General features: G+C 40.2%; 53 protein-coding genes and 2 rRNA genes. 54 read left to right on the top strand and 1 reads right to left on the bottom strand.

The annotated features are described in order from the left end of the window. The first annotated feature begins 9 nt into the window (after positions 1-9). The 11 genes from rrf (at position 10) to rsmI (ending at position 7,380) form a co-directional block, all read left to right on the top strand. A 5S ribosomal RNA gene (gene rrf / locus ACE198_RS24865) occupies positions 10-126 on the top strand. A 207-nt stretch (positions 127-333) separates the two neighbouring features. Beyond that, positions 334-552 carry a sigma factor G inhibitor Gin gene (locus tag ACE198_RS24870; protein ID WP_098576744.1) on the top strand — a complete coding sequence of 73 codons (219 nt, stop codon included), beginning with the start codon at positions 334-336 and terminating at the stop codon, positions 550-552. A 93-nt stretch (positions 553-645) separates the two neighbouring features. Next, positions 646-2,085 (top strand): aminotransferase class I/II-fold pyridoxal phosphate-dependent enzyme, encoded by a 1,440-nt coding sequence (locus tag ACE198_RS24875; RefSeq protein ID WP_375377427.1) that lies wholly within the window; start codon positions 646-648, stop codon positions 2,083-2,085. A gap of 33 nt (positions 2,086-2,118) precedes the next feature. Further along, positions 2,119-2,754 carry a dTMP kinase gene (gene tmk, locus ACE198_RS24880; protein ID WP_098576746.1) on the top strand — a complete coding sequence of 212 codons (636 nt, stop codon included), beginning with the start codon at positions 2,119-2,121 and terminating at the stop codon, positions 2,752-2,754. Positions 2,755-2,861: 107 nt separating this feature from the next. Further along, a complete protein-coding gene (locus ACE198_RS24885; RefSeq protein WP_026565487.1) occupies positions 2,862-3,191 on the top strand; it encodes a cyclic-di-AMP receptor in 330 nt (109 codons plus the stop codon). Positions 3,192-3,238: 47 nt separating this feature from the next. Beyond that, the gene (gene holB / locus ACE198_RS24890; protein WP_251463019.1) at positions 3,239-4,246 is read left to right on the top strand and encodes a DNA polymerase III subunit delta'; all 1,008 of its coding nucleotides are present in this window, start codon (positions 3,239-3,241) and stop codon (positions 4,244-4,246) included. Then, positions 4,239-5,066, top strand: coding sequence for a PSP1 domain-containing protein (locus ACE198_RS24895; protein ID WP_098576747.1), 828 nt, complete (start codon positions 4,239-4,241; stop codon positions 5,064-5,066). Before holB ends, ACE198_RS24895 begins: the two co-directional genes overlap by 8 nt. Positions 5,067-5,079: 13 nt before the next feature. After that, complete coding sequence (yabA, locus tag ACE198_RS24900) at positions 5,080-5,451, top strand: DNA replication initiation control protein YabA (protein WP_375377428.1); 372 nt, start codon at positions 5,080-5,082, stop codon at positions 5,449-5,451. Positions 5,452-5,512: 61 nt separating this feature from the next. Beyond that, a complete protein-coding gene (locus tag ACE198_RS24905) occupies positions 5,513-6,256 on the top strand; it encodes a tRNA1(Val) (adenine(37)-N6)-methyltransferase (RefSeq protein WP_098576748.1) in 744 nt (247 codons plus the stop codon). Continuing rightward, the gene (locus tag ACE198_RS24910) at positions 6,243-6,530 is read left to right on the top strand and encodes a GIY-YIG nuclease family protein (RefSeq protein WP_375377429.1); all 288 of its coding nucleotides are present in this window, start codon (positions 6,243-6,245) and stop codon (positions 6,528-6,530) included. Before ACE198_RS24905 ends, ACE198_RS24910 begins: the two co-directional genes overlap by 14 nt. Beyond that, on the top strand, positions 6,508-7,380 hold the full coding sequence (rsmI, locus tag ACE198_RS24915; RefSeq protein ID WP_375377430.1) for a 16S rRNA (cytidine(1402)-2'-O)-methyltransferase: 873 nt from the start codon (positions 6,508-6,510) through the stop codon (positions 7,378-7,380). The genes ACE198_RS24910 and rsmI overlap by 23 nt, the downstream gene beginning before the upstream one ends. A 55-nt stretch (positions 7,381-7,435) precedes the next feature. On the opposite strand, the gene ACE198_RS24920 is transcribed toward rsmI, so the two are convergent. Further along, positions 7,436-7,720: a transition state genes transcriptional regulator AbrB gene (locus tag ACE198_RS24920; RefSeq protein WP_098576751.1), complete on the bottom strand. Its 285-nt coding sequence runs from the start codon at positions 7,718-7,720 to the stop codon at positions 7,436-7,438. A 482-nt stretch (positions 7,721-8,202) separates the two neighbouring features. Here ACE198_RS24920 and metG point away from each other — a divergent pair, with 482 nt between their 5' ends. The 43 genes from metG to ACE198_RS25135 all read left to right on the top strand — a co-directional run. Next, on the top strand, positions 8,203-10,170 hold the full coding sequence (gene metG, locus ACE198_RS24925; protein WP_375377431.1) for a methionine--tRNA ligase: 1,968 nt from the start codon (positions 8,203-8,205) through the stop codon (positions 10,168-10,170). Between the two features lie 229 nt (positions 10,171-10,399). Further along, the gene (locus ACE198_RS24930) at positions 10,400-11,167 is read left to right on the top strand and encodes a TatD family hydrolase (protein WP_375377450.1); all 768 of its coding nucleotides are present in this window, start codon (positions 10,400-10,402) and stop codon (positions 11,165-11,167) included. Positions 11,168-11,402: 235 nt separating this feature from the next. Continuing rightward, complete coding sequence (locus ACE198_RS24935; RefSeq protein ID WP_375377432.1) at positions 11,403-12,587, top strand: ubiquitin-like domain-containing protein; 1,185 nt, start codon at positions 11,403-11,405, stop codon at positions 12,585-12,587. 363 nt (positions 12,588-12,950) lie between these two features. Then, positions 12,951-13,511: a ribonuclease M5 gene (gene rnmV, locus ACE198_RS24940; RefSeq protein WP_375377433.1), complete on the top strand. Its 561-nt coding sequence runs from the start codon at positions 12,951-12,953 to the stop codon at positions 13,509-13,511. Beyond that, positions 13,504-14,385 carry a 16S rRNA (adenine(1518)-N(6)/adenine(1519)-N(6))-dimethyltransferase RsmA gene (gene rsmA / locus ACE198_RS24945; RefSeq protein WP_375377434.1) on the top strand — a complete coding sequence of 294 codons (882 nt, stop codon included), beginning with the start codon at positions 13,504-13,506 and terminating at the stop codon, positions 14,383-14,385. Before rnmV ends, rsmA begins: the two co-directional genes overlap by 8 nt. Positions 14,386-14,491: 106 nt before the next feature. Next, positions 14,492-15,382 carry a sporulation peptidase YabG gene (gene yabG / locus ACE198_RS24950; protein WP_483870694.1) on the top strand — a complete coding sequence of 297 codons (891 nt, stop codon included), beginning with the start codon at positions 14,492-14,494 and terminating at the stop codon, positions 15,380-15,382. A 208-nt stretch (positions 15,383-15,590) separates the two neighbouring features. Then, positions 15,591-15,854 (top strand): biofilm formation stimulator Veg, encoded by a 264-nt coding sequence (gene veg / locus ACE198_RS24955; protein WP_066249244.1) that lies wholly within the window; start codon positions 15,591-15,593, stop codon positions 15,852-15,854. A 164-nt stretch (positions 15,855-16,018) separates the two neighbouring features. Then, a complete protein-coding gene (locus ACE198_RS24960; protein ID WP_098576757.1) occupies positions 16,019-16,204 on the top strand; it encodes a small, acid-soluble spore protein, alpha/beta type in 186 nt (61 codons plus the stop codon). A gap of 271 nt (positions 16,205-16,475) precedes the next feature. Then, complete coding sequence (ispE, locus tag ACE198_RS24965) at positions 16,476-17,345, top strand: 4-(cytidine 5'-diphospho)-2-C-methyl-D-erythritol kinase (RefSeq protein ID WP_375377436.1); 870 nt, start codon at positions 16,476-16,478, stop codon at positions 17,343-17,345. Between the two features lie 56 nt (positions 17,346-17,401). Further along, positions 17,402-18,220 (top strand): pur operon repressor, encoded by an 819-nt coding sequence (gene purR, locus ACE198_RS24970; protein WP_375377437.1) that lies wholly within the window; start codon positions 17,402-17,404, stop codon positions 18,218-18,220. Positions 18,221-18,235: 15 nt separating this feature from the next. Beyond that, positions 18,236-18,610, top strand: coding sequence for a RidA family protein (locus ACE198_RS24975; RefSeq protein WP_251463040.1), 375 nt, complete (start codon positions 18,236-18,238; stop codon positions 18,608-18,610). Between the two features lie 140 nt (positions 18,611-18,750). Then, positions 18,751-19,041 (top strand): septation regulator SpoVG, encoded by a 291-nt coding sequence (gene spoVG / locus ACE198_RS24980; RefSeq protein ID WP_026565468.1) that lies wholly within the window; start codon positions 18,751-18,753, stop codon positions 19,039-19,041. A 228-nt stretch (positions 19,042-19,269) separates the two neighbouring features. Beyond that, the gene (gene glmU / locus ACE198_RS24985) at positions 19,270-20,643 is read left to right on the top strand and encodes a bifunctional UDP-N-acetylglucosamine diphosphorylase/glucosamine-1-phosphate N-acetyltransferase GlmU (RefSeq protein ID WP_375377438.1); all 1,374 of its coding nucleotides are present in this window, start codon (positions 19,270-19,272) and stop codon (positions 20,641-20,643) included. A gap of 23 nt (positions 20,644-20,666) precedes the next feature. After that, positions 20,667-21,623 carry a ribose-phosphate diphosphokinase gene (locus ACE198_RS24990; RefSeq protein WP_375377439.1) on the top strand — a complete coding sequence of 319 codons (957 nt, stop codon included), beginning with the start codon at positions 20,667-20,669 and terminating at the stop codon, positions 21,621-21,623. A 155-nt stretch (positions 21,624-21,778) separates the two neighbouring features. Then, a complete protein-coding gene (locus ACE198_RS24995) occupies positions 21,779-22,411 on the top strand; it encodes a 50S ribosomal protein L25/general stress protein Ctc (RefSeq protein WP_098576763.1) in 633 nt (210 codons plus the stop codon). A gap of 176 nt (positions 22,412-22,587) precedes the next feature. Continuing rightward, a complete protein-coding gene (gene pth, locus ACE198_RS25000; RefSeq protein ID WP_375377440.1) occupies positions 22,588-23,151 on the top strand; it encodes an aminoacyl-tRNA hydrolase in 564 nt (187 codons plus the stop codon). A 143-nt stretch (positions 23,152-23,294) separates the two neighbouring features. Beyond that, complete coding sequence (gene fin / locus ACE198_RS25005) at positions 23,295-23,525, top strand: anti-sigma-F factor Fin (protein WP_098576765.1); 231 nt, start codon at positions 23,295-23,297, stop codon at positions 23,523-23,525. A 103-nt stretch (positions 23,526-23,628) separates the two neighbouring features. Further along, positions 23,629-27,174 carry a transcription-repair coupling factor gene (gene mfd / locus ACE198_RS25010; protein ID WP_375377441.1) on the top strand — a complete coding sequence of 1,182 codons (3,546 nt, stop codon included), beginning with the start codon at positions 23,629-23,631 and terminating at the stop codon, positions 27,172-27,174. 290 nt (positions 27,175-27,464) lie between these two features. Further along, positions 27,465-28,001 carry a stage V sporulation protein T gene (gene spoVT, locus ACE198_RS25015; RefSeq protein WP_098576767.1) on the top strand — a complete coding sequence of 179 codons (537 nt, stop codon included), beginning with the start codon at positions 27,465-27,467 and terminating at the stop codon, positions 27,999-28,001. Positions 28,002-28,562: 561 nt separating this feature from the next. Next, positions 28,563-30,179 (top strand): putative polysaccharide biosynthesis protein, encoded by a 1,617-nt coding sequence (locus ACE198_RS25020; RefSeq protein ID WP_375377442.1) that lies wholly within the window; start codon positions 28,563-28,565, stop codon positions 30,177-30,179. Continuing rightward, positions 30,173-31,642: a bifunctional methyltransferase/pyrophosphohydrolase YabN gene (yabN, locus tag ACE198_RS25025; RefSeq protein ID WP_375377443.1), complete on the top strand. Its 1,470-nt coding sequence runs from the start codon at positions 30,173-30,175 to the stop codon at positions 31,640-31,642. The genes ACE198_RS25020 and yabN overlap by 7 nt, the downstream gene beginning before the upstream one ends. A gap of 17 nt (positions 31,643-31,659) precedes the next feature. Beyond that, positions 31,660-31,935: an RNA-binding S4 domain-containing protein gene (locus ACE198_RS25030; RefSeq protein ID WP_098576770.1), complete on the top strand. Its 276-nt coding sequence runs from the start codon at positions 31,660-31,662 to the stop codon at positions 31,933-31,935. A 76-nt stretch (positions 31,936-32,011) separates the two neighbouring features. Continuing rightward, entirely contained in the window at positions 32,012-32,314 is a 303-nt protein-coding gene (gene yabP, locus ACE198_RS25035; protein ID WP_098576771.1) for a sporulation protein YabP, read from the top strand. Beyond that, on the top strand, positions 32,311-32,943 hold the full coding sequence (yabQ, locus tag ACE198_RS25040) for a spore cortex biosynthesis protein YabQ (protein WP_098576772.1): 633 nt from the start codon (positions 32,311-32,313) through the stop codon (positions 32,941-32,943). The genes yabP and yabQ overlap by 4 nt, the downstream gene beginning before the upstream one ends. A 13-nt stretch (positions 32,944-32,956) precedes the next feature. Further along, positions 32,957-33,340, top strand: a complete 384-nt coding sequence (locus ACE198_RS25045) for an FtsB family cell division protein (RefSeq protein ID WP_098576793.1) — start codon at positions 32,957-32,959, stop codon at positions 33,338-33,340. Positions 33,341-33,586: 246 nt separating this feature from the next. Then, positions 33,587-34,024, top strand: coding sequence for a S1 domain-containing RNA-binding protein (locus ACE198_RS25050; RefSeq protein ID WP_098576773.1), 438 nt, complete (start codon positions 33,587-33,589; stop codon positions 34,022-34,024). 298 nt (positions 34,025-34,322) lie between these two features. After that, positions 34,323-36,800: a stage II sporulation protein E gene (spoIIE, locus tag ACE198_RS25055; RefSeq protein WP_375377444.1), complete on the top strand. Its 2,478-nt coding sequence runs from the start codon at positions 34,323-34,325 to the stop codon at positions 36,798-36,800. A gap of 95 nt (positions 36,801-36,895) precedes the next feature. Then, the gene (locus ACE198_RS25060; RefSeq protein ID WP_098576775.1) at positions 36,896-37,633 is read left to right on the top strand and encodes a VWA domain-containing protein; all 738 of its coding nucleotides are present in this window, start codon (positions 36,896-36,898) and stop codon (positions 37,631-37,633) included. Next, positions 37,602-38,618: a serine/threonine protein kinase gene (locus ACE198_RS25065; protein WP_375377451.1), complete on the top strand. Its 1,017-nt coding sequence runs from the start codon at positions 37,602-37,604 to the stop codon at positions 38,616-38,618. Before ACE198_RS25060 ends, ACE198_RS25065 begins: the two co-directional genes overlap by 32 nt. 189 nt (positions 38,619-38,807) lie before the next feature. Next, entirely contained in the window at positions 38,808-40,193 is a 1,386-nt protein-coding gene (tilS, locus tag ACE198_RS25070; protein ID WP_375377445.1) for a tRNA lysidine(34) synthetase TilS, read from the top strand. A 24-nt stretch (positions 40,194-40,217) separates the two neighbouring features. Continuing rightward, the gene (gene hpt, locus ACE198_RS25075) at positions 40,218-40,763 is read left to right on the top strand and encodes a hypoxanthine phosphoribosyltransferase (RefSeq protein ID WP_098576778.1); all 546 of its coding nucleotides are present in this window, start codon (positions 40,218-40,220) and stop codon (positions 40,761-40,763) included. A gap of 117 nt (positions 40,764-40,880) precedes the next feature. Next, on the top strand, positions 40,881-42,815 hold the full coding sequence (gene ftsH / locus ACE198_RS25080; RefSeq protein ID WP_098576779.1) for an ATP-dependent zinc metalloprotease FtsH: 1,935 nt from the start codon (positions 40,881-40,883) through the stop codon (positions 42,813-42,815). A gap of 412 nt (positions 42,816-43,227) precedes the next feature. Further along, positions 43,228-44,007 carry a type III pantothenate kinase gene (locus ACE198_RS25085; protein WP_375377446.1) on the top strand — a complete coding sequence of 260 codons (780 nt, stop codon included), beginning with the start codon at positions 43,228-43,230 and terminating at the stop codon, positions 44,005-44,007. A gap of 21 nt (positions 44,008-44,028) precedes the next feature. Further along, a complete protein-coding gene (hslO, locus tag ACE198_RS25090) occupies positions 44,029-44,907 on the top strand; it encodes an Hsp33 family molecular chaperone HslO (protein WP_375377447.1) in 879 nt (292 codons plus the stop codon). Between the two features lie 35 nt (positions 44,908-44,942). After that, entirely contained in the window at positions 44,943-45,836 is an 894-nt protein-coding gene (locus ACE198_RS25095; RefSeq protein WP_375377448.1) for a peptidyl-prolyl cis-trans isomerase, read from the top strand. Positions 45,837-45,995: 159 nt separating this feature from the next. Further along, entirely contained in the window at positions 45,996-46,925 is a 930-nt protein-coding gene (gene cysK / locus ACE198_RS25100; RefSeq protein ID WP_375377449.1) for a cysteine synthase A, read from the top strand. 107 nt (positions 46,926-47,032) lie between these two features. Then, the gene (folP, locus tag ACE198_RS25105) at positions 47,033-47,875 is read left to right on the top strand and encodes a dihydropteroate synthase (protein ID WP_098576784.1); all 843 of its coding nucleotides are present in this window, start codon (positions 47,033-47,035) and stop codon (positions 47,873-47,875) included. Beyond that, positions 47,868-48,227 (top strand): dihydroneopterin aldolase, encoded by a 360-nt coding sequence (folB, locus tag ACE198_RS25110; RefSeq protein WP_098576785.1) that lies wholly within the window; start codon positions 47,868-47,870, stop codon positions 48,225-48,227. The genes folP and folB overlap by 8 nt, the downstream gene beginning before the upstream one ends. 2 nt (positions 48,228-48,229) lie before the next feature. Continuing rightward, entirely contained in the window at positions 48,230-48,757 is a 528-nt protein-coding gene (folK, locus tag ACE198_RS25115; protein ID WP_098576786.1) for a 2-amino-4-hydroxy-6-hydroxymethyldihydropteridine diphosphokinase, read from the top strand. Continuing rightward, positions 48,709-48,915 (top strand): helix-turn-helix domain-containing protein, encoded by a 207-nt coding sequence (locus ACE198_RS25120; RefSeq protein ID WP_098576787.1) that lies wholly within the window; start codon positions 48,709-48,711, stop codon positions 48,913-48,915. Before folK ends, ACE198_RS25120 begins: the two co-directional genes overlap by 49 nt. Positions 48,916-48,990: 75 nt before the next feature. After that, positions 48,991-49,992: a tRNA dihydrouridine synthase DusB gene (gene dusB, locus ACE198_RS25125; protein ID WP_251463069.1), complete on the top strand. Its 1,002-nt coding sequence runs from the start codon at positions 48,991-48,993 to the stop codon at positions 49,990-49,992. A gap of 191 nt (positions 49,993-50,183) precedes the next feature. Next, positions 50,184-51,668, top strand: a complete 1,485-nt coding sequence (gene lysS / locus ACE198_RS25130) for a lysine--tRNA ligase (protein WP_098576789.1) — start codon at positions 50,184-50,186, stop codon at positions 51,666-51,668. Between the two features lie 347 nt (positions 51,669-52,015). Further along, positions 52,016-52,219: ribosomal RNA gene (locus ACE198_RS25135) — 16S ribosomal RNA — on the top strand; the annotation flags it as partial.

Here is a 52,219-nt window from a genome sequence, read left to right on the forward strand (position 1 = left end):
ATTAAATAGTCTGGCAGCAATGGCGAGAAGGTCACACCCGTTCCCATACCGAACACGGAAGTTAAGCTTCTCAGCGCCGATGGTAGTTGGGACACGCGTCCCTGTGAGAGTAGGACGTTGCCAGGCATATCAAAGACAACCTGAAAAGGTTGTTTTTTTGTGTTTTCTTAATAAGGACAATAACAATAGTAAAAAGTACGAAGTGTTTTTAAAGAAATTACGAATAGACATACACCCAATCGTGAACTGTTACATACTATATTAATTAAGATGGCGCGAAAAGATTATTCGAAAAATTGCATACAATTAAAATTTTCCGGGCAGAATGGATGTATGGAGGTGGAGGGATTGAGTTCATTTTTAGCACAGAAATATCATCAGGAAATGTGTGTTATATGTGAGAATTTAAAACCAAAAGGCATACATCTATATACTTCATTTATTTGTACAGAATGTGAAAATGATTTAATACAAACAGATACAAAGGATCCAAAATATAAATATTTTCTTAAACAGCTGAAAAAAATAACCACGCCAGAAATTTTTTCATAAAAGTCCATTATGGGCTTATTTTTTTTCAGTCAAATGAGAAAGGGGATCGTTTTTTTGTTAGAATAAATTAGACACTAAGAAGGAAGTAAATGAATGAATAATCAATCAAAAACACCATTATATGATGCTTTGAGTCAACACATAAATAAAAGACCAGTTTCCTTTCATGTTCCTGGACATAAATATGGGGAAGTGCTTCAACCCAAAGCTCACCGCTATTTTCAGAATATCCTAGAAATAGATGCGACTGAATTATCGGGATTAGATGACTTGCACTCACCCGAAGGGGCGATTCTAGAGGCAGAAGTGCTATTAGCGGACCTCTATCAGACGAGAAGAAGTTATTTTCTTGTGAATGGTTCAACTGTCGGAAATCTAGCAATGATTATGGCAGCATGTGAGGAAGGGACAAAAGTTCTCGTCCAAAGGAATTGTCATAAGTCTGTTCTGAATGGTCTAAGTTTGGCGAAGGCCAATCCTATTTTTCTAGAGCCTGAATATAACCAAGAGTGGAAAATTCCCTCTGGAATCAGTTTAGAAACAGTCAAAGAATCTATCAGTCTATATCCTAATGCGAAGGCACTCATTCTGACCTATCCCAACTACTATGGTTTGGGATATGCATTACAAGAAATAATAGATGAAGCGCATCGGCACAATATCTTGGTACTAGTGGATGAGGCTCACGGGCCGCATTTCATCCTTGGCGATCCCTTCCCGTCTTCCGCTCTTCAATTAGGTGCAGATATTGTGGTTCAATCCGCGCATAAGATTCTCCCAGCAATGACAATGGGCTCCTACTTACATATTAATAGTGATTTAGTTAATCGGAATAAGCTGGAGGAATACCTCGCTATGTTCCAATCAAGCAGCCCGTCTTATCCTATTATGGCATCTCTGGATTTGGCGAGGAATTATTTAAGTGCCTTTACGCATGAAGATGTAACCTTTCTTTTAACGGAAATCAGACGTTTTAGGGACGAGTTGGTGAAGATTCCGGCCATTAGGGTGCTTGACTATCCTAACGAGAGCGGCGACCCTCTAAAAATAACGATTCAGTCCCGGTGCCATTTAAATGGATTTGAACTTCAACGGAGGCTGGAAGAGGCAGCGATTTTTACAGAATTAGCTGACCCGAATAATGTGCTCCTTATTTTACCTTTACTTAAAGAGGGGCAAAGGTTCCCTTTTGAAGAAACACTTTTGAAAATAAAAAAGGCACTGGCTGGCTTGCCAGTACATACTCCTCATGAGATATTTGAAACAGTCAGGCAGAAAATCTCCACTTTAGCCATTCCCTTTAAAGAAATGGAGAATCTAGAGATAAAGGAACTACCAATAACTAAAGCGTTAGGAGAGGTATGTGCCGAAACCATTATTCCATACCCGCCAGGTATCCCTTTGCTATTAAAGGGAGAAAGAGTCACAAAAGAAAGGCTCAGTCAGCTTAGCCTCCTAATACAAACCGGGGCAAGGTTTCAAGGAGAATCTTCGTTAAAAGAAGGTTACATAAAGATTTATTGCACAGCCTAAAAGAGCAAGATACAGTTTTGGAGGATTATATAAATGAACAATGGATTATTTATTACATTTGAGGGACCGGATGGTGCAGGTAAGTCTACAATTATTGATATGGTAGCAAATCAGCTTGGAGATGTCCTTCTTACCCGTGAACCAGGTGGTATTGATATTGCAGAACAGATTCGAACGGTCATATTAGCAAAAGAGAATACGGCCATGGACCCCCGGACGGAAGCGTTACTCTATGCTGCTGCTAGAAGACAGCATTTAATAGAAAAGGTAAAACCGGCACTAGATGAAGGGAGAATCGTTTTGTGCGACCGGTTCGTTGACAGTTCTTTAGCATATCAAGGTCATGCACGCGGATTAGGGATTGATGAGGTGTTTGCGATCAATCAATTTGCCATTAAAAATTTGATGCCAGAGTTAACTATCTACTTTGATATCGAGCCAGAGTTGGGTCTGCAGCGGATCAATAAAAATAAAGGCCGGGAAATCAATCGTTTAGATTTGGAAAACTTGGAATTCCATAAAAAGGTAAGTGAAGGATATCATCTATTAATTGACCGTTTTCCAGAGAGAATACGATGCATTGATGCTTCGGGTACGGTGGAAGAGGTTTTTCAGCAAACGATAAAGGTCATTGAAGAAACACTAACAACAAGGAAGCCTTCACTGTAGGGCTTTTTTTTATCCTAAAGAATCTGTCATTACGAATGTAAGGAGCTCTGTTACCTGTTATAATATAAGAAACGAAACTAGTAATAAAAAAGGAGAGGGTGGTTCGGATGAAAATGATCATAGCTGTCGTACAGGACCAGGATAGTAATCGATTATCAAAGGCACTAGTAGATAATAATTTTAGAGCAACCAAATTAGCTAGTACAGGTGGATTTCTTAAGTCGGGTAATACGACCTTTATGATTGGTACAGAGGATATCCGCGTGGACCGGGCCCTCCAGATCATTAAGGATAACTGCAGGGCTAGAGAGCAGTTAGTTGCCCCAGTATCGCCCATGGGCGGGAACGCTGACTCCTATGTTCCTTATCCAGTAGAAGTGGAAGTAGGCGGAGCCACCGTATTCGTCCTACCAATCGAACAATACATGCATTTTTAAAATAAACAATAGATCCGTTATTATAATAAGGTTAGTGAGTGATGAACTTGGGAAAATCATGGGAGCAACTAGAAGAGCTTCAGCCAACTGTGTTAAAAATGCTAAAAAACAGTTTAGTGAAAAATCGAGTGGCCCATGCATACCTTCTTGAGGGCATCAGAGGGACCGGGAAGCGAGAAATCGCGTTGTTACTGACAAAATCGCTATTTTGTGAAGCAATCGTTGATCAGTACCGGCCATGCGAGGAATGCAGCAATTGCCGGCGCATCAACCATGGGAACCATCCCGACGTACATATTGTCGAACCAGAGGGGTTATCCATTAAGGTTGACCAAATTAGAAACCTACAGGTAGAGTTTTCTAAAAAGGGATTAGAATCTCTGAAAAAGGTTTATTTACTTGTCCATGCCGATAAAATGAGTGTTAGTGCGTCCAATAGTTTACTAAAATTCTTAGAGGAACCAAATCCCGGGACGGTTGCCTTTCTCTTAACAGAACAGCCGCAAAAAATATTACCAACCATTCTTTCAAGATGCCAAATACTTACATTTCATCCCTTATCACCACAAGTGATGATTAAACAATTGGTGGAAAACGGCGTAGAACCGCAAAAGGCTCCATTGCTAGCACAATTGACCAACAGTTTAGAAGAAGCCCAAAATTTAAATGTCGATGAATGGTTTGCACAAGCCCAAAAAATAGTGGTAAAATTATATGAGGTGTTGAAAAAAAATCCGCTAGAGGCAATGGTAACGCTTCAGGCTGACTGGTTCTCACACTTTAAAGAGAAAGAACAGATACATCGTGGTTTAGACCTTTTACTTCTTATTTTTAAGGATTTACTATATATACAATTAGATAGGCAGGAGCAAATTGTTTTTCGAGAGGAAAGTGAACGGCTTCGACAATTTGCCCTGCATACATCTGGACGGCGCATATCGGATCAAATGTCAGCTATCCTTGATGCAAAGAGGAAGCTGGAGAGGAATATGAATCCTCAGCTGATGATGGAACAGCTTGTGTTAAAATTGCAGGAGGGATCTTCATTTGTATGATGTTGTAGGAGTACGCTTTAAAAAAGCGGGGAAAATCTATTATTTTGATCCAGGAGAACTCTCCATTGAAAAAGACGACTTTGTCATTGTCGAGACAGTTCGTGGAGTGGAATATGGCAAAGCAGTAATTGCTCGCAAACAGGTTGAGGAGCATGATGTTGTCCTTCCACTCAAAAAAGTGGTTAGAATTGCCGACCCGAAGGATAAGATGATCGTTGAAGAGAATAAGCAAGCCGCCAAAGAAGCTTATGAGGTTTGTAATGAAAAAGTGAATGAGCATCAGCTGGATATGAAACTAGTTGATGTTGAATATACATTTGATCGAAACAAAGTGATTTTCTATTTTACTGCTGATGGAAGAGTTGATTTCCGTGAGCTTGTAAAGGATTTAGCAGCTATCTTCCGGACGAGAATTGAATTACGCCAGATTGGTGTTCGGGATGAAGCGAAAATGCTTGGCGGTATTGGTCCATGTGGCAGAATGTTATGCTGTTCCACCTTCTTAGGGGATTTCGATCCTGTTTCGATCAAAATGGCAAAGGACCAAAACCTGTCATTAAATCCTACAAAAATATCCGGATTATGCGGCAGATTAATGTGCTGTTTAAAATATGAAAATGATGAATATGAATCTGCAAAAGCATTGCTGCCGGATTTAGGGGAAATCATTGAAACACCGCAAGGTAAAGGAAAAGTAGTAGGATTAAATATATTAGAGCGGGTACTACAGGTGGAACTAAAGGAACAGGAACGTGTTCTGGAGTATACCTTGGAGGAAATCAATAAAGAAGGTGCCTTTTCTATACAATCCACAGATTAATGAGGTGGAAGACGTGGATAAAAAAGAAATATTTGAATCAGTAAGTAATATGGAAACACAAATTGGCCATCTTTACCAAAAGCTAGGAGAATTAAAGCAGCATTTAGCCGAGATACTAGAAGAGAATCATTATTTAAAGCTAGAAAATGAACATTTGAGACGCCGTTTAGATGTAACAACCGAAGAGGAAAAGAAAGAAGCAGAGAATAAAAAAGGGTCCTCTGTGCCCGAGACTTCTGGTGTAAAGCCATTTGATGTAGGGGAAGGATATGATAACCTTGCCCGTCTATATCATGAAGGTTTTCATATTTGTAACCTTCATTTTGGAAGTTTACGCAAAGAAGGCGATTGCTTATTCTGCCTTTCCTTTTTAAATAAGAAATAACTTTAAGAGGCTGAAAATAATCAGCCTCTATTTTCATACATTTTGTTGGAGGATGGAAACCTTGGTTAACTTAAAGGAAGATGAACGGTTAGATTATTTGTTAGCAGAAAACTTACGGATTATTCAAAGTCCATCCGTTTTTGCCTTTTCCCTTGATGCTGTTTTACTTGCACGATTTGTCTATGTTCCGATTCAGAAAGGTAACTTAATTGATCTATGCAGTGGGAATGGTGTGATCCCTTTATTTTTAAGTGCACGTACGAAAGGGCAAATAACCGGTGTCGAAATACAGGAACGATTGTACGATATGGCCGTTCGAAGTATTGAATATAATCAGCTGGAGAGCCAACTGAAAATGATTCATGGTGATATTAAGGAGATTCCTAAGCAACTGGGATATGGAAAATTTGATGTTGTTACATGTAATCCACCTTATTTTCCCACGCCTTCTAAGGAAGAAATGAACCCGAATGAACATCTAGCCATTGCTCGCCATGAAATTCTTTGCACATTAGAAGACGCGGTTAAAGCCTCGAGTCAATTAGTGAAACAAGGCGGAAAGGTCGCCTTTGTCCACCGGCCAGGACGACTATTGGATATCATTACACTGATGAGAGAATACCGGCTTGAACCAAAACGGATTCAATTTGTCTATCCGAAGAAAGGAAAAGAGGCAAATACTCTTTTGATTGAGGCAATCAAGGATGGCAGTCCAGATTTAAAAATTCTCCCACCGTTATTTGTCTATAATGAAACTAATGAATATACTTCAGAAATAAAAGAGATTCTATATGGAGAAAAATGAACATTTTTTTTATGTGCTCACCTGTAAGGACGGTAGTTTGTATGGTGGATATACGAATAATCTGGAAAAGCGGATCAAGATGCATAATGAAGGAAAAGGCGCAAAGTATACACGGGGCCGTGGCCCAGTCGAACTTACATACTATCAATGTTTTGAAAATAAAGGGGATGCGCTCCGGGCAGAATATAATTTTAAGCGGCTAACAAGAAAGAAAAAAGATGAGTTTTTAAGTCGCGAAAAGGGTGATTGTGATGTGGCAGCAAAAGAGCTTTGAAAATGAAGCAACAAAGGGGATCTTATATTTAATTCCTACCCCGATAGGAAATTTAGAAGATATGAGTTTCCGAGCAATTCGATTATTAAAAGAGGCAGATCTAATTGCTGCTGAAGATACAAGAAATACAAAGAAACTGTGTAATTACTTTGAAATTGGAACACCTGTGGTCAGTTATCATGAGCATAATAAAGAAACAAGCGGTGATAAATTGATTCAAAAGGTAAAGGAAGGGTTAAAAATAGCCCTTGTAAGTGATGCGGGTATGCCTGCAATTTCTGACCCTGGTTATGAGTTGGTACTAGCTGCTACACGGGAAAAGGTAACAGTCGTTCCTTTGCCAGGTGCAAACGCTGCATTAACCTCATTAATTGCTTCAGGTTTGCCGTGTCAGCCCTTTTACTTTTTTGGATTTTTAAATCGAAATAAGAAGGAGAAGCGTTTGGAATTAGAAGCTTTAAAGTGGCAGTCGGCAACGTTAATCTTCTATGAATCTCCGCATCGGTTGAAAGAAACCTTATCCATTATGGCAGATGTACTGGGAAACCGGAATATGGCCATATGCAGGGAATTAACGAAAAAGTATGAGGAATTTATTCGAGGAACAATCAATGAAGTAATCGCTTGGACTCAACAGGATGAAATCCGCGGGGAGTTTTGTTTGATTGTTGAAGGGACAGACCAGCAGCAGGAGGAAGCACCAAGCTGGTGGCAAAACTTAACGCTTGAAGAACATGTAAATCATTATATTTCTGAAAAAAATATACCTTCGAAGGAAGCGATTAAGTTAACGGCAAAAGACCGTGAAATGAATAAGAGAGATGTATATCAGGCCTATCATGTCAAATAATTAAATTATCATATGAAAAGTATAAAGGCTCCAGCAAATATGCTGGAGCCTGTTCTTATTTTACTAATTCAAAGTTGTTTTGGATTTCTTTAATTAATTGTTCTGCACCTTCGCGGCTTAGAATCAATTTACCGCCAGCAAGAGATAGATTATCATCTGATACTTCTCCTGTTACTTGGCAAGTCATATTTGGCTTGTATTTCTTTAAGATGATACGCTCGTCATCCACATAAATTTCAAGAGCATCTTTTTCTGCGATACCAAGAGTACGTCTTAATTCGATTGGAATTACCACACGGCCTAACTCATCAACTTTACGAACGATACCTGTAGATTTCATTTTTGTAGCTCCTCTCATATTATGAACATATTTTTCTCTATCTATTTATTCGTCAATATTCGACAAAATTTTCATAACCTTATAATACAAGATATTCCCATATCCGTCAATTACTAAATCTTGAAAAATAATACTGGTATTTTTTAGGCTAGAAAAGTGTTGATGTGGCGACGTTTTATCTGGGAGTTATCTAAATTATACCAATAAATAGTATAATTGGCCTTTGAGGAATCGTTTGTTCATCCTGATGTTATTCGACAAATTCCTGCATATTTTGATACTATTGAACTACAAATACTTCGAAGGTAGTAAAGCGATTATGGGTGTAAGCGGTAATAATTTTATAAAACCGGAAGTGAACGACAGCGTGTCTCCTTGCACAAAAGTTGATTTTTAGGTATATTTTGATGATAGAGACGGGAAAAAACAGGCAATAATGGTTTAATAGGGTTGTGCGCTAGCCAACTATTGGAGGTATACAAATGGAGAATAAATTAAAGACTTTTTACCTGACAACACCAATTTACTATCCTAGCGGAAATTTACATATTGGGCATGCCTATACTACCGTTGCAGGTGATGCAATGGCACGTTATAAGCGGATGCGCGGCTATGATGTTATGTACTTAACTGGGACGGATGAGCATGGACAAAAAATTCAACGAAAGGCAGAAGAGTCGGGGATTACTCCGCAGCAGTATGTTGATGATATTGTTGATGGTATTCAAGAGTTATGGAATAAACTTGATATTTCCTATGATGATTTTATACGAACAACCCAGGAAAGGCATAAACAGGTTGTCGAAAAAATCTTCGCAAGACTCCTTGAACAAGGCGATATTTATCTCGATCAGTATGAAGGCTGGTATTGTACACCGTGTGAATCCTTTTTTACTGACCGGCAATTAGTGGATGGGAATTGTCCAGATTGTGGAAGACCAGTTGAAAAAGTGAAAGAAGAATCCTACTTTTTTAGAATGAGTAAATATGTAGATCGTCTCCTGCAATATTATGAGGAAAATCCTGATTTCATCCAGCCTGAATCTCGTAAGAATGAGATGATTAATAACTTTATCAAGCCAGGTTTAGAAGACTTAGCGGTATCGAGGACTACGTTTGATTGGGGAATTAAGGTGCCGGGAAATCCAAAGCATGTTATTTATGTTTGGATTGACGCTTTATCCAATTATATTACAGCGCTGGGGTTTGGGACAGAAAATGATGCCAAATACAAAAACTATTGGCCAGCTGATGTACATCTTGTTGGGAAGGAAATTGTCCGTTTCCATACCATCTATTGGCCAATTATGCTCATGGCTTTAGACCTTCCACTTCCGAAGAAGGTTTTTGCCCACGGCTGGTTGTTAATGAAAGATGGAAAAATGTCCAAATCAAAGGGGAATGTGGTTGACCCTGTTACTCTCATTGACCGTTATGGTCTCGATGCTCTTCGTTATTACTTATTAAGAGAAGTTCCATTTGGAGCGGATGGCGTCTTTACACCAGAAGGATTTGTTGAAAGAATCAACTTTGATTTAGCCAATGATTTAGGAAATCTGCTTAATCGTACCGTTGCAATGATCGAGAAGTATTTTAACGGGGTGATTCCTGATTACACTGGCTCTGTTAGGGAATTTGATGCGTCACTGCTGCAAGTGAATCAAGAAACCGTTCAAAAATATGAGGAAGCGATGGAGAAGATGGAATTCTCTGTAGCGTTAACAGCGATTTGGCAGTTAGTCAGCCGAACCAATAAATTTATTGATGAAACAAAGCCATGGACATTAGCGAAAGATGAGGCGAATCGTGAGGATCTTGCTAGTGTAATGGTCCATTTGGCTGAATCATTACGACGGATAGCAATTTTATTACAGCCTTTTCTAACCCGTACGCCGAATGCAATCTTTACACAGTTGGGTATTCAAGAGGAATCGCTAAAAGCATGGGAAAGTCTTGCTGATTTTGGCTTGATACCAAATGGAACAAAGGTCGAGAAGGCTGCGCCAATCTTCCCAAGGCTTGAAATTGCTGAAGAAGTAGACTTTATTAAGACGAAAATGCAAGGCTCAGCGCCAGCAGAGGAAGAAAAGAAAGAAGAAAAGCCGGAAGAACAACCAGAAGAAATCGCTGAAATTGCGATTGATGATTTCATGAAAATAGATTTGCGTGTGGCGGAGGTCATTCAAGCAGAGCCAATAAAAAAAGCAGATAAACTCCTTAAACTTCAACTTGATTTAGGCTATGAAAAGCGTCAGGTTGTTTCGGGAATTGCTCAATATTATAAGCCTGAAGAATTAGTCGGCCGCAAGGTGATTTGTATTACGAATCTAAAACCAGTCAAACTGCGCGGCGAATTGTCACAGGGGATGATCTTAGCCGGCTCAAAAAATGGCCAACTTTCCCTCGCAACAGTTGATCAGACATTAGCAAATGGTGCTAAAGTAAAATAATAATTAAGGTTAAGGCGCCTGATAAGGGCGCTTTTACTTTTTGTTATATCCAGATGCAAGTGCCTAGGGGCTCGGGGTTATAAGCCCCTGAGCAAGGCGCTTCCGCTTTTAGATGTTCCACGTGAAACATTTTATCGGGACATTCCCTTTTTTTATTCGATTTTTTGACATTAGATGGCCGTAAGTGCACAATTTAGAGAAAAATAAGGAAACGAGGTTCTTACTTACTATGCTATTCGACACACATGCACACTTAAATGATACACAGTACAACGAAGACCTAGAAGAAGTGATTGGAAGGGCGAACCGAGAGGGAGTCACACATATGGTGGTTGTCGGATTTGATCGTCCAACCATAAAACGGGCTATGGAATTAGCCGAATCCTATGAGTTTATTTATGCCTGTATTGGCTGGCATCCAGTTGATGCGATTGACATGACGGAAGAAGACTTAGTGTGGATAGAGGAATTAACCGCCCATCCAAAGGTTGTTGCCATTGGTGAGATGGGCTTGGATTATCATTGGGACAAATCACCAAAGGATATCCAAAAGGAAGTCTTTCGGAAACAAATTAGGCTGGCTAAAAAGGTGAAGCTGCCCATCGTCATTCATAATCGGGAGGCAACCGCCGATATCGTGGGAATTTTAAAGGAGGAAGGAGCAGAAGAGGTAGGCGGGATTATGCACTGCTTTAGCGGCAGTCCTGAAGTGGCGAAACAATGTGTGGAAATGAACTTCTATATTTCACTGGGTGGACCGGTGACCTTTAAAAATGCCAAAAAGCCGAAGGAAGTAGCAGCTGAAGTGCCTTTAGAGATGCTGTTAATCGAAACAGATTGTCCGTATTTAGCTCCTCATCCATACCGTGGGAAAAGAAATGAGCCTAGTTATGTAAAATTAGTTGCTGAACAAATTGCCGAAATAAAAGGGTTGACATTTGAAGAAGTAGCAGAAGCAACGACACGAAATGCTAAAAAATTATTCGCCATAAAATGATAGGGGAATTTGTCGAAAGCAGTGGAAGCTTGTCTTAAAATTTAATGAAAACTAAAAGTTCTACATGTCTCCTTTTCTACATAGGATAACCGTGTCGAGAAGTTTCTCTTTGCAAATATTCTAACTTTGTGCATAATTAAAAATACCCTCGCAGAGTATGCAAGGATAGACAGCCGACAGCATGGTTCATTAATCTCTCTAAGAGAAGGAGGCGTTTTTCATCGTATTCAAAAACATGAAAAACCTGTTTCCCAAGTCTTTGAGCCGGAAGACATTGACCATTGCTTTTGCTAGTTTCGTAGTTTTGTTGACATCTCTTGGAATTCTTTTTTATGAAGGGTCAAAGAAAACTGTTGCCATCACTCTTAACAATCAGCAAAAGGTCGTAAAGACACATGCGGATACAGTCAATGAATTATTGGATGAAATGGATGTATCCATCCGCTCACAAGATTATTTGCAGCCAAAAGCGAATTCAAAGGTGAAGGACCACCTAATGGTCGTATGGAAGCAAGCTAAACAGGTTCACATTGTCAAGGACAACGAGAAGAAAACGATCTGGACGACAGCTGATAGATTAGCTGGACTCCTAAAAGAGCAGAAAATTGTTTTGAGCAAGCATGATGAAATCTCACCTAGTCCGCAAACAGCAATTAAAGATAAGATGGAAGTTGGAATAAAGAAGGCGTTTCATCTTACATATGTTGACGGCGGTAAAAAGCAACAAGTTTGGGCCACTTCGGCTACGGTCGCTGACTTTTTATCACAACAGGGCATTAAGCTAAACAAATTAGACCGAGTTGAACCGTCATTAACAGAAACCATTGCTAAGAATGGTGTTGTTAACGTCATTCGGGTAGAAAAAGTCACCGATGTAGTGGAAGAACCTGTTCAATTTGCTGTGGTAACCAAAAAAGATGAAAGTTTAGAAAAAGGCAAGGAGAAAACCATCACCAAAGGTAAAAAAGGCCGCATTTCTAAACAATATGAAGTCTGGCTTGAAAATGGCAAAGAAGTATCGAGAAAATTATTAAGTGAGCAAAAGATTGCAGAGAAACAAGATCAAGTTGTGGCTGTCGGAACGAAGGATTTATCATTACAAGTTTCCCGTGGTGCTGCTAATGAGTCGGGAAAAGAGTTTTATGTGACTGCAACTGCCTATACTGCGTATTGCAATGGGTGTTCTGGAAGAACAGCAACAGGACTTAATCTCCGGGCGAATCCGAACATGAAGGTAATCGCGGTTGACCCGAGAATCATTCCACTCGGATCAAAGGTATATGTTGATGGTTATGGTTACGCCGTGGCGGGTGACACAGGCGGTGCTATTAAGGGATATATCATTGATTTATTCATGCCATCAAAAAGTGAAGCATACCGCTGGGGGCGGAAAAAAGTAAAGATTAAAGTATTAGATTAATTTCCTTTATGCAGAGGGTCCTATCCTCTGCATTTTGCTTTTTTCATAAATTTCTTTATACTAACAACGAATACATATCATTTCATCTGTTCGTTACACTTATTATATGAAATCGTTCAATAATATAGACGATTGACATTACAAAAATGTTTCAAGATTTTTTCAATTTTTAAAAAATATTTAAGTTTGAAAGTTTGAACTTAGATAACTGTCTAGCTCCAGCGCCTAGGGGCTCGGGGTCATAAGTCAATCCGTCAAGAAGGTTAAAGAGCAACCTTCTCGCCGGCTCGTCTTATGCCTGTCGCCCCTGATCAAGGCGCTTCCGCTTTTCTAATTTTTATTACGGAGGCCTGCATTCACAAAATGAAGATTAAAGAAATTATTGTTGTTGAGGGCAAGGATGATACAACAGCGATTAAACGAGCAGTAAATGCTGATACAATTGAAACAAATGGGTCTGCTGTAAATGGGACGACCATCGAAAAGGTACGGCGTGCGCAAGAGACAAGAGGCGTAATTATCTTTACCGATCCCGATTTTCCAGGTGAAAAAATTAGGAAGACCATTGCTGAAGCTGTCCCTGGTTGTAAACATGCTTTTTTAACAAAGGAAGCGGCGATGGGAAAAGCAGGTGAAAGCCTTGGTGTGGAACATGCCAGTCCAGAGGCAATCCAAGAGGCACTAAAGGACGCCCAGGTTATGAGTGAGACGTATACAGAAGAAATCACTCAAGAGGACTTACTTACCGCTGGACTTGTTGGCGGCGAAGGAGCGAAAGAGAGAAGAATCATCCTGGGTGAATTTTTAAAAATAGGATATACAAATGGGAAACAGCTCCATAAGCGCTTAATGATGTTCCAAATCAGTAAACAAGAATTTTCAGAAGCACTAAGGGTTGTACGTCAGGAGGAACTACATGAATAATAAAGATATTGCTACCCCGGTAAGGACAAAAGAAATTCTAAATAAATATGGTTTTTCATTTAAGAAGAGCCTCGGTCAAAATTTTTTAATCGATACAAATATTTTAAAAAAGATAGTTAGTTTTGCGGATTTAACAGAAGACTCTGGTGCGATTGAAATCGGACCAGGTATTGGCGCGCTAACTGAGCAGCTTGCCCGGACGAGTAAAAAAGTCGTTGCGTTTGAAATCGATCAACGGTTATTACCTATCCTAAAGGACACGTTATCTCCCTATCCAAATGTAAATGTCATTCATAATGATGTGCTAGAGGCAGACGTTGCCGAAGTCATCGCTGAAGAATTTTCTGAAACGAACGATATCATGGTTGTTGCGAATTTACCGTATTATGTAACTACGCCAATCATTATGAAACTTCTTGAAGAGCATTTGCCGATCCGCGGGATTGTTTGTATGCTGCAAAAAGAGGTGGCAGACCGTATTTCAGCAAAGCCTGGGACGAAAGATTATGGATCTCTTTCCATCGCTGTTCAGTATTACACAGAGGCTGAGACCGTCATGATTGTCCCGAAAACAGTGTTTGTCCCGCAGCCAAATGTTGATTCAGCTGTTATTCGTTTGACAAAGAGGGAACAGCCAGCAGTAAAAGTGACTGATGAAGTGTTCTTTTTCCAAGTGACAAGGGCAAGTTTTGCTCAGCGTCGGAAAACCCTGCTCAATAATCTAACAAGTCAGCTGCCAGATGGGAAACAAAAAAAGGAGGAAATCCTTCAAGCCCTGAGTGCCAGTGGGATTGATCCTACTCGAAGAGGCGAGACCCTTTCCTTAGAAGAATTTGGCCGCTTAAGCGAAGAATTATATCCGTTTTTCCAATAGACCCCCGCAAAGGGTCTATTTTTTTTCACAATGAGGAAGTTATTTGCATAGCCTATGAGAGAAACCTTATTTAGGCCTATTTGCTGGTCTTATTGGAGTGACGACAGTGGATATAAAAATAAATGATATTGTCGGCAGGCGCTCGTATAACTGTGATATTCTCTTTCGAATAATTGATGTCCGAAAAATGAACGACCAGAAGTTTGCAGTCCTATATGGAGAGGATTTTCGACTCGTAGCAGATGCTCCATACGAGGATTTGGTTGTAATTGACCATAATCAAAGAGCCAAGCTGAAGAATGAATACCGGACATTGGAGGAGCAGTCATTTCGGCTGTTTACTCAAGATGTGGAATTAATTAAGCACCGGCAGGAATACGCGGCAACTGGCGGCTATGTAAAACCAAGTAATTATTTTCAAATGCCAGGGAAGGTTCTCCATCTAGACGGTGATCCATCCTATTTAAAGAAATGTATGACGGTATATGAAAAAGTGGGTATCCCTGTTATGGGCTTACACTGTAATGAAAGGGAAATGCCTGATCGAATTGGTGACCTGATTGACACGTATCGTCCTGACATACTCGTTATCACTGGACATGATGCATATTCAAAAGTAAAAGGGAAGATGACAGATATTAACGCTTACCGGCACTCAAAGCATTTCGTTCAAACGGTTAAGGAAGCACGGAAAAGAATCCCTCACTTGGACCAGCTCGTCATCTTTGCTGGTGCATGTCAATCACATTTTGAATCATTGATTCACGCTGGGGCCAATTTTGCTAGTTCACCAGAAAGGATTAACATTCATGCTCTGGACCCAGTGTATATTGTTGCTAAAATTAGCTTTACACCATTCATGGAACGGATCAATGTATGGGATGTATTACGGAACACTTTAACAGGGGAGAAGGGACTTGGCGGGATCGAAACAAAGGGAGTGTTAAGGACAGGGATGCCTTATCGGCCAATCCAAGAAGAAGATGAAGATGAATAAGCCTTTCCAAAACGAAAAGGCTTATTTTTTTATTTTAATGGCTGGTACATAATCCCCTGCGATTTAAGGCAAGATAAAAATGTTGAAATTTAGAAGAAAAAGTAGAACAAAACATATTGACAATCTTTTTGTTTGACTGATATAATTTATGTTTTTGTTTGACATAACTATGTCAGTGTGTTATACTTTACACAGTGAGGTGGACCGAATGCCAAAAACCTTAGCCGATATTAAAAAGGCTCTTGACACAAATTTAGGGAAAAGATTACTGCTTAAAGCCAATGGTGGACGTAGAAAAACCATTGAACGTTCCGGTGTTTTAGCGGAAACTTATCCATCTGTTTTTGTTATTGAACTAGATCAGGATGAAAACTCATTCGAACGTGTTTCTTATAGCTATGCGGATGTGTTAACAGAAACAGTTCAAATCACTTTCTACGAAGATGCATCAGGACATTTAGCCTTAAATTAGTATATAAGCAATCTACAGCAGTAAACAAATGTTTACTGCTTTTTGCTATTTATTAAGCGGAAGTAATAAGCTGTTGGAAATAGTGAGCCGATCTAGGCAATCCATCATAAATACCAATATCTTTCCCATACTAAGAATGCTGTAGTATGAAAGGGGTTGTTTAGATGGGCAGAAGAAGAGGAATCATGTCCAGTCACTTTAAAGAAGAGTTAGCAAAGGAACTTGGATTTTATGATGTTGTTCAAAAAGAAGGATGGGGCGGCATCAAAGCCAAAGATGCGGGGAATATGGTCAAACGTGCGGTTGAACTTGCACAAGGACAATTAGCCAATCGGAGTCCAAGAGGTTAACTTTTAATAAAGGAGTTCCGCTTATTATTATATTCAATCACTTACTGCAGCAAGACCAGAGGAATATATTCCTTTGGTCTTTTTTCTCCTAAATTTAACCTTATTTATATAAAACATATAATAAATTATGAAATTTGAGAGGTTTTCGCATATCTCACGTCTTACTTTTATCATTTTGTGGTAAAATAGGACAAAATGTGGATTTTTCGGAAAAAGAAAAGTGGAAGCGCCCGTAGCGCTGATCTGGACAATATAGAAGTAGGTGGACGTAGTGAAGCTTTTAGTAAAAGCACCGGCCAAAATAAATTTAGCATTAGATGTTCTGCACAAGCGCCCCGATGGCTTTCATGAGGTGGAAATGATTATGACCACGATTGATTTGGCAGATCGGGTAGAGTTAGAGTTATTACATGATGATAAAATACATATTCTTTCTCACAATCGCTATGTTCCGGATGACCAGCGGAATTTAGCTTTTCAAGCTGCTCAGCTTTTAAAGGATCGATTTCATGTCAAACAGGGTGTGAAGATTTCGATTGAAAAAACCATTCCGGTTGCAGCAGGACTTGCGGGGGGAAGCAGTGATGCTGCGGCTACTTTAAGAGGGTTAAATAAACTTTGGAATCTTGGATTATCTATGGATGAATTGGCCGAACTGGGCAGCGAAATTGGGTCGGATGTTTCTTTTTGTGTCTATGGAGGGACAGCCTTGGCAAAAGGGCGAGGAGAAATTATTACACAAATCCCTGCCCCGCCAACATGCTGGGTCATCCTGGCAAAGCCTTTTATAGGGGTGTCAACAGCTGAAGTATATCGCAGGCTGAATATTGCTGAAACAGTCCATCCTAATATCGCTGGTATGATTGAAGCAATCAATGCACATGATTACCAAGAGGTATGCGTCAACGTGGGGAATGTTTTAGAAGAGGTGACCTTAAACCTCCATCCTGAAGTTGCGCTAATTAAAGAACAAATGAAACGTTTTGGTGCGGATGCAGTCTTAATGAGCGGGAGCGGGCCGACGGTGTTTGGAATAGTTCAACACGATTCAAGAATGCACAGAATTTATAACGGATTAAGAGGATTCTGTGATCAAGTCTTTGCCGTTCGCATGTTAGGAGAACGACACTCACTTGATTGAAGGCGTACGAAAATGGTATCCTTAAGTTAGAATATTCGTGTTTTTGGGGGATTGTTATGAAATTTCGCCGCAGTGAACGCTTGATTGATATGACAAATTACTTACTGGATCATCCTCGACAATTAGTTCCGCTCACTTTTTTTGCTGAACGTTATGCGTCTGCGAAATCTTCGATAAGTGAAGATTTAGCAATCATCAAAGAGACGTTCGAAAATAGAGGAATTGGGACGATCCAAACCGTGCCAGGGGCATCTGGCGGGGTTAAATTCTTTGTAAAAGTAAGCCATGAAGAAGCAGCGCCGTTTATCAATGAATTATGTGATTTAATTGCTAATCCTGACAGGCTCCTGCCTGGAGGATATTTATACTTAACGGATATTTTGGGCGATCCGCAGGTGGTCCAAAAGGCAGGACGAATTATTGCCTCTGCCTATACCGATGCAAAAATTGATGTGGTCATGACCGTTGCCACAAAAGGAATTCCACTTGCATACGCAGTAGCAAGTCAGTTAAATGTTCCTGTTGTGATTGTTAGAAGGGATAGTAAAGTGACAGAGGGACCAACTGTAAGCATTAATTATGTTTCTGGTTCAACAAAAAGAATTCAAACCATGCTCCTTTCAAAACGAAGTATGAAAGAAGGTTCCCGCGTCCTTGTAGTCGATGATTTCATGAAGGCCGGCGGAACGGTTATGGGAATGATCAGTCTGCTTGAGGAATTCAATGGTCATCTGGCGGGAATCGCTGTTTTAGTAGAGGCAGAAAGAATACAAGAGCGGCTCGTCGATGAATATACTTCACTCGTGCAATTATCTAATGTGGATTTGAAAGAAAAGAAGATTAATGTTCAAGCTGGCAATTATTTTAAAAAATAGATGGAGGGAATACATATGAAAGTAGTTCAAACAAATCAAGCACCGGCTGCAATCGGCCCATATTCACAAGGAATTATTGTTAATAATCTGTTCTACAGTTCTGGACAAATCCCATTAACAGCGGAAGGAACTTTAATAACAGGCGATATTAAAGAACAAGCGCACCAAGTATTCCAAAATTTGCAGGCGGTATTAACTGCTGCCGGTGCATCATTTGAAACAGTGGTAAAGACCACCGTATTTATTAAAAATATGGATGATTTCGCAGCATTAAATGAGGTCTATGGTGAATACTTCTCCACACATAAACCTGCTCGTTCATGTGTAGAGGTTGCTCGTTTGCCAAAAGATGTATTAGTGGAAATCGAAGTAGTCGCACTCGTTAAATAGGAAATTAGATTTTCCATTCCATAGTGTTCACGAATTTGCCTCAATTTTTCAAAAATATTTTGAAAATAAAGAAGGATTTTTGAAAAAATTGTTGAATTTATTTACTTAGCTTTTTATCTATTAGAAAAGGGTGTGAGCACATGGAAGTAACTGACGTAAGATTACGCCGAGTTAGCACTGATGGGAGAATGAGAGCGATTGCATCCATCACTTTGGACAATGAGTTTGTCGTTCATGACATTCGTGTTATCGATGGTAACAACGGTTTATTTGTAGCTATGCCAAGCAAACGTACTCCTGATGGAGAATTTCGTGACATTGCGCATCCAATCAATTCAGGTACACGCGGTAAGATCCAAGAAGCTGTTTTGGCTGAGTACCACCGTTTAGGTGAATTGGAAGTAGAATTTGAAGAAGCCGGAGCTTCCTAAGGATTTTTACAACTAGGGCCTTTCTTCTATGAAGGCTCTTTTTACTGTGCAAAGGACAGACCATCATATGAAAGTCATAAATACTCCTCTCAACAGCCTCCTATTTGACACTCCATTATAAATTAACTCATTATTACAAAAATAGACACTTCCCTCACATACCTTGAAAAGAGCGCACAATTACGTTAATATTTTTAATGGATAAAAAGGTTAATTGGAGGACTGTCCATGTCTAATCGTTATGCCGTAATTTTAGCCGCGGGACAAGGAACGCGGATGAAATCTAAGCTATATAAAGTATTACACCCAGTATGCGGGAAACCAATGGTACAGCACGTGGTTGACCAAGTAATGAAGCTTAATATACAAGAAATTGTCACAATTATTGGTCATGGGGCAGAAATGGTTCAAGCCCAATTGGGTGACAGCAGTCAATATGCTCTACAGGATCAGCAGTTAGGAACCGCCCATGCGGTAAGCCAAGCACAGAGCATCCTTGAAGGCAAAGCTGGAGTAACAATTGTTGTTTGCGGTGATACCCCCTTAATCAGAGCCGAAACAATGGAAGCTTTATTTAAACATCATGAGGAATTAGGGGCTAAAGCGACGATTCTTACAGCAAAAATTGGAGATCCGACTGGATACGGCCGAATCATTCGGAATGCAGACGGATTGGTAGAAAAAATCGTTGAACACAAAGATGCCTCTGAAGACGAGAGAAAAATAAATGAAATCAATACAGGGACATATTGTTTTGATAATACAGCCTTATTTGAAGCATTGAAGAATGTTTCGAATGAAAATGTACAAGGTGAATATTATTTACCCGATGTCATTGAAATTTTAAAGAAGCAAGGGGAAGTGGTCACAGCTTTCCAAACAGATGATTTTGAAGAAACACTAGGTGTGAATGATCGTGTCGCTCTTGCAGAAGCAGAGCGAATTATGCGCGCTCGCACGAATACGGCTCATATGAGAAACGGGGTAACCATCATTGACCCTGCTAACACCTATATAGAAACGGATGTCGAAATCGGACAGGACACGGTGATCTATCCAGGAACAATGATCAAAGGCAAAACCGTGATTGCCTCAGATTGTCAGATTGGGCCAAACTCGGAAATTGATTCGTGTGAAATTGGTGCGGAAACGGTTGTCCGTCAATCCGTTGCACATAATAGTTCTATCGGTGCTCACGTTAATATTGGGCCATTTGCTCATATTCGCCCAGACTCAACTATTAAGGATGAAGTGAAAATAGGCAACTTCGTTGAAATTAAAAAAGCCGTCTTTGGAAAAGGAAGCAAAGCCTCCCATCTAAGTTATATTGGTGACGCAGAGGTAGGTGCAGATGTGAATATCGGCTGCGGCTCAATCACGGTTAATTACGATGGTAAAAATAAATTTTTAACCAAGATTGAAGATGGAGTCTTTATTGGCTGCAATTCAAATCTAGTTGCCCCGGTTACCGTTGGCAAGGGTGCGTATGTGGCGGCCGGTTCGACGATTACAAAAGATGTACCAGGTGATGCCTTATCAATTGCCCGGGCACAGCAAGTAAATAAGGAAAATTACGTCCAAAAGCTGAATCTAAAGAAATAAGTGAATGATTTTAGGAGGCTATCATGTCGAATCAATATTTAGACCCAAATCTTAAGGTGTTTAGTTTAAATTCAAATCTCCCGCTTGCAAGAGAAATTGCGAAATTCATCGGTGTTGAATTAGGTAAATGTTCGGTTACAAGATTTAGTGATGGAGAAATTCAAATTAATATCGAGGAAAGCATCCGTGGCGGTGATGTTTATGTCATCCAGTCTACTAGCCAGCCAGTGAATGAAAATATCATGGAATTATTGATCATGATTGATGCGTTAAAGAGAGCTTCGGCTAAGACCATTAATATTGTTATGCCTTATTATGGTTATGCACGTCAGGATCGTAAGGCCCGTGCCCGTGAGCCAATTACAGCTAAATTAGTGGCCACTCTGCTTGAAACAGCGGGAGCAACCCGTGTGATTTGTCTTGATCTGCATGCACCACAAATTCAAGGATTCTTTGATATTCCTACCGATCATTTAATGGGTGTACCGATCTTATCAGATTATTTTAAAGCGAGAGAATTCGACGGGGAGATTGTCATTGTTTCTCCAGACCATGGCGGCGTGACAAGAGCTCGAAAGTTGGCTGAACGTTTAAAAGCTCCAATTGCGATTATTGATAAACGTCGTCCAAGACCAAATGTAGCAGAAGTAATGAATATTGTTGGTAATATCGAAGGTAAAATAGCCATTTTAATTGATGATATCATTGATACAGCTGGTACAATCACATTAGCTGCAAATGCCTTAATCGAAAACGGGGCATCTGAAGTATATGCCTGCTGTACCCATCCTGTACTCTCTGGACCTGCAATTGAACGGATTCAAAATTCGAAAATCAAAGAATTAGTTATTACTAATTCGATTTCACTTCCAGAAGAGAAAAAGATTGATAAAATTATTAACCTATCCGTTGCCCCGCTTCTTGGTGAAGCAATTATTCGGGTTCACGAAGAGCAATCTGTAAGTACGTTGTTTGATTGATAAAAGTTTAAGGATCTGGCCAGTAAGGCTGGATCCTATTTCTGTTATCGGCATTCTCCTGTTTTGGATAGACGATCAAATTTAAATGTTTAGACCTCCCTGTTTTGGGGCATTTTTATATAGACGGTTTTTGATAAAATAGGAGGGTGTTAATCATGAGTACAGTTTTACAAGCAAAGGAACGGAAGGAATTGCGCCACTCAGCACTAAAACAAATTAGAACGGGTGGAAATATACCAGCCATCATTTATGGGTCAAAAGTTGATAGTAAGCCAGTGTATGTTAGTGCGGCGGACTTAACAAAAACAATTCGTCAAGTGGGCAGAAATGGAGTCATCTCCTTAGATGTTGATGGGAGCAAGCAAGATGTAATCTTAACCGATTATCAAGAGAATATGATTAAAAGAGAAATCATTCATGTGGATTTCTTAGCAGTCGATAAATCCTCGAAGATTAATGTAGATGTAAGACTTGTTTTAGCTGGTGATGCAGCAGGTGTAAAAGATGGCGGTGTCTTACAGCAACCGCTCCATCAATTATCGATTACGTCGACACCGGATAATATCCCACAACAAATTGAGGTCGATGTGACGAATCTGCAGGTCGGCGAAACGCTAACCGTTGCAGACATTCTCAATCAAGGATCTACTTTCCAAATTAACCATGAAAATGATGAAGTGATCGCTTCCATTCTTCCTCCGCAACAAGAAGAAGAAATTAATGCAGGAGAACAGCAGGATGGCGGACATCCTGATAATGAAGAAGGCCGAGAGACCACTCCAGAATAAAAAGACCTGCATCTTAGGCTAGACAATATTCACTGTTCACTGTTAAATTAAAGAGTAGCAACAAGGCGTAATCTTTACAAGGTTACGTCTTTTACCTCATTACACTCTCATGGGAGAATAAAGATGTTTCAAAAAATTATTAAAAGGTTGGCTAAAACGGATTGGTGGGACCCAGAATGAAATTAATAGTTGGTTTAGGTAACCCTGGAAAACAATACGAACATACAAGACATAATATTGGATTCGAAGTCATTGATGCCCTATCAAGTACTTTTTCAATTCCACTTAACCAGTCAAAATTTAAAGGATTGTATGGAATGGGCTTTTATAATGGCGAAAAGGTCATTTTGTTAAAGCCGCTAACCTATATGAATCTTTCCGGGGAATCAATCAGAGCTGTCATGGATTATTATGAAGTTGCTGAAGAAGATCTCCTTGTAATCTATGATGATCTTGACTTGCCTATAGGAAAGATTAGACTAAGGCAAAAAGGGAGCCCGGGCGGACATAATGGAATTAAGTCAACCGTTGCTCATCTTGGTACACAGGTGTTTAATCGAATTAGAATTGGGATTGATCGCCCTCAAGCAGGAATGAGCGTCCCTGACTATGTCCTTGGCCGTTTTCGCCCAGAAGAAAAGGGGCCAATGGAAGAGGCTGTCAAAAAAAGTGCAGAAGCTTGCTCAGCGTGGCTTGAAAAGCCTTTCTTGCAGGTCATGAATGAATTTAATCAGTCGTGATGATTCATGAATTAACTATTTGTTTCATACAATAAAAGCAATAAAAAGATACGATGGGTCGTGATGATAGCGGTTTCTAATTGAATAAGTTCCTCCCAAAAGGTTCATACTATGAAGGAATCCTAGATTAGGGAGGGACAGGCGTGGCCATCCATTACCATTGTCGTCATTGTGGTACGAACCTTGGGTCGATTGAAAAAGCATCCATACACAGCGAAGCACTCGGTCTTCATAAATTATCTGATCAAGAAAGACTGGAAATGGTTGCGTATGACTCATCTGGCGATATTCACATCACAGCCATTTGTGAAGACTGTCAAGAAGCTTTAGAACGAACACCAGATTACCACCAATACGATTTCCTTATTCATTAACCAGCTTTGGAGCTTCGTCCAAAGCGTTTTTCTATTTATAATTTACTAATATAAGAATGAAAAATCATATGATTTTTGATGGAAGAAGAAGGGAGGAGAAACCTTGAATGCTTTAACATCGTTATTCCTCAAGCAGGAAGATGTCCATTCCGTGATTGCCGGAGTGGAAGAGGGCCTAAAGGAACAGCTGATTGCTGGGTTATCAGGATCGTCTAGAACCGTGTTAGCCGCATCTATTTACGAACAAATGCAAAGGCCGATCATGCTCGTCACACATAATCTACTACAAGCACAAAAACTTTATGATGATATTGTCAATCTATTAAGCGAGAAGGAAGTTTTCCTTTTTCCTGCGAATGAGTTAATTGCTGCTGAAATGAGCATTGCCAGTCCTGAATTAAAGGCACAAAGAATAGAAGCCTTGAATTACTGGAGTAAACATAAAAAAGGAATACTAATTGTCCCCGTTGCAGGGTTAAAGAAAATTGTCCCCCCTAAGTCAATCTGGGAGAAATACCAGCTCTCATTAAAATTAGGAGAAGATATAAATATCGACCAAACCTTAAACACATTTATCAAAATGGGGTATGTTCGAGCAGAAATGGTAACAACACCAGGGGAATTTAGTGTAAGAGGCGGGATTATTGATATTTATCCGCTAACAGAGGCCAATCCGCTCCGAATTGAATTATTTGATACAGAAATCGACTCGATTCGTTCCTTCTCTTTAGAAGACCAACGTTCGAAGGAAAAGGTTTCAGAGATTCAGATTGGACCGGCAACAGAGGTATTACTGGAAGCAGAGAATTATAGCCAAATTGTTGAGAAGCTTGAAGCAGGGTTAGGGAATAGCCTTCGAAAGCTGAAGGATGATAAGGCCAAAATGCAACTGTCACAGAATATCAGTTTTGAATTAGAGCAATTAAAAAATGGACAGAAGCCTGACCAAGTCTTTAAATACCTATCACTAGCGTACGACCGTGCTAGTAGTCTACTAGACTACCTGCCAAGAAATGGACTTGTATTTGTTGATGAAATAAGCCGAGTTCAAGAAATGAATGATTCATTAGTAAAAGAAGAGGCAGAATGGTATACAAGTTTACTTGGCACTGGTCAGATTATCCATGATTTACATATTTCCCATGACCTAACTGTACTTTTGCAAAAAAAGGAATGGCCAATCGTTTATATGTCCTTATTTTTGCGGCATGTGGCAAATACCAGCCCGCAAAATATTATTAATATATCCTGCAAGCAAATGCAAAACTTCCACGGTCAGATGCATTTGTTAAAAGCAGAGGTGGACCGTTGGAAAAAAAGCAATTATTCTATTTTATTTTTAGGACCTGATGAAGAACGGGTTAAAAAGCTAGAGCGTGTCCTCGAGGATTATGAGATCAGTGCGAGTGTAATCAAAAGCGGACAACAGCTGATGCCTGGTAAAGTTCAAATTATGCATGGGAATCTGCAAACAGGTTTTGAACTGTCCATTCAGAAAATAGCGGTGATTACTGAGGAAGAACTATTTAATAAACGTGTCAAAAAATCTACTAATCGCCAAAAACTATCAAATGCTGAAAGAATTAAAAGTTACTCTGAGCTAAAAATCGGTGATCTTGTAGTTCACGTCAATCATGGAATCGGTAAATATCTAGGGATTGAAACGCTTGTCATTAACGGAATTCATAAGGATTATCTCCATATCCGTTATCAAGGGACAGACAAACTATATGTCCCTGTCGAACAGATTGACCTGGTCATGAAGTATGTTGGTTCGGAAGGCAAAGAGCCAAAGATCTATAAGTTGGGCGGAACGGATTGGAAAAAGGTTAAGAAGAAGGTTCAATCTTCTGTTCAAGATATTGCTGATGATCTAATTAAATTATATGCAGAGCGGGAAGCGGCGGTTGGCTATGCCTATTCACCTGATGGAGATTTGCAGAAAGATTTTGAAACGTCTTTTGCTTACCAAGAAACTGATGATCAATTGCGCTCTATTCATGAGATTAAAAAAGACATGGAAAGGCCGCGTCCGATGGATCGCCTTCTTTGCGGAGATGTTGGCTATGGAAAAACAGAGGTAGCCATTCGTGCCGCCTTCAAGGCCATCGCTGACGGCAAGCAGGTAGCTTTTCTGGTTCCAACTACCATCTTGGCCCAGCAGCATCATGAAACATTACGGGAAAGGTTTCAGGATTATCCCATTAATATTGGCCTGTTAAACCGCTTCCGTTCGAAGAAACAACAAACAGAAACAATTAAAGGATTAAAGGCAGGGACGATTGATATTGTCGTAGGAACACACCGCCTGCTTTCCAAAGATATTGTTTACCGGGATTTAGGCCTGTTGATTATTGATGAAGAGCAGCGTTTTGGAGTGACTCATAAGGAAAAGATCAAGAAACTAAAAACAAATGTTGATGTCTTAACCTTGACGGCAACGCCAATCCCTCGAACGCTGCATATGTCTATGCTTGGTGTCAGAGATTTATCGGTCATCGAGACGCCGCCTGAAAACCGATTCCCTGTCCAAACGTATGTAATGGAATATAATGGTGCATTGGTGCGGGAAGCGATCGAAAGGGAACTAGCCCGAGACGGACAAGTTTATTATTTATATAACAGGGTGGAAGATATTGAGCGAAAAGCGGAAGAAATATCAATGCTTGTGCCGGATGCACGCGTGGTATGTGCTCATGGTCAGATGACAGAAAATGAATTAGAAACGGTGATGATCGGCTTTTTAGCGGGTGAATATGATGTTCTTGTTAGTACCACCATCATTGAAACCGGTGTGGACATACCGAATGTAAATACCTTAATCGTTTATGATGCGGATCGAATGGGTCTGTCTCAGCTTTATCAGCTCCGCGGCCGCGTCGGTCGTTCAAATCGTGTCGCCTATGCCTATTTCACTTATCGAAAAGATAAAGTTTTAACGGAGGTCGCAGAAAAGCGTCTTCAAGCTATTAAGGAATTTACCGAGTTAGGTTCTGGTTTTAAAATTGCCATGCGTGATTTATCGATCAGGGGAGCGGGTAATTTATTAGGTGCCCAACAGCATGGATTTATTGACTCTGTTGGTTTTGACCTTTATTCCCAGATGCTAAAAGAGGCGATTGAAGAGCGAAAGGTAAGCATCGGCGTACCTGGAACAGCTGTAAAGAAATCAGTCGAAATTGACCTTGAAATTGATGCTTATATTCCTGATACATATATTAAGGATGGGCATCAAAAGATAGAGATGTATAAACGGTTCAGGGGTGCTGAGTCCCTCGATGATATTGAGGAACTTGAATCAGAAATGCTCGACCGTTTTGGGGAGTATCCGGAAGAGGTTGCCTCTTTATTTCAGATTGCTGAAATGAAAGTTTATGCTCTATTAAATGGCGTGGACCAAATTAAACAGTCGAAACAAGAAGTAACCATTTTAATAAATGAAGAGGTGACCAACACCATTGATGGAAGTAAGATTTTCCAAATTGGCAGTCAGTTTGGCAGAAATGTTTCTCCAGGAATGGAAGGTCCTCGACTGAAAATTGTTATTAAAATCAAGGATTATTCTGTTTCAGAATGGTTGAATATTACCTTTGAAATGGTTAAGGGTGTATCCAAGGCCAAAAAGGTTCATGAAAATCCCGTGAATTAAGAGGAATTGGCTAACACAGAGTTACTCTAACCAAGTTAATCCGTTTGATCGAATCATTCCAAAGAAATGAAGCATTATCCAATTTGGGATAATTCTAAGATATTTGAAAAAAAATTACGTTTATGTATATAACTTTCCAGATGAAAGATACTAAGTTCAAAGTTGGTGATGATTGGCAAGAAAGGCGGAAGCGGCCGAATTATCTAATTTGGAAAAGCTAGTCTATTTCTTACCTCTCAAGGATCATTACCAAGTTGAATAATCATCAGATGAAAGTGAGGCAACATTGGATGAAAGCAACTGGAATAGTTCGTCGAATCGATGATTTGGGTCGTGTTGTCATTCCCAAAGAAATACGCAGAACTTTGCGTATACGCGAAGGGGATCCGTTAGAGATCTTTGTGGATCGAGACGGAGAAGTCATCTTGAAAAAATATTCACCTATTAGTGAATTAGGTGATTTTGCCAAAGAATATGCTGAAGCGCTTTTTGATAGCCTTGGAAACCCTGTATTAATTTGTGATAGAGACTCTGTTATCGCAATGGCCGGCGGTTCTAAGAAGGAATACTTAAATAAAAATATTAGTGATGTCATTGAAAAGTCCATGGAAGAGCGAAATTCAATCTTGAATACTCAAAAGGGCGATATTGCCTTAGTGGATGGTAATGAGGAAGCGGTAACTTCCTATACGATTGGACCTATTATTGCAAATGGTGACCCGATCGGAGCAGTCATTATTTTTTCTAAAGAAGGAACTCTTGGCGAGGTGGAACAAAAGGCGGTAGAAACTGCAGCTGGGTTCCTTGCTCGACAAATGGAATCATAAAAAAGGCAGCGACAGCTGTCTTTTTTGTTTGGCTCTGTTAATTGGGCCTGTTGATTTCCGCTCCAGGCACTTCGCTTTCCGCGGGCGTTGCGGGGAGCCTGTCCAGCTCCAGCGCCTAGCCCCTCGAGGTCGCTTCGGTCCTGCCGCTGAAGTCAAAGAACGACTTCAACGTCAGGCCCTCCAGCGCTTGTCGGGGCTGAACAAGGCGCTTCCGCATTTCTTCTCCTCGGCGCTTTCAGCACCTGTGGGGTCTCCCCTGCCCCGTACTCCCGCAGGAGTCTTCGTGCCTTCCGCTCCAATCAACAGGGTGCCAATATCACCAATGAACTTCCATTGCCTTTTATTAGTTAAAATAGACCCTCTCCATGATATAATAACCTTCGAGTTTGTATTTTAATGTCTAGCTCCAGCGCCCAGCGGCTAGTGTACTTCGCCCTTTTCCTGTCGATAAGTCAACATCGAATCACTACGCTCTTCGTGTTTCCTTTATCTCAGTCAAAGTGCTCCAGTCCATACGCCGCTAAACGGGCGCTTGCGCTTTTCTTTTTGGTAGGTGAATGAATGAAGTCTGTGAATCAGTCTAGGGCTCTGTTTAGGGGGGCTTTTATTTTAATGCTGGCGGCACTGGTTACAAAAATTTTAAGTGCCTTTTACCGAATTCCTTTTCAAAATATTGTCGGTGATATCGGTTTTTACATATACCAACAGGTGTACCCGTTTTATGGAATGGCCATCGTCCTGTCGACGACGGGCTTTCCGGTGGTTATTTCTAAGCTGTATGCGGAGCAGAAACTAAAAGGTGACGATATCAAATCTCGTCTCTTGTTATTTTTCTCCTTTATTTATTTGCAATTATTTGGTTTTCTTTGTTTCTTGGTTCTTTATTTTGGGGCAGGCAGCATCGCGGTTTGGATGAATGACCCGCATCTAGCGATTCTTTTACGGGTTGTCTCGATTGTGTTTTTGATGTTTCCACTGATATCAATCCTACGCGGGTATTACCAAGGCAGCGGCAACATGGTTCCTACCGCCTTATCCCAGGTGGGCGAACAATCAACCAGGGTGGTAACCATCCTCTTTCTAGCATATCTTTTTATGGAAAAGGGCTATTCACAGTATCTTGTTGGCGGAGGGGCCATGTTTGGCTCGATTACAGGCAGTATGGTCTCAGGAATCATCTTGTTTATGTTTTTGTGGATTCGTAAAGAATGGAAGGTAATAGCACCCAGTCCAGGTATGTTTCAAAACTATACTGGCGAGGCCAAAAAGATCCTGAAGGCACTGATCTTCCAAGGTCTAACGATTTGTATCAGCGGGATGCTGATGATTTTTATCCAGTTAGGGGATTCGTTAAGTCTCTTCTCCCTGCTTGTCTCAAGTGGTGTGGAAAAAGACATGGCCAAGGGCCTTAAGGGGATATTTGATCGGGGGCAGCCGCTTATTCAATTAGGTACCATTGCTGCGACCTCGATGTCATTAACACTGGTTCCTTTAATTACAAGAGAGCGTTTATCAGCCAAACCGGAATTTTTGCAACACAAAATTCAAGTAGCTCTTAAGGTAAGTGTGATTATTGGTGTCGGGGCATCGGCAGGACTATGGGCAATTATTGAACCAACCAATACGATGCTGTTTGAAAATAACGCAGGATCTGAGGTCATTGGTGTGCTTGGCTTTATGATTCTATTTACATCGATTACATCAACGATTATTGCCATTATGCAAGGGCTTGGTGTCATGCTTTTTCCTGCCATCGCGGCAGCCCTTGCCTTTCCGGTAAAATATATACTAAATGGTGTGTTCGTTCCCTTATATGGAACAATGGGGGCAGCCATTTCTTCACTGCTTTCACTATTTCTCGTCACAGTTCTGTTATTCGTTCAATTTAAAAAGATCACCAGGATATCGCTATTTTCTCTGCGCTTTTCGTGGACGGTGGTCATGGCGACAGCAACTATGGTTGCCTTTTTAAAAGTTTATTTATATTTATGGGGCACAGATGATGTTGGACGAATCGAGTCCGTCTTCCAATCGCTAAGTTCCGCTATATTAGGTGGATTCCTCTTCTTATTGGTGATGATTAGGGGGAGAGTGTTTCTTGAAGAAGAACTATCATTATTTCCATTTGGAAGTAAATTAATAAAATTAATGGCACGAAAGGATAGGAATAAATGGTGAAAAAGATTGAGATTCTTGGTTTAGGTGCAGGGGATTTAGCGCAGCTTCCCGTTGGAGTGTATAAGAAATTAATGAACGCAGGAGAGGTGTTTTTACGGACGAAGGAGCACCCTGTCGTCGCTGAGTTAGAGAATGAAGGATTTACTTATCTTTCGTTTGATGCGATTTATGAAAAGCATGATCAATTTGAGGATGTGTATGAAGAAATTGCTCAGACACTATTAGATAAGGCCGGCCGCGAGGCGGTGGTTTATGCGGTTCCCGGACACCCGCTAGTGGCGGAGCAGACCGTACAGCTCCTTTTAGAGTATGGTCCAAAGCGAGAGATTGAGATTACAATTGGCGGCGGTCAAAGTTTTATTGACGCCTTATTTACGTCGTTAAAAATTGACCCCATTGAAGGATTCCAATTGCTTGATGGGACATCACTGTCCAAAGAGCAGCTGCAGATTCAACAACATATGATCATTGGCCAAGTTTACGATCAATTTGTTGCTTCGAACGTGAAACTAACGTTGATGGAAAAATTACCTGATGATTATTTGGTGTATATTGTAACGGCAGCAGGAAGCAGCGCTGAGATTATCGAGAAAGTACCTTTGTATGAGTTGGATCGAAATGTATCAATCAACAATTTAACCTCCGTTTATATCCCTCCAGTTAAAGAAGAACAAATTCTTTTGAAGAATTTTTCAAAACTCAGGGAAATTATTGCCGAACTCAGGAGTCCGACGGGCTGTCCATGGGACCGGGAGCAAACACATGAATCCTTAAAGAAATACTTAATTGAAGAAACCTTTGAAGTGATTGATGCAATAAATAGTGGAGATATTGATCATTTAATTGAGGAACTTGGCGATGTACTGCTGCAGGTCATGCTCCATGCACAAATTGGTGAGGATGATGGTTATTTTTCGATAGATGACATTATTGAGGGATTATCAGCAAAAATGATTCGACGCCATCCCCATGTGTTCGGAAATGTTGAGGCAGAGAATGCGGATGAAGTCGTTCGAAATTGGCAGGAGATTAAGAGACAGGAAAAGGGGGAAGAAGCGCCCAACTCTTTACTTGAGGGGGTGTCGATGGCCTTACCCAATCTGTTAAGAGCCTATGAACTGCAAAAGAAAGCAGCCAAGGTTGGCTTTGATTGGCAGGAAATTACCCCTGCTTTGGAGAAAGTGAAAGAAGAACTCGAAGAATTTGTGCAGGAACTTGATGGAACAGAAGAAGGGATGAAACGTGCGAAAGGGGAATTCGGTGATTTATTATTTGCGTTTGTAAATGTCGCCAGATTCTTAAAGATTCATCCGGAAGAAGCTTTGTTTGAAACCAATGAGAAGTTTACACGCCGGTTTCAGTTTGTCGAGGAAAGGGTAAAGGAAAGCAGCAGGACATTTGAGGAACATACACTTGAACAACTTGACCAATATTGGGATGAGGCAAAAGTTAAGGGATTATAAAAGAGGAGGACAACTACATGCGTCTTGATAAATTTTTAAAAGTATCTCGTTTAATTAAAAGAAGGACCTTAGCAAAAGAAGTATCGGATCAGGGACGAATTGAAATTAATGGGAAAGAGGCTAAGGCCAGCTCAACGGTAAAAGTCGGCGATGAATTAACCATTCGTTTAGGCCAGAGAAAGGTAACAGCGAGGATTGACCGAATTCAAGATACCACACGCAAGGAAGATGCGGCAGAAATGTATACTATCATCAATGAAGAAAGAATTGGCTCCACCGAATCGCCGTTTTAGTAACCGGGTTCTAATTTTTCCATCCCTCACATAAATATGTATCAAAAAGGTTGTACAAAGATTGTGAGGGATGTTAATGAGCCAATTTTATGAGAATAATCCATCAAAGAGCACCGTTCCAGAACATGATGTCATCATGAGGGGCAGAAGGTTGCTTGATATTACAGGGGTTAAACAAGTTGAAAGTTTTGATAATGAGGAGTTTTTACTCGAGACCACCATGGGGTTTTTAGCTATCAAAGGGCAGAACCTGCAAATGAAAAACTTAGATGTAGAAAAGGGGCTTGTTTCGATCAAGGGGAAGATTTTTGATCTAGTTTATCTTGATGAGCAGCACGGGGAGAAAGCTAAAGGATTCTTTAGTAAGTTATTCCGATGAGCCTCTCGACTCAATTTTTCACCCTGCTTTCGATGATTGGAATGGGCACCTTGTTTGGTGCCATGTTCGATACTTATCAACGGTTTTTAAAACGGCCGAAACGAAAGCAATGGATAGTCTTTTTTAATGATTTACTCTTTTGGATTATCCAAGCAGTGATTATTTTCTATACCCTATTTTTAGTCAATAATGGCGAGCTTAGATTTTATATCTTCCTCGCTCTTATTTGTGGATTTGCTGCTTACCAGAGTCTGTTTAAAGGGATCTATCTTCGCTTGCTCGAATTTGTGATAAAATCTGTGATTGCGATCAGCCGCTTCTTGAAAAAGACCTTCCAGCTATTGATCTATAAACCAATTGTTGGGCTTGTTCAGTTTATTATCATCATTATCATTGCGATTGGCAGGGGCCTTTTCACCCTTGTAAAATTTATTGGTAAGGTTTTATTATTAATAGTCAAAATTATTGTCGTTCCGATGCAAAAAATCCTGTTGCTTTTTTGGAAACTTTTGCCGAAAAGTATTAAAAAATCCGTCGAGAAGTTATATAATAAAACGGCAGGAAATTTTCAGAGAATCAGGAATTATATTACTAAGTTTATAGATAGATGGAAAAAACGAAATGAGTAAGGCGGTGAGGGAAATGGGAGCAGAACAAAAGAGTAGTGTATCAAAGATTCAGACAACCTTTGTAAAGCAGCAAGAATATGCAGAAATTGCTTCAGCTAGGAAAAAGAAGTTATTAGCAAGAAGGCTGACAATGTTTCTGGTATTTGCGAGCATTCTCTCTTACTTGATGATTTCCAGTAACATTTCCCAAACGGCAAAGCTCAATGCTAAGATTGCACAGAAGAAGCAGCTGGATCATGAGTTAAGGCAATTAAAAGGGCAGCAAGATATTCTAAATGAAAATATTATTAAATTAAATGATGATGATTATATTGCAAAGTTGGCAAGAAAAGAGTACTTTTTCTCCAGTAAAGGTGAAATCATTTTTAATATTCCAGATGAAAAGAAGGGTAAATGAACCATTTTATAGTCATATTGACACTGATTTTTTTCTTTTTGTATAATATAGAGTAAGATTGATTTTTTATCCCGCATCAACGGGCAGTAAGACCCTCACTTCAAGACTTTGATGGGACAAAAAGGATTGGTGGGGGTCAACTGCCCATAAATGCCCGATTGGTTCAACTAACAATCAGTGGGAGATGGAAAAACCCCCCACTGATTGAAGTTTCACTTTATACTTTTAAGGAGGAACATTCTTTTTATGTCAATTGAAGTAGGCAGCAAGTTACAAGGAAAGGTAACCGGGATTACTAATTTTGGAGCGTTTGTGGAGCTGCCGGAGGGCTCAACAGGACTCGTACACATCAGTGAGGTCGCAGACAATTATGTGAAAGATATTAATGACCATTTGAAGGTTGGCGACCAAGTAGAGGTAAAAGTCATTAATGTTGAGAAGGATGGAAAGATTGGGCTGTCGATTAAAAAGGCAAAGGATCGCCCTGAGTCACAGCAAAGATCCCACTCAAACTCACACTCACAACGCCCTCGTCAGGGTAGAAACAACGATCGTAATAATTTTAAGCCGGAAAATTTTGAAACCAAAATGGCCAAATTTTTAAAAGATAGTGAAGATCGTTTATCTTCCTTAAAAAGGAACACAGAGTCCAAACGTGGAGGAAGAGGAGCTAAGCGGGGGTAACTTGCTGCTAAACTTTTAATAGGATAAAGAGTGGATTCACTTCATATCTATAGGTAAAGACAGGTCGAAAATGACCTGTCTTTTTTGTACTTTAAATGGAAAATGGGTGTCAGGCACCATGTGAATTTATTCACATGGTGCCTGACACCCATTTTGTTTCGACACTAATTAATATTATTTGAATGATAATAGTGAAAACAGTCGAACGATTTTTTTTGCTAGTTCACTAATTTGACAAACTTCTGTGTCTATTAATTTTATAATTATCTGAACAATGAAAGAATAGGGAGTGTGATTTATGGAAAAGACAAATGCTAGTTTCATAGAACCGGTCAGTGAAGTTAATCTTCAGCCATCCAAATGGGCTTTGCAGAGTGGATTGAAAAAGATTCAACTAATGCTGGAGTCCTTTTTCATAAAAAAAGGGTTCTTACTATTATTGGTTGGTTTTTTGCTTGGACGGGCCTTGATCTTGGCGAAGCTGACCCCTTTTTGCCTTCCCTTTTTTGCTTCTGTTTATTTAATTAAGCGAGATCGGGCACCGCTTGCCTTGATCGGACTGGTTATCGGGGCAGTGACCATTTCCTTATCAAATGCTGCCAGTACCTTTATCATTACCCTTTGCTTTATCGTTGTTTTTCGTATTAGCAAGAAATGGCTAAGAAATGAGTTGAAGGCAGCGCCGTTTTTTGTCGCCATTGTGCTTGGACTGGGGAAACTAGCTGAGGCATTTATCCTTTCAACACAATTGACACTATATGATTTCATGATGGTAGGGGTACAAACATGTCTAGCTTTTATATTGACGCTTATCTTTTTACAAAGTATTCCCTTGTTAACCTTTAACAAACGGAGACAATTATTAAAGACGGAAGAAATCGTCTGTTTAATTATCATGCTTGCTTCCATCATGACAGGGACGATCGGCTGGAAGGTATATGATTTATCGGTGGAACATATCTTGTCGAGATACTTAGTGTTAGTGTTTTCATTTATTGCTGGGGCAACTGTCGGCTCCACTGTTGGGGTGGTTACGGGGTTGATTTTCAGCCTTGCGAGTGTTTCAAGTTTTTATCATATGAGTCTACTAGCTTTTTCAGGTGTTCTGGGCGGCCTCATGAAGGAAGGGAAGAAAATAGGTGTTTCGATTGGTTTATTTATTGCCACGCTCCTCATTGGCATGTATGGAGAAGGTGGGGATGGTTCGATTCTGATGACCGTTTTGGAAACCTCGGCAGCTGTTTTTTTATTCCTGCTGACACCTCAAGTATTAACCTCAAGATTAGCGAAGTATATCCCTGGTACGCCGGAATACACTGCTGAACAGCAAAAATATATGCGGAAAATGCGCGACGTCACCGCGCAGCGAGTGTCACAATTCTCGAATGTCTTCCATGCCTTGTCCAAAAGCTTTTCACAGATGGAGGTTCAACCGCGGGAAGATGAAAATGAGCGGGAAATGGATTACTTTATGAGTAACGTGACTGAAAAGACCTGCCAAACCTGCTTTAAGAAAGATCAGTGTTGGGCAAGTAATTTTAATACAACCTATGCTTATATGGAAGAGATTATTCATGAAATGGATCAAAACGGTGGGAATATTTCTTCTAAACTAGCAAGGGATTGGGAAAGAATTTGTACACGTTCCAAAAAAGTCTATGAATCAATTGGCCAGGAATTAACCTTTTTCCAAGCCAACCAAAAGCTGAAGAGACAGGTTCAAGAAAGTCGTAAGTTGGTTGCTGATCAATTGTTAGGTGTATCAGAGGTAATGGAGAATTTCGCAAAGGAGATTCAACGGGAAAGGGAAAATCACCACAAACAGGAAGAGCAAATTATGGAGGCGATGCAATCGTTCGGTATTCACATTGAGCAGGTGGAAATTTATAGCCTTGAACAAGGAAATGTCGATATTGAAATGTCCTTGCCATTTTGCAATGGCCATGGTGAATGTGAAAAGTTAATTGCCCCGATGTTATCAGATATTCTTGGTGAGACGATCGTTGTAAAACTGGAAGAATGTGCAACCGTTCCGACAGACTTTTGTCATGTGACATTCAGGTCGTCAAAGGCGTATACGGTGGAAACAGGTGTAGCTCATGCAGCAAAGGATGGCGGACTTGTTTCAGGCGATAGCTATTCGACGATTGAACTAGGATTTGGTAAGTATGCGATTGCCATCAGCGATGGGATGGGAAATGGAGAAAGAGCACACTACGAAAGTAAAGAAACCTTGCTTCTTTTACAAAAAATCCTGCAATCGGGCATTGAGGAAAAGGTGGCGATAAAATCAGTTAATTCCATCCTTTCACTTCGGACAACGGATGAAATTTTTTCTACGTTAGACTTAGCCATGATTGACCTGCAAAATGCATCAGCGAAGTTCCTTAAGATTGGATCCACACCGAGTTTTATAAAGAGAGGAAATAAGATTATTAAAATCCAAGCCAGCAATTTGCCAATTGGAATGATTCAGGAATTTGAAGTGGACGTGGTAAGTGAGCAATTGAAGGCCGGAGATTTACTCATCATGATGAGTGATGGGGTATTTGAAGGACCCTTGCATGTAGAGAACTATGATTTATGGATGAAACGAAAACTACAAGGATTAGAGACAAACGACCCACAAGAAGTAGCTGATTTAATCCTAGAGGAAGTGATACGCTCGCGCTCTGAGATTATCCATGATGATATGACAGTAACGGTTGCAAAAATAAACCATAATACACCAAAATGGGCGTCCATTCCTGTTCAAAAATTAAAGCGCCAAGCATGAACAAGTTATTTTATGCAGCTTCTATGTTAAATATGTATAAATCACCTTCTTCCCGTCGAAAATGGTACCAATACATGTAGTGAAGGGAGAAGGTTATGTATACAGGGAAGATTCGCCAAATTTTACTTATTACCGATGGATGTTCCAATCAAGGAGACGATCCAATTGCCATGGCTGCACTCGCTAGAGAACAGGGAATCACTGTTAATGTTATTGGAGTGATGGAGCAGGATACCATTGATGAAAAAGGGATGACCGAAATTGAAGGGATTGCCATGTCAGGCGGAGGAGTCAGTCAGATTGTCTATGCCCAGCAATTATCGCAGACCGTACAAATGGTTACCCGCAAAGCCATGAATCAGACGATTCAAGGAGTGGTAAACAGAGAATTGCAGCAAATTTTGGGACGGTCACAAACGATGGAAGATCTCCCGCCTGAAAAACGAGGCGAAGTTATGGAGGTTGTGGATGAATTAGGAGAAACTGTCGAATTAGAAGTGTTGATTCTTGTCGATACAAGTGCCAGTATGAAACACAAACTGCCGACAGTAAAAGAAGCACTCCTTGACCTCTCTCTAAGCTTGAACGCTCGTACAGGTGATAATCAATTTTCAGTTTATGTATTTCCCGGGAAAAAGAAAGATGTCGAAATGCTGCTGGATTGGACACCGAAGCTGCAAACATTGACAAGTGTATTTTCCCAATTGTCTACGGGAGGAATAACCCCGACAGGACCAGCGTTACGGACAGCGCTATCCTCGTTTGATCAAAAACAATCCTTAAGGAGCCTTCTTTCACGTGATGATGAATCATACTTTGAAGAGTCAATGTAAAGTAAGCCCAGGAACGGTCATTTCAGGGAAATGGCATTTGAACAAGTACACGATTATAAGGGAACTTGGATTTGGAGCAAACGGGGTGGTCTATCTTGCCAAACATAATAACACTCAAGTAGCGCTGAAAATGAGTGATAATGGGATGTCGATTACTTCAGAAGTAAATGTATTAAAATCCTTAGCAAAGGTCCAGGGAACCCCAACCCTTGGGCCTTCTTTGCTTGATGTTGATGATTGGCAAAGTAATCAAGGACGGGTTTCATTTTATGTCATGGAATACATCGACGGCCCAGACTTCTTATCCTTTTTACAACAAAAGGGAAAGTCGTGGACGAGTGTGTTATTTTTGCAGCTGTTAAATGATTTAGATAAGCTACATGAAAATGGCTGGGTATTTGGCGATCTTAAGCCAGAAAATTTAATTGTCACAGGACCGCCTCCCAAAATAAGGTGTATTGATGTGGGGGGTACGACCATACAGGGGAGAGCCATTAAGGAGTTTACTGAGTTTTATGATCGCGGCTATTGGGGGCTGGGTTCAAGGAAGGCCGAACCTTCGTATGACTTGTTTGCAGTGGCCATGATTATGATTAACACAGCCTATCCCAAACGATTAACGAAAACAACAGGGGGGATTGCGCAGTTAAAGGAAGCGATACGTCAGAAGACAGAGTTAATAGCTTGGGAAAAAGTCATTTTAAAAGCACTTCAAGGCCAATATAGCAGCGCGAAGCAAATGAGAGCAGACCTATTAGATCTGATGATTGATAAAAAAAATCCCGATCCAGTTCCCAAAAAGACGGGCGGGACGAGCAAATTAGCATCAAAACAACAACCACAGCCAGGTTCGATGGGAAGTAAATCGATGACAAGGCAGCACTACCGTAGAAAAAAGAAAAAAAGCAGTTGGATGGAATTCTGGTTAATAGCCATTGTGTTAGGCCTATTATACGCATGGTATACATTTAATAAATTACTATAAATGTTTGAAACTTATTATGAAGTCATTCGTATAACATTTAATACATGAAAATTTCCATAAATGAATAGGAAATATTTCTAGGCTATTTGTAATATCAATGCTTTGATACTTTATTCTTAAAAGTGGTAGACTAATGTTATTCTTACTATTTAAAGTTCTAAACATTGTTTTAAGGAAGAGTGCAATATTATGTTGGAAACAAAGGTCAAGACCTTTCTTCATCACCAGGCATTTAGTTTAACATCAAAAAAAATTGTCATTGGTGTTTCAGGAGGTCCGGATTCGTTAGCGCTGCTGCACTATTTGCTTTCGGAAAAGGAGAAGCAAAATATGCTCCTTGTTGTTGCCCATGTAGACCATATGTTTCGTGGTCAAGAGTCCTATGAGGATGCGATTTTTGTTCAAAAATTTTGTGAACAAAATAGCCTGCCTTTTGAAATGACTCGGGTCAATGTTCCGAAAATCATCGAATTAACGGGTAAGAGTTCGCAAATTGCGGCACGCGATGCGAGATATGAGTTTTTTTTAGAAATTATGGAAAAGTATCAGTATCCATTTTTAGCGCTGGCACATCACGGCGATGATCAAATGGAAACAATGTTAATGAGAGTAACAAGGGGCAGTACGGGGCTTGCTCGTGCAGGCATTCCATTTATCCGCCCATTTTACAGCGGTACCATTTTTCGTCCGTTCTTAGGGTTGGAAAGAGCTGACATAGAGGATTACTGTCAAAGGCATCATCTTAGCCCAAGAATAGATCCAAGTAATGAAAAAGGAATTTATAGCAGAAATCGGTTTCGTAAAGAAGTGATTCCCTTTTTAAAAAAGGAAAACCCGCATGTCCATGAACATTTTCAACGGTTTAGTGAAGAATTAACCACCGATGAAATCTTCCTTCAGGAATTAACTGTTCAACAAATGAATACAGTAATGACAAAAAAGGAAGAGTGCAAAATTACCATTGACATTCACCGGTTTCGTGAAGTGCCTTTACCTTTACAAAGGAGAGGGATTCAACTAATATTAAACTATCTTTACAAAGAAAAACCAACATCTTTATCCGCTGTACATATCGATCAAGTATTTTTGTTAATTCAGCATCCTCTGCCATCAGGTAAGCTTGATTTTCCTAATGGTTTAAAAGTTATCCGTTCCTATTACTCCCTTACATTCCAATTTCAATCGAATGAGGTACCATCATATCATTTTGAATTGAGAGAACCGGGTGTGATTAACTTGCCGAATGGCGGGGAAATTAATTGCAGATATGTAACGGAGAAAATTCTGGATGCAGATGTAAACACGGCTTTGTTTAGTGTCGGCACGATAAAGTGGCCAGTTATTATTCGTTCTAGAAAAATTGGCGATCGAATGACGATCAAGGGATTGAATGGTTCCAAAAAATTAAAGTCCATATTTATTGATCAAAAAGTACCAATGCAGGAACGAAATATGTGGCCAGTATTAACTGACAAAGAAGGTAATATTATTTGGCTGCCAGGTTTAAAAAAGTCTTCATTTGATGGTATAGATTGCAAAGCTAAACAATATATACTATTCACATATCAAAAGTAGGGATCTTCTAGGAGGCACATTTAGATGAAACAGGACATTGAAAAAGTATTAGTATCAGAGGAAGAGATTCAAGATAAAATCAGGAGTCTAGCTGCACAATTAACGGAAGAGTACCAAGATAAATTCCCGCTTGCTATTGGGGTGTTAAAAGGTGCGATGCCGTTTATGGGTGATTTATTAAAACGGATGGATTGCTATCTAGAAATGGATTTTATGGATGTATCGAGCTACGGAACCGGACTTGTTTCTTCGGGTGAAGTAAAAATTATTAAGGATTTAGATACATCTGTAGAAGGAAGAGACATCCTTATTATCGAAGATATTATCGATAGCGGTTTAACGCTTAGCTATTTGGTTGATTTGTTTAAATATCGGAAAGCAAAATCCATTAAGATTGTCACACTGCTTGATAAACCAACAGGCAGAAAAAGCGCAATTCAAGCGGATTATGTAGGTTTTATTGTGCCAGATGAATTTGTTGTCGGTTATGGCTTGGATTATATAGAAAAATATCGAAACCTTCCATACATTGGCGTATTAAAACCTGAAGTATACACAAATGATCTCTAAGCATCCTTACCGTTAACTTGGAGGTAGTAAGCCCTATCAAAGTGTAATTTCTTGAATTTGTAAGATTTTCTATGATACCATTTACTATAGTTTGTCTATCGCGGGAGGAGGTAAGAGATGAATCGGATTTTCCGTAATACCATCTTTTATTTATTGATATTTTTAGTCATTATTGGTGTGGTAAGTTTCTTTAATGGAAGTAACGAGTCGACAAATCATATTTCATATGATAAGTTTGTTGCCCAACTAGAAAGCGGCGATGTAAAATCGTTCTCAATGCAGCCTGAACGCGGAGTTTATGAAGTCCGTGGTGAGTTAGATTCGAAGAAAAAATTCATAACGTATGTACCAAACAGTGAAGAAATAATTAACAAAATTAATAAAGCTGATTCAAAAGTGGAAGTAATGCCTGCGAAGGAAACAAGCGGATGGGTGACTTTCTTTACATCGATTATTCCGTTTGTGATTATTTTTATTTTATTCTTCTTCTTATTAAACCAAGCTCAAGGCGGCGGCAGCCGTGTTATGAACTTTGGTAAATCCAAAGCGAAGCTTTATAACGATGATAAGAAAAAAGTGCGTTTTAGAGATGTAGCTGGTGCTGATGAAGAAAAGGCAGAATTGGTGGAAGTGGTTGAATTTTTAAAGGATCCACGAAAATTTGCTGAATTAGGAGCCCGCATTCCAAAAGGGGTTCTCCTTGTCGGACCTCCAGGTACTGGTAAAACATTGCTTGCTCGTGCTACTGCGGGTGAAGCAGGTGTACCGTTCTTCTCGATTAGTGGTTCTGATTTCGTTGAAATGTTTGTAGGGGTCGGGGCTTCCCGTGTCCGTGATTTATTCGAAAATGCAAAGAAAAATGCACCATGTATTATCTTTATTGATGAAATTGATGCCGTTGGACGTCAGCGTGGCGCAGGCCTAGGCGGCGGACATGATGAACGTGAACAAACCTTGAACCAATTGCTTGTTGAAATGGACGGATTTGGGGCAAATGAAGGAATTATCATTATTGCTGCTACCAACCGTGCTGATATTCTAGATCCTGCGTTATTACGTCCAGGTCGTTTTGACCGGCAAATTACTGTCGACCGTCCGGATGTTGTTGGACGTGAAGCAGTCCTTAAAGTCCATGCACGTAATAAACCATTAGATGACTCTGTTAACTTGAAAAATATTGCGATGCGTACACCAGGATTCTCTGGTGCAGATTTAGAAAACTTATTGAATGAGGCAGCATTAGTTGCAGCCCGAAGCAGTAAGAAGAAAATCGATATGGAAGATATTGATGAAGCAACAGACCGTGTTATTGCTGGACCAGCTAAAAAGAGCCGAGTGATCTCTGAAAAAGAACGTAATATTGTTGCCTTCCATGAGGGCGGCCATACAGTGATTGGTTTAGTGCTCGATGAGGCGGACATGGTCCACAAGGTTACAATTGTACCTCGTGGTCAAGCAGGCGGATATGCTGTCATGCTTCCTAGAGAAGACCGTTACTTTATGACGAAGCCGGAATTACTCGATAAAATTGTTGGTTTATTAGGCGGCCGTGTCGCTGAAGAGATTGTCTTTGGTGAAGTAAGTACAGGGGCGCATAATGACTTCCAACGTGCAACTAGTATCGCTCGTAAGATGGTAACCGAATATGGTATGAGTGATAAACTTGGACCACTTCAGTTTGGTCAAGGTTCAGGCGGTCAAGTATTCTTAGGCCGTGACATTCATAATGAGCAAAATTATTCAGATGCGATTGCGTACGAAATCGACTTGGAAGTTCAACGCATTATTAAAGAATGTTATGAAAGAGCCAGAGTCATTCTCACTGAAAATCGTGATAAACTTGACCTCATTGCGAAAACATTGCTTGAAGTGGAAACACTTGTGGCTGAACAGATTAAATACTTGGTTGACCATGGCCATATGCCAGAGCCTAATCAAGCTTTAGAAGCTGTGAAAATTGGCCCGAAAAAAACAGACGATGTAAAGGTTAATATTAATAAGAAAAAGGATGAACTCGAGCCAGAGAATCCTTCTGATGAATTAGATAAATAATAAATGTGTAAAGAGTGCTTCGTGAGAAGCACTAAGCTGTCGGAAAACTTTCGACAGCTTTTTTTTATCTACTTATACAACTCATAGCGTTAATTTGTTTTTTGAGTTGCTGACATTTATTCCTAAACCTGTTGATTGGAGCGGAAGGTGCGAAGACTCCTGCGGGAGTACGGGGCAGGGGAGACCCCGCAGGAGCGCAGCGACGAGGAGGCTCGCCGGCATGCCCGCGAACCGCACGCACCTGGAGCGCGCAAATCAACAGACCTATCGCAAAGCCAGAAATAAAGAAAAATACTCAATTTTGACAACTTGAGTGATACGTATAAAGCACTCTTTTTTTTCATGATTAATCAAATCTATGGTATTATGTTTTCAGTAAAGAAGAGAATAATCTGAAAAGTGAGTGATAGATTTGATTTTCGTATTTGATGTAGGGAATACTAACATTGTTTTAGGAGTTTACGATGGTGAGGAGCTTAGATATCATTGGCGTGTTGAAACCAATCGAAACCGCACAGAAGATGAGTTTGGAATGAACATTAAAGCTTTGTTCGATCATGCAGGACTCTCTTTTTCAGATATTGACGGCATCATTATTTCTTCAGTCGTTCCACCAATCATGTTTGCGCTCGAAAGAATGTGCCAAAAGTATTTTCACATTAAGCCGTTTGTTGTGGGACCTGGAATCAAAACGGGTCTGAATATTAAATATGATAACCCAAGGGAAGTCGGAGCTGACCGAATCGTCAATGCTGTAGCTGCCATTCATGAGTATGGCAGTCCGCTGATTATCGTCGACTTTGGAACAGCGACGACCTATTGTTATGTGAATGAGGAACGTCAATATATGGGTGGTGCAATAGCTCCAGGAGTGGGTATATCAACTGAGGCGTTGTATTCACGTGCGTCAAAACTGCCTAGGATAGAGATTGCCAGACCTGAAGGGGTAATCGGTAAGAATACAGTAGCGGCAATGCAAGCAGGAATTGTCTATGGGTATGTTGGTCAAGTAGAGGGGATTGTCAAGCGGATGATGGAACAAGGTGAGAAAAGGCCTACCGTTATTGCGACAGGCGGTTTAGCGAATTTAATTGCTCAAGAGTCCACCATTATTGATATTGTTGATCCATTTTTAACTTTAAAAGGTTTACAGCTTATCTATAAAAGAAACATAGGACAACCTAAGGAATAACAGCTAGAAAGGGGTTTATCAATGAAGGATTATCTTGTTAAAGCACTTGCGTATGATGGTAATATTCGCGCTTTTGCCGTTCGGACGACAGAAACTGTGACCGAGGCACAAAGACGCCATCAGACATGGCGGACAGCTTCTGCTGCATTGGGCAGGACGTTGACTGCAGGAGTCATGATGGGGGCTATGCTCAAGGGTGAGGATAAATTAACGATAAAAATTAATGGGGGCGGCCCGCTAGGACCGATTGTTGTTGATAGTAATGCCAAAGGGGAAGTTCGGGGATATGTAACAAACCCAGAGGTGGATTTTGAATCGAATGAACATGGGAAGCTTGATGTTCGTCGTGCGGTCGGGACAGATGGGATGTTAGCAGTTGTCAAAGATATCGGGCTGCGTGACTTTTTTTCTGGACAAGTTCCGCTTGTATCCGGTGAATTAGGCGAGGATTTTACTTATTATTTTGCTACTTCTGAGCAGGTTCCGTCTTCCGTTGGTGTTGGTGTTTTAGTGAATCCAGATGATACGATTCTTGCAGCAGGCGGATTTATTTTTCAATTAATGCCTAGCACACCGGAGCCGATTATTTCAAAAATGGAGGAACGGTTAAAAACAATTGAGCCGATTTCTAAATTAATTGAACGTGGACTAACACCAGAGCAAATTCTCGAAGAGCTTTTTGGAAAAGATCAGGTAAAGGTGTTAGAAACGATGCCGGTAGGGTTTGTTTGTAATTGCTCTAAGGAACGATTTGCGAATGCTATTGTCGGCTTAGGAGCAGCAGAGATTACGGCGATGATTGAAGAAGATGGTCAGGCTGAGGCACATTGTCATTTTTGCAATGAAAAATACCTTTTTACAAGTGAAGAATTAGAAGAGCTTAAAAAAGAAGCAAAATAACAGATCTTTGCTCTTTTCTGATTGGGGGAGAGAGGTTGGGAAAGAAGCAGCTTTGGATGGTGATTGGGGTCCTAATATTGGTGAATTGCCTAACGATCGCTTTTTCTCTTTCAAAGGCAAATACGGCTGGTGGGACCCTAGGAAATGACGAGACAGTAGCTACAATTGGGAAAAAGTCGATTCTGCGGCAAGATTGGCTTCATGAGCTTGAATCTAGATATGGAAAAGATGTATTAAAGGAAATGGTCGATCAAAAGGTCATTGAGGAAATGGCTGCGAAATACCATATCAACGTATCTAACCAGGATGTCGACCGCGAATTTAGAATGCTGCAATCCACTACGAATTCATTTACTCAGCAGAATAGTAAGGATGAAAAAGGCTGGAAGGAACAAATTCGCAGCAATCTACTATTAGAAGAATTATTAACAAAAGATGTTAAAGTTCCAAGCAGCGAACTAGAAAGATATTATCAAGAAAATAAAGAGCTATTTGATGTACCGCCTGCATTCCATTTATCACATATTGTTCTCCCTACACAGGAAGAGGCAGATAAAGCGGTGCAAGAGTTGAATCAAGGATCTGATTTTTCAACCTTAGCCATGGAACGTTCCATTGAAGAGTTTTCTGCAAATAATGGCGGCGATATTGGGTATATTAGTGAAGGGGATGAGCGTTATCCCGGGCAATATATTGAAGTAGCTAAAGAACTGAAGACAGGTTCCTATAGTATGCCTGTTAAGGTGGAAGAAGGCTATGCGATCTTTAAGCTAGACGGAAAGATCAGTGGGAAGAAATATTCATTTGCAGATGTAAGAGAACAAATCCGCAGGCAAATTGCCCTGGAACAAATGAAATCGCCCGCATCTGCTTCGACCTTTTGGGATGATGCAAAGGTCGAATGGTTCTATGGTCATAAAGAGAACTAAAGCACAGGGTATTAAACTGTGCTTTTTCTTATATATCAAGAGTATAAATGTTTAAATATTGTAAAAATACGCAAACAAAACGATTGACAAACTCAGTATAGAACTGGTAAATTTAATAATATAAATCCAATCAATTTACTCGGAATAGGGGTGCTCTTAATGGTTCGTGTTGCAAATTCAGTTGCCGAATTAGTCGGCCAAACGCCAATTGTTAAATTAAACAGATTAGTAGATGAAAATAGTGCTGAGGTTTATTTAAAACTAGAATATTTTAACCCAAGCAGCAGTGTAAAGGATCGTATCGCTTTATCTATGATTGAAGCGGCAGAAGAGCAAGGGTTAATCAAACCAGGTGTAGATACCATTATTGAGCCTACAAGTGGAAATACTGGTATTGGACTTGCAATGATTGCTGCAGCAAAAGGTTACAAAGCCGTGTTTGTTATGCCTGAAACGATGAGTTTGGAAAGACGGAACCTCCTTCGTGCATATGGAGCAGAACTTGTATTAACACCTGGTCCAGCTGGTATGAAGGGTGCAATTGCTAAGGCAGAGGAGCTTGTTAAGGAACATGGTTATTTCTTGCCGCAGCAATTTAAAAACCAAGCAAATCCTGAAGTTCATAAAAGAACAACAGGTAAAGAAATTGTTGAACAAATGGATCAATTAGATGCATTTGTTTCTGGAATCGGTACAGGAGGAACCATTTCAGGTGCAGGAAGTGTTCTGCGCGAAAACTTCCCTGAAATTAAAATTTATGCGATAGAACCAACAGATTCTCCAGTTCTTTCAGGTGGAGCTCCAGGTCCACATAAACTTCAAGGTCTTGGTGCAGGATTTGTTCCTGAAACTTTAAATACTGACATTTATGATGAAGTAATCCAAGTTGGTACGGAGGAAGCATTTGCAGCGTCAAGACGTGCAGCCAGAGAAGAGGGGATTCTTGGCGGGATTTCTTCAGGCGCAGCGATATACGCAGCCTTAGAAGTTGCTAAGAAATTAGGTAAAGGTAAAAAGGTATTAGCAATTATTCCTGATAATGGCGAGCGTTATTTAAGTACCGTACTTTACCAATACGATGCTGAATAAAAATAGCTAAGAGGCGTCGGCTTTGCCGATGCTTCTTTTTTTGTATTCTAATAAAGATTTCATGTATGATAATAGAAGTATAAAAAGGCTGGATAAGGAGGAAAGGTATGAAAACATCTCATGAACTAATCCAATGTGGACCCTATACCTTGGATAGTAGTAGAAAGACCATTATTATGGGCATTTTAAATGCTACTCCAGATTCCTTTTCGGATGGAGGTAAATTCAACCAGGTTGAAATGGCTGTTAAACGGGCAAAAGAAATGGTAGCAAATGGTGCGGATATTATTGATATCGGCGGGGAATCAACCCGGCCAGGCTTTGCAGCTGTTCCTGCAGAGGAGGAACTCGAGCGGGTGATCCCGATTATTCAGGCAATCTCTGAACAAGTTCAAGTGCCGATTTCGATTGATACCTATAAAGCAGAAGTGGCCAAACAAGCAATAGAAGCTGGTGCTCAAATCATCAATGATGTGTGGGGGGCAAAAGCGGATGAAAAGATGGGACAAGTGGCGGCAGACTACGGTGTTCCGATCGTGCTCATGCATAATCGTAAAGAACGAAATTACAAGGTATTTATGAGAGATGTCATCAATGATCTTTATGAAAGTATAGCCATTGTAAAAAAGGCAGGGGTGAAGGATGAACAGATTATCCTTGACCCGGGTATTGGCTTTGCGAGGGATTATCAAGAAAATCTGCTAACCATGCAGAATTTAGATACGATTGTTAATTTAGGTTATCCAGTATTATTAGGGACTTCTAGAAAGTCGATGATTGGACAAGCATTAGATCTCCCTGTCCATGAAAGAATGGAAGGTACAGGAGCAACCGTTTGTTTCGGAATTCAAAAAGGCTGCCATATAGTCCGTGTTCACGATGTGAAAGAAATGAGCAGAATGGCTAAAATGATGGATGCCCTAATGGGGAAGGGTGAAACCATTGGATAAAATTTATGTCAATAGAATGGAGTTTTACGGCTACCATGGTGTGTTTTCAGAAGAGACTCGGTTAGGGCAGCGTTTTGCAGTGGATTTATCCGTTTCTATTGACTTAAAAAAAGCGGGAGAAACCGATGAACTGGAATACTCAGTGAATTATGCAGAACTCTACCAAGTTTGCAAGACAATCGTGGAGGGTCCTCCTTTTAAATTAGTCGAGGCGGTGGCAGAGCGAATTGCAGCAGGCGTACTGACAGGCTTTCCGCTTATATCAGAAGTAACTGTTACGGTGATTAAACCAGACCCACCGATTCCGGGTCACTACCGGTCTGTTGCAGTAGAAATTACAAGGAGAAGATAAAAGTGGAAAACACAGCATTTATTGCCCTTGGCTCGAATATAGGAAACCGTTATGATAATATAACGAGTGCCATTAAAAGATTAACCAGTAATTCTGGAATTCATTTGGTAAATTACTCCTCTATTTATGAGACAGATCCCATTGGCTATGAGGAACAAGATTTATTTTTGAATATGGTAATTGAGATTCAGACCGCTTTTTCCTCCATGGATCTATTAGATTTATGTTTAGAAATCGAACTAGAACTTGGTAGAAAAAGGGAAATAAGGTGGGGTCCGCGAACAATAGACCTTGACATTCTTACCTATAACCAAGAAAATATTCAAAGCGAGAAGCTCATCCTTCCACATCCCAGGATGTTAGAACGAGCGTTTGTAATTATTCCACTTTTAGAAATCTATCAGGACAAGAAATGTTCGGAGATAAATCAGTTACTTGAATCATCATTAGAAGAATTACCAAATAAAGAAGGAGTCCGAATATGGAAGCGGAAAAATGGGGAAGACGTATTCGAGCCTATCGGAAGTTAAAGGGCTTTACACAAGAGGGTTTTTCGAAGGAACTAGGTGTATCTGTATCAATCCTAGGCGAAATTGAAAGAGGGAATCGACTTCCTGCCAGTGATTTACTGGAAAGGATTGCGGATTCTTTAAAAATCACCATAGATGACTTAACGCCAAAAGATTAATAAACAGGCGCTGGCATAGATCGTATGATAAGTTCAATCCTAAGAATAACTTAAAGAAGGAGGGGAGGTAGTTTCATGTTGAAAATTGGCGATATAGAATTGAAGAATCCAGTTGTCCTTGCTCCGATGGCTGGGGTATGTAACTCGGCATTCCGTTTAACGGTAAAAGAGTTTGGCGCTGGATTAGTTTGCGCAGAGATGGTGAGTGATAAAGGCATCATTCATAAAAATGAAAAGACAATGAATATGCTTTATATCGATGAGCGTGAAAAGCCATTAAGCTTGCAAATCTTTGGCGGAGAGAAAAAAACGCTTGTCGAAGCAGCTAAATTCGTTGATCAGAATACTAATGCAGACATTATTGATATTAATATGGGTTGCCCTGTTCCTAAAATCACCAAATGTGATGCCGGGGCAAAGTGGCTGCTTGACCCTAATAAAATTTACGAGATGGTTTCAGCTGTGGTAGCAGAGGTTGAAAAACCTGTAACTGTAAAAATGAGGATGGGCTGGGATGATGAGCATATTTTTGCTGTGAAAAATGCCCAAGCTGTTGAACGTGCTGGAGGGAAGGCGGTATCCCTGCATGGACGAACACGTGTTCAGATGTATGAGGGCAGTGCTAACTGGGACATCATTCGTGAAGTTAAGCGAAACCTAAATATTCCGTTGATTGGTAATGGTGATGTTCATACACCGGAAGATGCCAAACGTATGCTTGAAGAAACTGGTGCAGACGGGGTAATGATCGGAAGAGCGGCTTTAGGTGATCCTTGGATGATCTACCGTACGGTTCAGTATTTAGAAACTGGTATCTTGATGCCTCAACCATCTGTTAGAGAAAAGATTGATGTATGCATCCTTCATCTAGACCGCTTAATCGCGCTTAAAAGTGAATATGTTGCTGTTCGTGAAATGCGTAAACATGCTGCTTGGTATTTAAAAGGGGTGCCCGGTAACGCCACGGTTCGTAATGCGATCAATGAATGTGATACTAGGAATCAATTAGTAACACTACTAAACGAATTGGTCACAGAAGTCGAAGCAAAAGAACAAAGTCAGTTAATTGTAGGATAAACCTGTCACTTAAAGTGTCTTTCTATACTAAATTGGATGCTGCCAGTGAAAAAACTGGCAGTTTTTATTTTAATAACATCTTTTTTGATGTCTGAAAGTATAAGTTTGTGTAAAATAATAAAGTATGTAGAAAAATGGGATCGCCTTATTAATAGCATTTTACATAATAAAAGATTATTGGAGTTGATTTTATGAGTCAGGAAGATTTGAATGACCAATTAATGGTCAGACGTGAAAAAATGAATACCATGCGTGAAAATGGTCTTGATCCATTCGGGAAACGTTTTGACCGCTCACATAACACAAAGGAATTAGTTGAGCAATATGCAGAATTAGAAAAAGAAGAGATCGAAGCCAAAAATGTTTCCGTTTCTTTAGCGGGTCGGATTATGACGAAGCGTGGAAAAGGAAAAGCAGGCTTTGCGCACCTTCAAGATTTAACAGGTCAAATTCAAGTCTATGTTCGTCAAGATGCAGTCGGTGAGGAGAATTATAAACTATTCGATTCTTCAGACCTAGGAGACATAATTGGTGTATCCGGAACACTATTTAAAACAAAAGTAGGCGAATTATCAGTTAAAGTGGAAAACTTTGTGTTTTTAACAAAGGCGTTACGCCCGCTTCCTGATAAATTTCATGGACTTAAGGATGTTGAACAGCGCTACCGTCAACGGTATTTAGACTTAATTATGAGTCAAGAAAGTAAGGCTACATTTATTTCAAGAAGCCGTATTATTCAATCAATGCGTCGGTATTTAGATGACCACGGCTATTTAGAAGTTGAAACACCAATGATGCATTCCATTGCTGGCGGTGCATCTGCACGTCCATTCATAACACATCACAATGCTTTGGATATGCCATTATTTATGAGGATTGCGATTGAACTGCACTTAAAACGATTGATTGTGGGCGGTTTGGAAAAGGTATATGAAATTGGCCGTGTTTTCCGGAACGAAGGTGTCTCGACTCGTCACAATCCTGAATTTACAATGATTGAACTCTATGAGGCTTATGCGGATTACCGTGATATCATGAGTCTGACAGAGAATCTAATTGCTCATATTGCCCAAGAAGTAGTTGGCTCAACTACGGTTCAATATGGCGATTATGAGGTAGACCTTAAACCTGAGTGGAAAAGACTTCACATGGTAGATGCCATCAAAGAATACACTGGTGCAGACTTTTGGAAAGAGATGAGTGTAGAAGAAGCTCGTGACCTTGCGAAGGAACACGGGGTTGAAATTAATAACAACATGCTTTATGGCCATATTGTTAATGAATTCTTCGAACAAAAGGTAGAGGAGAAATTAATCCAGCCTACTTTTATTTACGGACATCCTGTCGAAATCTCACCACTTGCGAAGAAAAATGATGAGGACCCACGCTTCACAGACCGTTTTGAATTGTTCATTGTTGCTCGTGAACATGCGAATGCATTTACAGAGCTGAATGATCCGATTGATCAAAGAGAACGGTTTGAAGCGCAATTAAAAGAACGTGAACAAGGAAACGACGAAGCTCACATGATGGATGACGACTTCGTTGAAGCATTAGAATATGGTATGCCGCCAACAGGAGGATTAGGAATTGGAATTGACCGTTTAGTTATGCTGCTTACTAATTCTCCATCCATCCGTGACGTACTATTATTCCCGCTTATGCGTCATAAATAATACGTAAAAAAGTGCCATGTTACTGGCACTTTTTTTATATTTATAACGAGGAAGAGTAAGAATATTATTACTTTGAATATTTTAAAGGGAAAATCGTAAAATACTATTGCACCTGTTCTCGAATGGTGGTATATTAATATCTGTTGCTGCGAGACAGACGCAGCGAGAAAAAGAAATTAAAAAAAGTTGTTGACTTTCAGTGAATAACTTGATAAGATTATAAAGTCGCCTTAAGGCGATTGGGTAATTGATCCTTGAAAACTAAACAAACAAAATCGTGCAAACAAACAATTTATTTTAGCTTTTTTTAAGAAGCTAAGCCAACGTAACAAATGAGCTAATCAACTTTCTTGGAGAGTTTGATCCTGGCTCAGGACGAACGCTGGCGGCGTGCCTAATACATGCAAGTCGAGCGAGACTCTTTGGAGTCTAGCGGCGGACGGGTGAGTAACACGTGGGCAACCTGCCTGTAAGACTGGGATAACACCGGGAAACCGGTGCTAATACCGGATAATCCTATTCCTCTCATGAGGAAAAGCTGAAAGTCGGTT

The organism is Neobacillus sp. KR4-4, from assembly GCF_042136325.1.
Lineage (GTDB): Bacteria > Bacillota > Bacilli > Bacillales > Cytobacillaceae > Neobacillus.

Bases quoted from the DNA above. Each gene is read 5' to 3' on its own strand.
- veg (WP_066249244.1), top strand. From the start codon at position 15,591: ATGCCAAAAACCTTAGCCGATATTAAAAAGGCTCTTGACACAAATTTA.
- spoIIE (WP_375377444.1), top strand. From the start codon at position 34,323: ATGGAAAAGACAAATGCTAGTTTCATAGAACCGGTCAGTGAAGTTAAT.
- ACE198_RS24910 (WP_375377429.1), top strand. From the start codon at position 6,243: ATGGAGAAAAATGAACATTTTTTTTATGTGCTCACCTGTAAGGACGGT.
- spoVG (WP_026565468.1), top strand. From the start codon at position 18,751: ATGGAAGTAACTGACGTAAGATTACGCCGAGTTAGCACTGATGGGAGA.
- ACE198_RS24920 (WP_098576751.1), bottom strand. From the start codon at position 7,720: ATGAAATCTACAGGTATCGTTCGTAAAGTTGATGAGTTAGGCCGTGTG.
- ACE198_RS24960 (WP_098576757.1), top strand. From the start codon at position 16,019: ATGGGCAGAAGAAGAGGAATCATGTCCAGTCACTTTAAAGAAGAGTTA.
- glmU (WP_375377438.1), top strand. From the start codon at position 19,270: ATGTCTAATCGTTATGCCGTAATTTTAGCCGCGGGACAAGGAACGCGG.
- ACE198_RS24990 (WP_375377439.1), top strand. From the start codon at position 20,667: ATGTCGAATCAATATTTAGACCCAAATCTTAAGGTGTTTAGTTTAAAT.
- hslO (WP_375377447.1), top strand. From the start codon at position 44,029: ATGAAGGATTATCTTGTTAAAGCACTTGCGTATGATGGTAATATTCGC.
- tmk (WP_098576746.1), top strand. From the start codon at position 2,119: ATGAACAATGGATTATTTATTACATTTGAGGGACCGGATGGTGCAGGT.
- yabN (WP_375377443.1), top strand. From the start codon at position 30,173: ATGGTGAAAAAGATTGAGATTCTTGGTTTAGGTGCAGGGGATTTAGCG.
- ACE198_RS24995 (WP_098576763.1), top strand. From the start codon at position 21,779: ATGAGTACAGTTTTACAAGCAAAGGAACGGAAGGAATTGCGCCACTCA.
- rsmA (WP_375377434.1), top strand. From the start codon at position 13,504: ATGAATAATAAAGATATTGCTACCCCGGTAAGGACAAAAGAAATTCTA.
- ftsH (WP_098576779.1), top strand. From the start codon at position 40,881: ATGAATCGGATTTTCCGTAATACCATCTTTTATTTATTGATATTTTTA.
- cysK (WP_375377449.1), top strand. From the start codon at position 45,996: ATGGTTCGTGTTGCAAATTCAGTTGCCGAATTAGTCGGCCAAACGCCA.
- folP (WP_098576784.1), top strand. From the start codon at position 47,033: ATGAAAACATCTCATGAACTAATCCAATGTGGACCCTATACCTTGGAT.
- ACE198_RS24870 (WP_098576744.1), top strand. From the start codon at position 334: ATGGAGGTGGAGGGATTGAGTTCATTTTTAGCACAGAAATATCATCAG.
- rnmV (WP_375377433.1), top strand. From the start codon at position 12,951: ATGAAGATTAAAGAAATTATTGTTGTTGAGGGCAAGGATGATACAACA.
- dusB (WP_251463069.1), top strand. From the start codon at position 48,991: ATGTTGAAAATTGGCGATATAGAATTGAAGAATCCAGTTGTCCTTGCT.
- hpt (WP_098576778.1), top strand. From the start codon at position 40,218: ATGAAACAGGACATTGAAAAAGTATTAGTATCAGAGGAAGAGATTCAA.
- ACE198_RS24975 (WP_251463040.1), top strand. From the start codon at position 18,236: ATGAAAGTAGTTCAAACAAATCAAGCACCGGCTGCAATCGGCCCATAT.
- yabP (WP_098576771.1), top strand. From the start codon at position 32,012: ATGAGCCAATTTTATGAGAATAATCCATCAAAGAGCACCGTTCCAGAA.
- tilS (WP_375377445.1), top strand. From the start codon at position 38,808: ATGTTGGAAACAAAGGTCAAGACCTTTCTTCATCACCAGGCATTTAGT.
- ACE198_RS25045 (WP_098576793.1), top strand. From the start codon at position 32,957: ATGGGAGCAGAACAAAAGAGTAGTGTATCAAAGATTCAGACAACCTTT.
- purR (WP_375377437.1), top strand. From the start codon at position 17,402: ATGAAATTTCGCCGCAGTGAACGCTTGATTGATATGACAAATTACTTA.
- ACE198_RS24875 (WP_375377427.1), top strand. From the start codon at position 646: ATGAATAATCAATCAAAAACACCATTATATGATGCTTTGAGTCAACAC.
- pth (WP_375377440.1), top strand. From the start codon at position 22,588: ATGAAATTAATAGTTGGTTTAGGTAACCCTGGAAAACAATACGAACAT.
- ACE198_RS24935 (WP_375377432.1), top strand. From the start codon at position 11,403: ATGAAAAACCTGTTTCCCAAGTCTTTGAGCCGGAAGACATTGACCATT.
- ACE198_RS25030 (WP_098576770.1), top strand. From the start codon at position 31,660: ATGCGTCTTGATAAATTTTTAAAAGTATCTCGTTTAATTAAAAGAAGG.
- ACE198_RS25060 (WP_098576775.1), top strand. From the start codon at position 36,896: ATGTATACAGGGAAGATTCGCCAAATTTTACTTATTACCGATGGATGT.
- metG (WP_375377431.1), top strand. From the start codon at position 8,203: ATGGAGAATAAATTAAAGACTTTTTACCTGACAACACCAATTTACTAT.
- ACE198_RS25020 (WP_375377442.1), top strand. From the start codon at position 28,563: ATGAAGTCTGTGAATCAGTCTAGGGCTCTGTTTAGGGGGGCTTTTATT.
- ACE198_RS25050 (WP_098576773.1), top strand. From the start codon at position 33,587: ATGTCAATTGAAGTAGGCAGCAAGTTACAAGGAAAGGTAACCGGGATT.
- ACE198_RS25065 (WP_375377451.1), top strand. From the start codon at position 37,602: ATGATGAATCATACTTTGAAGAGTCAATGTAAAGTAAGCCCAGGAACG.
- yabQ (WP_098576772.1), top strand. From the start codon at position 32,311: ATGAGCCTCTCGACTCAATTTTTCACCCTGCTTTCGATGATTGGAATG.
- ACE198_RS24930 (WP_375377450.1), top strand. From the start codon at position 10,400: ATGCTATTCGACACACATGCACACTTAAATGATACACAGTACAACGAA.
- ACE198_RS25120 (WP_098576787.1), top strand. From the start codon at position 48,709: ATGGAAGCGGAAAAATGGGGAAGACGTATTCGAGCCTATCGGAAGTTA.
- lysS (WP_098576789.1), top strand. From the start codon at position 50,184: ATGAGTCAGGAAGATTTGAATGACCAATTAATGGTCAGACGTGAAAAA.
- spoVT (WP_098576767.1), top strand. From the start codon at position 27,465: ATGAAAGCAACTGGAATAGTTCGTCGAATCGATGATTTGGGTCGTGTT.
- ACE198_RS24885 (WP_026565487.1), top strand. From the start codon at position 2,862: ATGAAAATGATCATAGCTGTCGTACAGGACCAGGATAGTAATCGATTA.
- rsmI (WP_375377430.1), top strand. From the start codon at position 6,508: ATGTGGCAGCAAAAGAGCTTTGAAAATGAAGCAACAAAGGGGATCTTA.